This window comes from Candidatus Woesearchaeota archaeon, from assembly GCA_016188115.1.
GTDB lineage: Archaea > Nanobdellota > Nanobdellia > Woesearchaeales > GW2011-AR9 > JACPIK01.
Genome location: JACPIK010000002.1, coordinates 229,317 through 286,987, shown reverse-complemented (window position 1 = coordinate 286,987; position 57,671 = coordinate 229,317). Strand labels below are relative to the sequence as shown.

The following is a 57,671-nucleotide window of genomic DNA, read 5'->3' as shown; positions in this document are numbered from 1 at the left end:
GTTTAAGTTGCGCAAGAATGTGGTTGTCCACAATATCTATTTCTTTACGTACTGATTCTAATGTTTCCATAATACTCACCCTCTTTTTTGACTTTAAGTGAGAATTTCTTTATAAAATTGTCGAGAGTAGAGTATTTATTCATCATCCACATCACCATCTTTATCTACAGGGTTGCTAAATGCTTTGAGGTAAAGAGGTAATTTATCTTTCATTTCTTGTTTGTATTTCTCTTCGATAGGGAGTTTATCGACTTCATTATAAAAGTCTATTTCGGGAAGAGTGGTGAGATTACTAGTAAAGATTCTGTTCTCTTGTTGAATATACTTGGTAACGAGATGTGCTTTTTTCGTTGCAAATTGTTTTGTTGCAGGAAATTTGGTAACAGCATTCGCCCCTGCTTGCATGAGATACCCTACTTCTTCACAGCGGCGTAGGTTTGTGCCAGCAATGATTTCAAGTGTAGGAAAGCGAATGCGGAGCCGAGCGATCCATTCAACATATTGATCAACCGTTGGTCCTTGGGTGAATGGGGTACCTTTGACAGGTTTGAGCGCATAGATTGTGACACGATCGAGTTGATGTTTTTCCACGAAATCAAAGAGATAATGAAGATCGTTAGTGGTGTCTCCTAGCCCAACAATGACTGCGATGCTTTTTTTGAAACCTTGTAATTGTGTGAACATTTTGTCATATGGTTCAATAGGTTTGTTAGGACAAACTTCTTTGTGAAGTTGTGGATGAAGCGTTTCCATGGATGCACAGATGCCTTTTACATACGGACGGAATAGTTCAAGCTGGTTAGGAGGGATTACACCAATGTTGAGCCAGATTTTCTCCCCATAGACTGCACTGACATTTTTGATGTACTCTAACAGTTCTGATGCGGGCATCATGCCATAACCACCAGTGAGAAACTCGATACGCCAATGGAATATTTTACAAAAGAATGCTTCAAGAAGTGCTGAACCCATAGATCGTTTGGAATCGGCGGCGTGTTGCACTTTATGCCGTTGGGTAGATCTAAAGCAGAATGTACAATCACCAATGGAGCAATACCAACTTAAAAAGATACAGCGACCATACCATGTCTTGCCATTGAAATTTTCTTGATAGACTTTGGACGCTTGCTGACAAAGAAGTTGCGTTTGTGTGGAGAGGGAGATATCTTGTGCGTGGATGAAATGAGAAGGGTCGTAGGCTTGGTACGCGATCATTGTTGTGATAATTAGGGCTTTTTTTATAAGATTGTCGAGAATGGAACTGATTTTTACTTTACTTATCCAAAGATTTTTGCTAGAAGACTTGAAATCCCAAATTTAATTTTCTTGCCTAAGCCAACTGCTTGGTAAGTAATTCTGCCATCATTCATCGCCGCTGTAAGATCTGCAGGACCAGTGAGTGACTCAAGAACTGCTTGAGAAGTTTGAACTTTGAGAGTAGGAGTAAATGAGTCATTATCGTTACAGGACCCTGCTTCTGTAACAATTCCATCTTGTATTGTTATACATAGTAAGACATTATTGCCATCATTTTGCGTGATTGTAACGTGTATCTTTTCATTGCCAAAAATACTATCAATGGGCGAAGGGAGTTGCTGACCGCGAATTTCATTTACTATAATATCAAGATTTAATTTTTTTGGCGCAATGAGTTGTTCTACTTTAACTTTTACTGCTTCTTTTTGTTTTACGACATCAGGAGCGAGATTCATAATACCAGTTCGACCATACACTTCTCTTGAAGGAAGAGATTGGACAGCTGCGAGATTAAGTTCGTGAAGGGGAACGGTCCGAATGGTACGGGTAAAGACTCCTTGGAGTGTTGTTGGCGAACCTTGTTGTGCAGGTGGAGGAGGTGGAGTTTCTTTTTGAGGAGGATTTTGTGGAACTTGTTGCACTGGTTCTGGATTAGCATCAATAAATTCTGCAACTTCACGATCTCCAACATAGACTCTGGCACAGCTGTCTCGTAACTGTGGTTTTAATGCAAACGTACCATAGGTAGTATCACAGGCGTATTCACGACGAAATTGGAAATTTTGATTTATGACATCACCATAGGTAATGGTACCTACACGGTTGGCATTATAGGCACCATACACACCGTACGAACAGGACCTGTAATCTACAACACAGATTTCACCTAAGTCATGTTTAGCAATGGGTTGTTGGCAAATACTATCGCGTTGTGCTAGGAATTGGTCTTGTTCTGTTTGTGTTAAATAGACTCGGGCACAGCGTTGCCAGTCATAGGTTGCATATTGAATGGATGCAGGAAATTTGGAAGTAGCCAGTTGACCGTTATTCCACATGTTTATCCAGGATGCAGTGCACACTGCCCGACGTTGATTCGCATTTTGAGGGGTTGGCACAACTAATTTATCAACAACACCTTGGGTATAACAAGAATAGTCCCAATAAAATGCACGAGAACGTGGTGAAGGATTAGTGCTTTCGTCAGGACATTGGCTAAAATCAATAATGCAGTTATCTCCTAAATAGACACCATCAGGCATAGGAGGTTCTTCAAGAACGCTTTGTAAAATTGCGGCTGCTTCAACTTCAGTGAGTTGAACGCTATGGTGCCGTGCTTTAACTTCTTCAACCCGTTCATTAAAACGTGGTAGAACTGATTCTGGATCATGACCATATTGAACTGCAAGATTAACTAATGCAACTGCGGGAATTGATGAGGTTGCCATGGTAATTAATCCTTCAAATTCTTCTACGATTCGTGCAACAGATTCAACATCTTCTACAATACGACTTACTTCTCTGCCAATGGGAGTGCTTTCCAATTCATTTTCAACCCGATCGGTAAAGCGATCCCACTCTGCTTGAATGGGATCAATAATAGGATCGAGAAGACCGGCTTGAACTTGTGATGAAACAAGAGCAGTACTTAGAATAATAGCAAATAGACTTACAAAAAATTTCGTTGTTAAGGTCTTATTTTTTTTGCTATCAGCTTTAATCATAACTACCTCTTTTTGATTTAGGTTGGGAAAAGAAGTATAAAAAAGTATGTTTTTGATGAAATGAAGGAATGTATTACTAGATTTGTTGTTAGATTATTACCATTTTCCTAATTAATGGTCATTGTGCCAAGATACATTCCCATTGAGCAAGTATATGTGAATGTGCCTGTTTTAGTAGGTGTAAATGGATGCCCTTTTGATGAGATGTCTGCACGTAGTCCTAAATCTTTTTGTACAATAAAAGTACTACATCCTCGTAATGTTCCATCATTTGTAAGCACGACTGGTTCGTTGAGGTTTAATGTAAGATCCGTATATGCTCCACTTTTGGTCAACCCTACTTCAACTATTTTGACATTCTCAACAGTTACATCTTTTACTGTACTCCCTGTGATTGACCCACCTCCAAAATAAATTGTCATGCCGATGACACTTATAATTAATATACCAATCATGCCCCAAGTAAATTTATCCATATTGTCACCTTTTGATATTGTTGCTTTCAGCTCTTAATCTTAAATTATTACTTTATACTTCCCTATTGCTTCAATTTCTTTTTTGACTTTTGCAGTATCTAACTTGCCTTCATACTCAATGACAACTTTGCCGGTTTTGAAATCGACGGAGCTAGATTTAATGCCGGAGATTTCACTAAGGACATCTTCAATTAGCATCTTGCACGATTGACAATGGGTCCCTTGTACACTTATGGTTGTTTTCGTCATGTGGTTTCACCTTGTATGGAATAATTATTACTCAATAACATTAAATGTTCCTGGTCCGGCCATACCCATGCCGCAGGTAAATTGAATTTCTCCTGCTTTTTGAGGAGTAAACTCGACAATAGTAATATCAGTTGTTGAGAGTCGCTTGGTAATGCCTAACTTAGGAATCGCGATGACTTGAGTACATCCTTCTGCTTTTGTTCCATCAATTCTCCACTCAACTGGCACGCCTTGCTTGAGTGTAAATTCTAGGGGAAGATAATCAATGCCATCCACAGTCATCTCGACAATCTGAACGCCATTGATTATGGGAACAGGCGGAATTGTTGAAGTGGGATCTGATCCTAAATCAATGTTAGAACGTACAAGCGTGTAACCTGATGAGATACTCACTATTCCAAAGAAGATTACGACAACTGCAGCAATAGTCATAAAATGACGCTGGAAAGATGCTTTCTTGATACTTGAAAGCGCACCAATGCCAATGAATGCAGGGAGGGTTCCCAATGAGAAAACAAGCATGGTAAGAGCGCCCATTGCAGGATTCGCATTTGCAAGAACATAGAGTTGCAGAGCTTGTGTAAACCCACACGGTAAGAAAAACGTGGCTGCACCAAAGAGAAATGATGCAGTGCGATGTTTCGTGTGCTCTTGATCGTTACTTTTTTCATGGATTCTATGGGCAATCCACTTAGGCATCTTGATTTGAATGTGATCTAACCAAGGAAAGATATGCAACATTTGCAGACCAATAATGATCATTAAAATACTGACTAGGATAGTTACTGACCCAGTAAATGCAGGTGAGAGGGTAATGAGTGAACCAAGATACCCAATTCCCGCCCCAAATATAGTGTAGGAAAGGATTCGACCAACATTGAAAAAAATATGTGGTCGAAAACGTTGTATGCTTGTGAGGTTAGGATGAGCTTGGTTGAATTTCGTTGAGAGGGCAAGAAGTAATCCGCCCGATACTGCTAAACACGTTGAGGTCGCAGCGATGAGACCAAGCACAAAAATAAAGCCATAACTCATACTATCAGTAACGGCTAACGCGGGAATAAATTTGAAATACTGCAAAAGAAAATAAATCCCGATGAGAACAATACTCACAGCCCCGATTTCAAGATAGCGTTTAGATTTTGGTACTGATGTATTTGTTGTTTGGGGGTTATCACATTCTAAAGAGTGAAGAGTGTACCCCTTTTCTTTAACTGCTTCTTGAAGTTTTTCTTGTGAGACATTTTCTTCGCACTCTACAATAGCCTGCTCTTTGGCTTTATTGACGTTGACATGGTGCACGCCCGGCACTTTTTTGAGGGCACGTTCGATGACGACTTCACAACTTGCGCAGTGCATGCCTTTAATGGAATAGGTACATTTTTTCATTGATGTTCACCTTTATTGGTTTCTTTGTAGGTATTGGTTTCTTTCTATGCCCTTACTTCTTTTTAGGTTTTAGATGTTGTTCTTGGTGTTTGACAGGAATTGTATTTTCTTGTCTTTCACGCAATAGTTTTGTAAGCCAAATGAAAACGGCTATTGAAAGTCCAATTAAAATGAGAGCAGTAAGGATCATAAAAAACCAACCCCAGCCGCCACCATAGCCAAATCCACCCATCATACCACAATTACCATAAATGTTTTCATATGCCATGTTTAATCATCTCTTCATTTTTGATCGATTTTAGAGTTTTTTCCTCTTTAATAGTAATGCATTTGTGATCACACTCACGGAACTAAGTGCCATAGCCCCCCCCGCAATAATCGGACTAAGCATCCAGCCTGTAAATGGATATAGTACGCCTGCTGCGATCGGAATGCCAAGCACGTTGTAGAAAAGAGCCCAAAACATGTTCTGCTTGATCTTCTTCATGGTAAGACGACTTAGTTGAATTGCTCTTGGTACGTCGAGTAAATTATTTTTCATCAGGACAATATTGCCACTTTCCATGGCAACGTCCGTGCCTGAACCCATGGCAATGCCAATATCAGCTTGTGCAAGGGCAGGTGCATCGTTAATCCCATCGCCAACCATGGCAACTTTGCCGTTACGTTGTAGTTTCTTAACGTAACCGGCTTTGTCTTCAGGAAGAACTTGCGCAAAGAACTTTTCAATACCAACTCTTGCAGCAATGGCTTTTGCGGTGCGTTCATTATCACCCGTAATCATATAAGGGATAATGCCCATTTTCTTGAGTAACGCAACAGCTTTAGGTGAATCTTCTTTAATTTCATCCGCAACTGCAATAATACCTATTACTCGACGACTTTGTGCAACAATCATTGCGGTTTTACCTGCTTGCTCAAGAGTACGAATAGTATTTTCAAATTCCGTGAGTGAAACATTATTGCGTTTCATCAATGCAGGATTACCAATACTATAATTTTGGGTACCAATACTTGCTTCTACGCCATGTCCAGGAATTGCGTTGAATGTTCGTACAGTTTGAAGAGCAATTTTTGAAATTGTAGCCTTGTTAACAATTGCTTCTGCTAAAGGATGTTCCGATTTCTTTTCGATACTAGCAGCAATGCTCAGAAAATCTTTTTCGTTAATTCCTTTTGCAGTGATGATATCAGTTACTTCAGGTTTGCCTTTGGTGATGGTTCCAGTTTTATCAAAAACCACATATTTTATTTTATGTGCGGTCTCAAGTGCATCACCACCCTTGATTAAGATACCATGCTGCGCACCTTTACCGGTTCCAACCATAATTGCAGTAGGAGTTGCAAGACCTAATGCACAAGGGCACGCAATCACAAGAACGGCAACTGCGGCAATTACGGCAAAACTCGTTTCTGCTTTTACAATGGAGAACCACACAGTAAAAGTGAGTAGTGCAATAAAGATGACTATTGGAACGAAGTATGCAGAGATTTGATCTGCAAAGCGTTGGATCGGTGCTTTCTTGGTTTGGGCTTCTTCAATGAGTTTGACAATTCTTGCAAGAGTAGTCTCACTCCCCACTTTGGTTGCTTTGAATGTGAAATTGCCTTGCTTGTTAATTGTTGAACCAATAACAGGGTCACCTTTCTTTTTTTCTACGGGAATACTCTCTCCGGTAACCATACTTTCATCGATAGAAGAATGGCCATCAGTTATAACGCCGTCAACCGGTACTTTCTCTCCTGGTTTGACTATGACTAGATCACTAACTACCACGCTATCAATAGGAATTTTTACTTCTTTTCCGTCTCTGATTACTGTAGCAGTTTTTGCCCCTATTTTCATGAGTTTAGCAATAGCTTGACTGGTTCTGCCTTTTGCGAGAGCTTCAAGATATTTACCAAGTAAGACGAGTGTGATAAGGACTGCAGATACTTCAAAGTATTGATCTCCCATGGGGTTGAAGATAACAATGTATACTGAATAAAAGTATGCGGCACTCGTGCCTAATGCAATCAATGAATCCATATTGGCAGATTTGTTTTTAAGTGAAGCCCAGGCACCTTGATAGAAACTACGCCCAAAATAAAACTGAACTGGTGTTGAGAGAACCCAGAGAATGATTAGTCGATAAGGTACATCCATAAAAAGCATCCCAAGCAAGAGTGCGGGAACTGAAAAGATGGCACTCAGAATAACAGTTTGTTTGAGTTGTGCAAGCTTTTTTCGTTTGTTTTTTTCTTCTTGTTGAATGGAACCTGCTGCGAAAACGACTGCGTTGTATCCTTTCCCTTTGACAGCAGCGATTAAATCATCAACTTTTGTTTGTTTGTCATCGAATTCAACTGCTGCTTTTTCTGTGGAATAGTTTACAGCAGCTGATTTTACTCCCGGTGTTTTTGTGAGTGCTCTCGTGATAATGGTAGTACAACTTGCACAGTGCATACCGGAGATTTTAAGCGTTGTTTTCGACATTATGGTTTCACTCCAACTGTTTTGATAGCGAAAAGAGAATCACGTGTTTGAGTGATATTTGTAAGTCCAGCTTTTTCAAAAAGTATTTTGAATTCTTCTTTACTATTGATTTTAACATGCCCCGGTTCAAAGCGATGAAACAATCTATGAATTATTTTGAAAGAGAAGTTGATATCGCAGACAATTACTTTACCTTGGCTTTTTGTTACTCGTGCAAGCTCTTGAATTGCTTTTTGCTGATTATGATAATGATGAAATGCTTCAGTTGAGACGACGTAGTCAAAAGTGTTATCCTTGAAAGGAAGATGGTGTACGTCTGCTTTTTGTATAGTTGCAATGCCTTTGAGTTTAGCTTGAGCAATCTCCACCATCTTGGATGAATAATCAACGCCTTGTAAATTTTGATAATCTCTTTGAGATAACTCTTGAAGTAAGTTTCCCGTTCCACAACTCACATCAAGAATAGATCCTGGAGCGGTAATTTCTTTAATTGCAGGGCGGTAATATTTTTTCATCCAAAATTGAATCATTCTTCGATCATAGCGAGCCGCACCGTGGTCAAAAAAATGTTCGTTGGAGTGGAGATTCCCACCATGTGAAGAGCAATCATTATTATTTTTCATGGTGACACGCCCCAAGCACATGAACACAGTATTGCGACATGTGTTTGTCAATCATCTCCATGAGTGGTTTAATTGTTTCATGATTGAGTGAGTATATTCGTTGCTTACCATTTGGTTCTACAAAGACCATGCCACAGCGTTCCAGCCGCTTAAGGTTATGTGATACCATGGTTTGTTCAAAACCAGTGACTTGGCAGATTTGCGTGACGTTCTTAGGACCATCTCGTAAGATGTTGAGAATTTGGACACGATTGGGATTTGCCAGCGAACCGAAGAAGAGATCGTAGGTTTCTAAAGTATGTTCCATATATGAATAAAATATCATATGATATTTAAATCTTGTGAAAGTTGCCTCACATCAGCACTAAAGTCAATCACTCACGACCACTCTCGGTCAATAGACCGAGAGCATGCTCGGCTACGCCTCGGGTCGTTCGTTCGGACCCTGACCACTCCGATGAATTTTTTTCCGCTTCTCAACCACTAGTGAACACACCAGTGGAATAGTCAGATTTAACAGAAAAAAAACTAAAAAATAGACCTATGCAGGCGGAGGAGGAGAAGAATAATGGGAAAACTGAGCCGATCGTCCCTGCGTATAGGGGGGGGAAGCGACTTGGTCGATAGAAGATGTCGCAACAGGTCGAACCGGCTCAATTCCCGTAACTATTTTTGTGTCAAAGAGTCTAACACCCTCACTCCCTCTTTGGTATCGATTGTGAATAAGTACTATAGGCATTCCCTCTACAAGATAGTGTGCAGGATCAGCATCAGGCATCCAGGCAAGGGAACTTCTTTCCGCTAACCCATCTTCTGTCCAACGAAGTACAGTCCCAGTGCCTAAATTTCTTCCATTAGAGTCGTAATCTGAGATAGTTCTGCGCAGTTGTACTGCTTCAATTTTGTTATCAGTTACTACATAACCTGGAAAGATTAAACTTGCAGCTCGTTGAAATAAGGCTATTGCAGGATTATCACTTAATCTATAGGCACGAGGTAAATTGACAGCAAGGTCAGTTTTGGTTCCAACAAGATCATCTACATCTTGAGAGGTAAATGGATCTGTTCTTGCGTATTGAACAAGATCAGGAGGAATATATCCCAACTCTTTTTTTCTTGCTTGCTTTAGAGACCAGGAACTATTAGCCATTTTAGGCAGGCGCGCAGTAGTACTTTGAGAATCAACATGACCATATACCCCATCCTGTTCTGAAGTAGTACGCAGGAAGCCTGCAAAAGCATCGTAATCAGGCGTTGGTTGGAATTGAGGTCGTCTCGTTCCTAATAAAGCACCGCCCTTTGTTAAGAGATCTACAAGATTAGGTCCATCGACAACTACCAAATAACCATGAGCAAAAGGACTTTCAGTACCTTGACGTAATTCTTTTCCGTTTACCCTATACCTACCATTTTGGGTAATCCCAGGAAGGGCTGAAGTGAGATTATCTTCAATATTAAGGCGAGTGAGCCAACTGAATACATGTGAAGCAGACATCTCATTGAATGCTACTGTTGCTAATCCCTCTAACCCTTTTTCACCCATAGTCAACTAGTATACTAATACCTATATTTAACTTTATCGCTGGACTTTTTTTACTTTTCTCCAAAAATAACGAAAAATTTATTAATAAATAAAAATATTTAGACCTGAATGAGCAAAGTCGATACTTCCCTGGTCTATCTTCTTACGGAGAACGCACGAATGAGTCTTAAAGAATTAGCAGTTCATTTACGTAAGAGTCCGCAGCGATTAAAATACACCATTTCATCTCTGCAAAAGGAGGAGATTTTATACAACCCTTTCAGTGTTATTGATTATTCTTATTTTGGTCTTCTTTTGTTTCGAGTATACTTTAAAGGAGCTTATGTAAGTGAGGGTGAAAAAACCAAAATTATTGAAGAACTCAAAAATAACCCTTTTGTAGTCTCTGTTTATGAATTAACGGGTGAATATGACCTTATTGCGGAGTTTGCTTCACCTAACCCTTCTAAATTCAATAAAGAGCTTAAAAAATTGACTCGGCAGATCCCTACGCTAGATAACTACAAGATCTTACTTAATTTAGTCACACATATTTCCCCAAAACATTATCTAACTAAGAATGATAAGCTTCAAAATATCCATACAGACCGGATTGTGGGAGGAGATCGACCCCGCGAAGAGTTTAATTCCAAAGAACTTGAGATTATGAAGCAACTTGTAATCAAGCCCACTGTTCGTCTGACCGAACTTTCCAAAAAATCCGGCTTAAATGTTAAAACAGCCAAGTCAGTAGTAATATCATTGATGAAACGCAATATTCTCAAAGGATTTCGGTATTCAATCAATTTTGAGAAGTTGGGAATCGCCAAAGCACGCCTTTTTTTACGTCTCCATAATCTTAGCCCAGAACGTGAGGCTCAACTAATGGAATATTTGCTTAAAACAGAGAATGTAGTCATTGTCCATAAGACAGTAGGAGATTGGGATATGGAGATTGATGTAGAATCTTTTGATAAAAATAAAATGAGATATATTTTGACCAAATTACGCGAAGATTTCAAGGATTTGATTGAAAGATCGACAGTCATGGAATTTTATAGTTTCTACAAGCATTCATATTTGCCAATGCATGTGTTTGATGACCAGAGTTTGACATTGATTGGAAGCATAGGGTAAAAGTTATAAAGAATAGAGACCCATATAGTTGTATGAATATTCTTGGGAAAGCAATTATTGGCGTTGTTGTGACCATTATCTTTGCTGGAAGTATATTCATGTATCTTGGCTACGGTCTGCAGAACGTCACCTTTGAGGATCTCAACTTTAAAGGACTTCGCAATATCGGTCTGCGATCATTTACAATCGAAGCCGAATTAATATTGCATAACCCATCTGATCTTTCTGTTCCTGTGCGTCAAGTCACGTATGATATTATTCAGAAAAGTACGGGAATGAAAATATCTTCTGGAGTCATGCCCCTTTTTGTCTTGGAAGCTAATATGAACACAGCTATCCCATTTGAACAAGAGATATTATGGGGACCTACATCAGCACTCGCATTGGAGCTTGCAACAGAAGATAAAGTATATCTTACTGTGAAAGGCAACGCATTTTTAGATATTGCCGGTGCACGCGAGCAAGCAATTTCGTTTGAGGAAGATGTTGAAGTTAAGCAATATTTAAAGAGCAATCAAGAGGCAGAAGAAGTCGGGAAAGAGCAAGCAACATTGCCAGAAATTTTAGGATAAATAGCCCTGATTTTTAGAGAGATACTCTAGTTTACTAAGACAGGTATCATTGCAGGAATTATTTTTATTATTATAATGCCAGAAGAAGGAAAAACGAGAGAAAAAATCACCTAAAAAGAGAATGAAATGTTTATTTCATACTATCTTCGAAGTCTTGAGCGCACGTTCGTGAACAGAAGGTATAGTTCTCGCCTTCAATTTCTTTGAGAATAGCTTTCTCTTCCTGGACGGCAGCACCACATTCAGCACATTCTTTGCTTACTTCTTCATCATTATAGCCGCGCATGAATCCATCTTCTTGTGATGAGATTTCGTCTTCTTCAACACTTACTTCTTCGTCTTGAAGATCGTCGTTTTCCGAATCATATTCATTATCTTTCATAGGGTTGCCTCTTCTGGTGAGTTTTTAAGCTTTTTCCTTATGGTATATATACTTTGATGGAACAAAGCTATTTAGGCTTCTGCCAAAGAGATTTTGGGATTTATTGTTTATAGGGTCACCAGATCCAGATTACTGTTTATAGCATACATCTAACACAAGCCGTTTAATCCGATTAATAGACCGTTCCCAGGAATAAGAATAGGCGATGGTTCGACGAGCATTTTCCCCCAATAACTTTCTTTTCTGAGGATCGCGTCGTAATTTCTCAATTTTAGCAGCGAGTATAGCAGAGTTTGCTGCAGAGAAAAAGACACCATTATGATCCTTCTCAATATAATGAGCCATAAATCCTACTTTACTGGCAATCACTGGTAATCCACAAGACATGGCTTCAAGAGTTGCAAGAGAAGTGGTTTCAGTAAGAGAAGGCATTACAAACAAGTCCATTGCTTGCAAGTATGATTCCACATTAGAAACAAAACCAGTCACTTTACAATTGAGTGGAAGATCTAATTTTTCTTTGTGTTCTTTAGAACCATCGCCCACTAAAACTAAAGTTACGGCATGTTGATCCGATAATCTTTTGAATGCATCAAGCAGAATATGAATATTTTTTTCTTGAGAGATTCTTCCTACATACCCTATGACAAATTTAGATGGATCTAATCCCACCTTCACTTTCGCGGCTGCTTTGTTTTCATATGGGCGGAAACGATCTATGTCAATACCTAATTTAGCAATACTCATAGGAATACGCACGCCGGCTTTTTCTGCTTGAAATCGAAGATCGTTATAGGGAATGAGGACACGACTGCACCTATTAAAACAGAATACGGAAAAATGACGAAAAAACCAACGCACCAATGGTCGAAAGAACGAGGGAAAAAAAGGAGGAAAAGCTTCCCAAGCTATGACATGAAGATAGAACACACAGGGTTTTTTATATTTTGCAGCAAAGAGAACAGCAGCATAACTTACTAACCCTGGCCCTTGTACAAAAACACAGTCTGCATTTTGGATTGATTTGCGCAGTGATAAAAAGTTAGAACGAGAAAGTTTCATACTGGGGTATCCAGAGATTTTTAAAAGAGGTGAAGGTTCAATGAAAGTTATAGGAAAATGGGAAGGAGGTGTTTTTCCTAAATTTGGCACTAACAAAGACAATGAAAAATCAGAATGAGCACGACGTAAAAACTCTTCCATAAACCGAAGGGTTCCATCTACTTTAGGATAATATGTGTCGGCAACGAGGAGGAGTTTTGGTTTCATGGGTTTGGGAAATGTGGGAGGATATTGATAACGTGTTGAATTTGTCGTGATGTGGATTAGCGTATTCGGAAAAAATGTTCTCCAAATCGTTTGCGAATTTTGAACCCATCTTTAATGGTACGATACAGCAAGAGGATGACGGGATAGGCTACGTGGATTTTTTGGCTGCGGAAGGTTTTTAGTGCAGATAGTTTTGCTTTGAAAGTTTTGGTGATATCAACATACAAGGAAGGATAGCGAGTTTGTAGGGAGACAGGATTCCAAATAGAGTAGATATAAAGTTCCGGCTTGATTTTTTGAGAAAGATTTTCCCATAGTTCGAGAGTAATTGCATATACTGCTTTATGATCGGGGTGAGGGTCTTCTGGACTATGCGTAAAGATTTTGGTTGGTTTCTCTTTTTCGATAAGATCTACAAGTTGTACTAGTACATTTTTTTCTTTATATTCTTCCAGAAATTTGAGTTCTTTTAAATCGTAAAAAAATGTTTGACATTCTAATATTTTACAGGCTTCGAATGTTTCTTTGGAGCGCATCTTTTGAATGACGCCTTCTTTTAGCCAAGGATGAGACTTCTCGCCGTAGGAAAATACAATAGCAATAACTTTTTTACCATCTTGAGTATAATTTTTGATAGTTCCTCCTGCCCCAAGTACAAAGTCATCAGAATGCGCACTGCAGACGAGTATGGTTTCTTGTTTTTTCATTAGGCTTAGGAAGGGAAACGAGATATAAGAAGGTTTGGATTTTAGCTAAAGTATTGAAGTTTTAATCCTTCAAGATGATAAGCTGCCCTGGTTCTAGACATATACCCCATCCCAGCAGTTGCCCCAATAAGATTAGAGGGGAGTGGAATATTTTGAGAGGGAACTAAAGGACCAGATTCAATCATCTCATTAGAGAATTGCCCTACAAGCATGAAGTATAAAGTATTTCTCTCTAATTCACGTAAAATAGTTACATTTATTACGCCATCCCCTAGGTTAAGATTAGTAACATCAGAACAGCCATCGTGAACTCCGAAATCACTTGCTCTGGCATGCGAAATTGGAGGTATCCCTTTTTTTCGAGCATAAGCAATACGGGGGTGAGCTATAGTCTCACTAAGACGATGTGCACCTTTAATGTGAAACTCTGGTTCTAGAGAAGCCATAGGTTGATTATGTGTGTAACGCAACGCACCTCTCTCAATTTCCATTCGCTGAGGGTTTTGATTAGGGTCAAATTCTAAATACACTGCAAGCCCATGATTCTCATTGAAAACATTATACAACAATACGCCAGCTTTCACATGATTAACAACAAGGAGTGTGCAATCATTACTAGCACCATCAGGCCCTAACTCCCCATCATCTCTTAGCAGATCAGAAATATTTCCACTTTGGTCTTGAATGTGTATATGCGTCATATGTTTGAACTCGCTAGTTACTTTGATGTGCTATTTAAGCGTTATGAATTAAATTAAGGGGTTTGGTCAAAATACCATTTTAAAGTGTTTTTTGTGTCAGAACATTTAAGATTAGAAACCAATCACTTAAAAGTATGGTTTTAATGCGTTCATTTTTTTCTACTATTACAACCACTATAACTACTGCGTAAACAAGCAGTCGAGTTCTTTATTCTTATTGGTTCTTGACTGCTGTTGATGATAATTAAGTTTAAAAACTACTCAAGAATGGAGGACATTATGAAAATACTCACAATTCATGCGGATTATATCGAATTTGAAGCCAAGAAGAAAGCGTTTGCCAAGGCTGAAGAAGGAATTAAAGAAGGAAAACAGCGGATTGAAGAATGTCTGGTTGTTTTTAGCGCAGTTGAGAAACGGGATGAAGCCGATTTAGCTGCTGTTGAGGCTCGCTATTGCTCCGAGGTTGAGAATATTTTAGGACAAGTCAAAGCATCTAAGATTGTGTTATACCCTTATGCTCATTTAAGTAATGCTCTTGCTGCTCCCCAACATGCTGAGGAATTCTTGAAGAAAGTAGAGAAAATATTGAGTAAGAAGTATTCTGTCTTTCGTGCTCCGTTTGGCTGGTATAAGTCATTTACGGTTGCGTGTAAGGGTCATCCGCTTTCTGAGTTAAGTCGGGAGTTTGGACCGGAAGCAGAAGCAGTTACAGAAAAAGTCATTGCTGTTACGCGATTAGACCCGAAAGTAGTTCGTGCTACAGAAAAGAAAGACCCTAACGCAAATGCAACGTATGTAAAACTTCTTAATTATCTTGATGAAAATAAAGCCCACTATCAACTTATTGATCATGCACCAGAAGGACGTACTGATTTGGTGAGTCCGATGCGGGGGAACAAACCATCTCAAGCGGCAAAGTGTATGGTAGTAATGGTTAAAACTGCGAAGGATGAGAAACGATTTGTTCTTGGCGTTGTTCCTGGTGATGCGAAACTTAATTTGAATGCGGTTAAAGAATTATTCAAAGGAACATATGCCTCATTTGCGACGCCCGAAATCGCTGAAGAGTTAGCAGCAAGTGTTTCTGGAACGATTCTTCCATTCTCATTTAATGCTAAGTTAGAATTAATTGTTGATCCACGTCTTTTGGAAAATGAAGAGTTATACTTTAATGCGGCTCGTCTTGATCGTTCGATGGTCTTGAAAACAAAAGATTATGTGCGATTAACCAAACCACGACAGGAACAGATTGCGGACTATTCGGCAGTACCAGTTGTTAATCTTAAACGAGAAGCCAAAGATGAAGCGTTTGTAGCTGAAGAGAAAAAGCTGTCTGCTGAAGAGAAGGTAAAATTATCTGCTGCTATTTTGGTTGGTGCTGTACTCAAGAAGATGTACCCCACCTCTTCTCTAGGCGGCTGTGGCTTCTATCAGGATCAAGCGTTTGTAGACATGGCTGGCGCGAAGTTACGACAAGAGGATTTGGTTCGCGTTGAGAAAGAAGTTGCGAAAGCAATTGCATCTGGTGCTACTTTTGGAAAAGCTGCAGTTAAAGATGTCAAAGAAAAATTACAGCAAGAAATTGTTGCAGATTTAGGGACGAAAGCAGCGGGCTTTAAGTTGAATGAGTTTACGTTTACATCACAGTTTAAAGACCCATTTGTTGGGTCGTTGAAGGAGATTGGTGCGTTTAAGATTACACATCTGGCGAGTGCATACTGGAAAAATAATGCCAACAATGAACAGTTGACGCGATTATATGTCGTGGCATTTGGCTCCACTGCTGAGATGGAGAAATACGTGAAAGCTCGAGAAGAAGCAGAGAATCGATCGCATCTTAAGATTGGCAAAGAGATGGGTCTGTTTGTGGTTAGCGAGTTAGTTGGACCAGGATTGCCTTTGCTTGCGCCTAAAGGGATGATTATTCGTCAGGAGATTATTAATTACTTGTGGTCATTACATAAAGATAAAGGGTACCAACAAGTCTGGACACCACATATTGCTCGTGATTTATTGTATAAAACATCAGGTCATTGGGATAAATTTGGTGATGAGTTGTTCAAAGTGAAAGGGAAGGTTGATGACTTCGTTTTGAAACCCATGAACTGCCCACACCATATGCAAATTTATGATGCGTTTAGTCACAGTTACAAAGACATGCCAGTACGCTTCTTTGAACCAGCAACAGTGTATCGTGATGAAAAATCTGGACAGTTGACGGGGTTATCGCGGGTTCGTGCGATTACACAAGACGATGGACATTTATTTTGTCGAGTTGGACAGATTACACAAGAGGTAGGTACGATTGTTTCGATTATTAGTGCGTTCTATAAAACGCTACATATGGACACAGATTATTGGGTGTCGCTGTCCGTACGCGGGGAAGATAAGTCAAAGTATTTAGGATCTGATGACGTGTGGAAAACGGCTGAAGCGGCACTTGAGAAAGCAGCAAAAGAACATGCATTGCCGTATAAACGACGAGAAGGAGAAGCGGCATTTTATGGGCCTAAGTTAGATTTCATGTTTAAAGATGCATTGGGACGTGAGTGGCAGTTAGCAACGATTCAATGTGATTTTAATTTACCTGAACGATTTAATTTATCATACATGAATGAAGAAGGCAAGAAGGAGAGACCTGTTGTGATACACAGAGCTATTTCTGGATCGTTGGAGAGATTTATGTCTGTGTTGATTGAACATTTCGCTGGCAAATTTCCATTATGGTTGAATCCTGTGCAGGTGAAGGTTTTGACAGTGAATGATTCACACAAAGATTTTGCAGCACATGTTGCTTCTCTTATGCGTCGTGAAGATTTACGTGTGGAAATTGACGATCGTGTCGAGAGTATTGGCAAGAAAGTTCGTGATGCGCAGGTTGAACACGTCAATTACATTGTGACGGTTGGCGATAAAGAAATGGCTGGCAAAAAACTGGCTGTGCGTAGTCGAAGTGGTGAAGTTCGCTTTGATGTGCCAGTGGAAGGGTTTGTCAAGGAGCTGGTTAAGGAGAGGGATGAGAGACGAGTTTGAGGAAGATAATTTAGATTGAGGCAGTACTAAAACCAACTTTTTTACCTTTTCTTTGTTGGTATCTCATGTTGCGTACTGTTTCTGCTGCAGTAAGTAAATCTTCATCAGTAAGAGGTCTTGCTTCACCATTAAAACTGTCAAACATACTTGATTCTACCGCAGCTCGTACTATTTCTTCCATAAAAGCACTGGACTCCCCTTCGGCTATATCTACTACTCTGTCTACTCGTAACTCGTCCGCAAAGGTTACTGGAGCATTTCTTGTGCGATGTCTTTGAGCATAATGAATTAATAATTGTCGACGATCTTCAGCGTTTGGATTAGGAATTTCAAGATGATAGGTAAATCGACCTGGCCGTAGGAATGCATCGTCAACTAGATCTAAAGCATTGGTTGATGCTAAGAAAATGACTGGTGCTCCCCCTTTACGTATGCCATCCATTTTCTCTAAGAGTGTCCCTAAAACTTCGACAGAACCATTACTTTGGGCATTTGCTCTACCGCGTACTAATGAATCAATTTCATCTAAGAAGTAGATCGTAGTTCCGCTTGCTCGTAGATCAAAAAGCGCTTCAATGTTTTGGGCGGTCTTTCCTTGATATGTTGAAAGAATAGTGGGGATATCAACGTGACGGAATACAAATCCAGCCTCATTTGAAAGAGCACGAGCCAAACTCGTCTTACCGTTTCCAGGGGGACCATATAATATAATCCCAGAAGGAGGAGCAATTCCCCATGCTTTGTAAGAACCTTCCTTTAAAGCTCTTGCCATATTGAGTAAGTATGTTTTGACAGGTCCATGACCAATAATTTGTTCAAAGCTTGCGTTCTCGTCTCTAAACTTTGTTGCAGCATCTAAACTTGAAAGATTAACAATATCTTTTTCAGCTCGAAAACGATTTTTATCAGCACGAATAAGTCGAAGCGGAATAGTTATCTCACCCAAATTAACACCTGCTTGAGAGTAAACACCTTGGAGAACTTCTGAAACTGTTCTAAAGTACTCCAACATCATTCTTTGAGTTTGCTCAGCAGTGGTAAAATCACCATTTAAATCAACCCTAAAGCTTTGAGTTGATTTTAAATCACAATTTATCTCAATAGTAGCACCATCTATTTGTTGTTCATAAATCTGGCTTCGTCCAATATCGTTTGAATGTAAGCGATAACTAAATCTATCCCTATCTGCAAGTATTGCTTCAAGTAAGGGATTAAAGATTCTTGGACCATCACGAGAGAAATTATCTGCTTCTTGGGTTCCAAAAACATATTTTTTTACAGTACTTCCAGTATAACTTCCTGGTCGATCTTCCTGATGAGTTGCACGTATGTTTGTTGAAATAGTACCGTAAATCTTGCCTAGGTCCACACAGATTTCTAATCCACCTGGTAGTACTTGCATTGCAAGCTGCTCACTTCTATTTGAAAGACGTGCTAGCGTATACGCCTCTGCTGCACCATCAGGGATAATGAAATTTAAAGCCATTGTAAACTGTTTTAGGGTTGTTATTTAAAAATATTTTGTTTATTATTACTAGTAAGTAGTTAATTATTAGAAAATTTAACTTTTGATTATAAGTCACTTAAAGTTACAAATTCAAACCATCTCTCCTTTAAATCCGACTTTCTCGGGCATTTTGACGTCTTCTATCGGATCGTTTCCCACAACTACACAATCAAGAGGCAAGCGATGGGCTTTGATCAACGCACGCCAAAAGCGTATATCACTTTTCAGATATCCAGCTTCTTCAGCGCTAAAAACGAAGTCAACGGGAAGTTTATATCGTTTGACATAGAGAAGGATTGTACGGGTGAATGAGTTAGATACAATACCTACTTTTTTTCCAGCAATAACTGCTTTATTCATTCTACTTAAAACTTCTTTGTTAGCAAGATCAGTAGCGGTGATTTTTGGTCCAAGGATGTCGTAATACTCTTCAATAAGATCAAAATGTTTGCATAACTCGCCAGTATCGAATTTTCCTTCTGAATTCTTGCGTAAGCTTACTTTACTTGCTTCTAATTCCAGTTCCACTAACGAGATCTCTTTATTTTTTGCAATCATTAAAAGAACTTCATGATAAATCTCTTTGTAGATAGTAGGATTGATGATCGTACCATCAAGATCGAAAAGATAAATACTTGCCATAGTCAAAGAAGAGGCTTTAGGGTATAAATATCTTCATTGTCTCTGGGAGATAGAGAAATTAGAGTACAAGTATATTCTTTTACAAAGATTAAGTAAGAAGAATCTCTTAACAGGAGTATAGGCCTCCGAGAATGGTTAGTCTAGTTCTTAACTTTCTTGAGCAGCTTAAAATTAGTTTTTTGCCGTAGACACACATGCTCCTGAGACACAACTTGTGCCAGAAGGACAATATATTTCCTGGTCATTTACATAAGAATGTCCAGAAAGTCCTTGAGCACAAAATTGTTCAAGGACTCTACCAGAAGCGGTACAACTATCCACACGCGTAACCATTAATGAAATAGTAGGACTACCTGGACCAGTCGTGGTTCCTCTTACCATAACGTTTAATCCATCATCACTATCAGTACATGGAGCAACATATTCTGACCAACCTACTGGATTCGTTTCACAAACATGTCCCCCTCCATCACTAACAGCACCATCACCTTTGTTAGTACCAGCACCAGTTCCGCATCTGTCCCAATTATTATCATCGCCGCAAATCCAGCCATACGTTGAAGTATACGGTTGGTCGTAAGGGATACATTCTCCCGCTCCATCTCTCGTACGACAGGCAGTAGCCGCACAGCAACCAATTCTTCTAACACCATTAGAGTTTGCAGGCGGAGCAATGCTTTGATCTTCACCTGGACTATGACTCCAAATTATCTTACCTGATTTTGAACCCATATCACAAGATTCTCCTTCACAATTACTATCGAGCCAGTCTACAGCTCCATCTTGATCGTTATCCAGTCCATCAGAACATAATGCCCCAGTATTCTCTGCAGAAACCAGCGTCGGAGTAGTAGTGGGAGTAGGTGTAGGAGTAGGTGTAGGAGTAGGAGTAGGTGTAGGAGTAGGAGTAGGTGTAGGAGTAGGTGTAGGAGTAGGAGTAGGTGTAGGTGTAGGAGTAGGAGTAGGTGTAGGAGTGGGAGTAGGAGTAGGAGTGGGAGTAGGAGTGGGAGTAGGAGTGGGAGTAGGAGTAGGAGTGGGAGTAGGAGTAGGAGTGGCAGTAGGAGTAGGAGTAGTGCCTAAAGATAACACACAACTTCCATCATCTACTGTTGCTGCATCGTTATAGTTTGTTGCATCTAGATTGGTACATCCAGAAACCATTACTTCAGAAGACTCAGAGGAGAGTGATACTTGAGTTTCATCTAGATCACAAATATGATTACTATTAACATCAAGACAGCAGCCTTGCGCATATCTGATATAAGGCAAATCGCAAACTAAATTACCTTCAACAATATTTCCTTTTGTAACACCAGGCAACCCACTCGCAGAGGCAGACCCCGATGCAGGTGAATTAACTTTCTCTGCTTCTAGGGTATCGCACACTTTATCTTTATTTATATCAAGACAGCACACAGTACCCATTTTCAGGTTTGGTGAATCACAGATAAAATTCTTCTTTTGGTTTAGCTCGCCATCGATTTGTACCTTATTTTGGTTAGACTCACCATCACTTTCTACTGGATCTGGATTTACATCAGGACTTGAGAACATGACCGCACCGCCAACAATAATAATGATTATAAACACAATTATCACACCAATAAGAACTTCTGTTTTTAATCTAGAATACTTTTCCTGAAAATTGAGAGGACTGACTTTAGGATCACCCTTTTTCATGATACTAGGTAAATATTTTAAGTTTATATGCCTTTGCTTTGAGACAGAGAGAGGAATTAATCGAAAAACTACATCCCTAATCCAACAAGTAAATTCCTTCCAGACCTTTCTGGATGACACCTTCGCAGTTCTTAATTTTATTCAATAATCTAAAATTAGTTGTAGCTTTACGAATCTGGTTTAATCGATCTAGAATCTGAGTATAAAAGCGAATGAGGTCTCCTTCAAGCAGGTTGGTTAACTTTAAAATTTCAAAGAAGCTTTTGCCGTTATAAAGAGGATAAATCAGGGTAGTCATCTCTTTCATGGAATAAAATTTCTTTTCATGATGTAAATATTCTTCTTTCATCAGAACTTTATGCGCATGGTTATATTTCTCATCAAGGAACTGTTTGCTAAATTGGTTCATTTCACGTGGCTCATAGACTATTGATGCCAACACCAGAAGTATTTCGTATTCATCAAATTCATCAGCAACAGGCGTTGCAAAGATTTCGCCCAGGGTTATTTCGTCGGCAAAGATACGAGCAGCAAAGTGACCTTTATGTGTTAAAGCACCTTTTTCAACATAGGCTAGTTTTTCTAATTTTTTATAGATGCTGTTATATCGAGCTAAGAGAAGACTTGTTGGAACAGTATCATAGGCATTGCCAAATTTTTGATAAGAAGCAAAACTTAATCGCAGGATATGTTCAATTTCTTCAACGGGATGATGCTCAATAAGATTAAGAACCGTGTTTACACAAAGTCGAAATTGGGATTTAATAGGATCACTATCTTTTTCAGTGATGCGTTTGACTTCATGATAATCAAATGTTGGTCGAAAAATCAAACTAATAGCGTAACCAATTTTATCGATGCCACGACGACCAGCACGACCGGCAATTTGAAAATATTCTTTGGTGTTAAGATAACGAAAATTTATACCATCATATTTTCGTAAGCTGTTGAAACAAACCGTTTTTGCTGGCATGTTAATACCTACGGCAAAGGTTTCGGTAGTATAAAGAACATTAATCCAGCCACGAGAAAAAAGTTCTTCAACTGCTTCTTTAATGATTGGAAGAAGACCTGCATGATGGAACGCAATGCCTTGGGGAATTGTTTCTTTAATTAAGAGTGTTGATGCAAGTTTATTAACGTCGGGAGGAGCATTTTCAATTTTTTGACGAAAAAACTCAGTAATGCGAGGGTCTTTGTCAAAGAGATTACGCTTAGCGAGTTCTTGAGCTTTGATTTGACAATCTTTACGGGAGAAACTAAAAAAAAGACAGGGAAGTTTACTTTTTCCAAGATCACGAACAAGATCAATGTGGTTTGGTTCTGGCACCCTTTCTCGTTTTGCCCCTTTTTTATGGATCACATCGCGGTATTGGGGAACATTTCGAGCCTCTTTGATTTTTTCAAGAGTGGTAATTCCTAGTTCATAATCATAAAATTGATGTTCTAATGGAACATTACGTTTGTTAGAAATAACAGTTTTAACTGGGTGCTGTTTGATTGCTTCGATCCAGTTTGCGAATTGTTTTGCATTAGGAATGGTTGCGCTTAGACAAAGGAAGCGAACGCTTGGGACACTATAGATTATTGATTCTTCCCAAACGTACCCACGTTCAATGTCGTTAATGTAATGGACTTCATCAAAAATAACATAACTTATGTTATCAAGATCTTTATCTTTACTAATAGCCATGTTGCGATAAATTTCAGTGGTCATAATGACTACTTTAGCAGTTGGATTAATAACTACATCACCAGTCATAAGCCCTACGTGATCATCACCATATTCTTTGGCGAAGTCTTTGTATTTCTGGTTTGAAAGGGCTTTAATCGGAGCGGTGTAGATGATGCGTTTGTTGGTTTTGCTATATTTATCAATGATGTAATCTGCCGTGAGGGTTTTTCCTGAACCAGTGGGAGCTGAGACAACCACAGAATAATTTTGTTCTATAGCATGAATTGCTTCTTCTTGAAATGGATCAAGAGTAAAATTTTTGAATTGCATTGGATTGGGTTCGCTTTTTCTCCTCTTTTGGTTGGTTTTAGAGACCCACTTATTTAAATGTTCTTAGAAGGATATTTTTTAAAGAAGAGTTCGAAAAAGTGGGGTATGGACTTAGAACGGCGAGATGTTGTACGAGCAATTATTTTTCGGGAAGGAAGGGAAGGACTGGAATATTTTCTGATTGAGAAAAGAAATTCGAGGGGCGAGTGGTATCACACTAATTTACAGGGAGGATTGGAGGGGTTAGACCCGTTAGTTCAAGTGGTTGTGGAAGTTCATGAGGAGATTGGTGTTGACATGGGACACTATTTTATTCAAACTTTATTTCAAACAGAACCATATCAAACAGTACGGGGACCTGAAAAAACACCTACCATCGCTGTTGCATATGGACTTGCTGTGCTCATTGATGAAGATGCCGAGATGATATTCGAAAAAGATCATCGCCACGGGGGGTGGCATACGCGTCAAGAAGCTTTGGAAAAATTAGTGAAGTTTCCAGAGCAACGAGTACTGTTCGACGCAGTGTGCGAGAGATTAGAACGAACCATTGCAATGGAAGGATATGCCAAAGTGCTTCGTTACTCCCCTTCTGAAAATGTGGAATGTGATCGTCATGCTTAATCTACATCAAACTAAAACATTGGTCGTTGGTGTTGTTAATGTCACACCAGATTCTTTTTCCGATGGAGGAGAGTTCTTTTCTGTAGAGAACGCTGTTGAACATGCTAAAATGTTAGTTGAAGAAGGAGCAGATATTCTGGATATTGGCGGCGAGAGTTCGCGTCCAGGGTCAGATCCAGTTAGTGTGGAAGAAGAGTTACGACGTGTGATCCCCGTTATTGAAAAGTTACGTGGTGAAGTTGATGTACCGATTTCATTGGATACGTATAAATGGGAAGTTGCTGAGGCGGGATTGAAAGCAGGTGCCGATATTATTAATGATATTTCTGGGCTGCGTGATCCTAAAATGGTTGAGGTTGTGGCTCGACATCAATGTCCTGTGATTATTATGCATATGTTAGGAGAACCAAAAACGATGCAGAAAGACCCTTCGTATCACGATGTTGTTGCTGAGATTGTTGACTTCTTTAAAGAGAGAATTGTTATTGCTCGCACGGCTGGGATTAATGAAATAATACTTGATCCCGGCATCGGGTTTGGTAAAAATTTAGAACATAATCTTGAGATCTTACGACGCTTTGATGAATTTTGCACACTTGGCTATCCAGTATTGATTGGCACATCGCGCAAATCGTTTTTAGGGACGTTGATGAATGGTGCTGGTCCTCGGGAAAGGCTAGAAGGAACGATTGCGTCTACTTTAGTTGCTGTGATGAAAGGCGCAACGCTGGTGCGTGTGCATGATGTCAAAGAGATGAAGAAAGCGTTGATGGTGGTTGACGGAGTGAGGTACTGTTGATTTGTCACTACTAGCAGGTAATACTAAATAAGTAATATTTATAAAATAGAGATTAATTCTTAATAAAATGACAGTGATTAGTATTCCGCGATCGTACGATGTTATTAGGCCATTACGTGAAAGAGTGGTTTTAGCAATAAGTGAGAGATATAGAACACAAAACAGATTTTGTGATGAAATAGGAATACTGCCCAGTCAATTTTCTGGGTTCTTACATGACACTGCACCTTTAGGTGATGCCCTTAGACGAAAAATTTCTGAACAGATCAAAGAAAAATTAGAGATTGATCCTAATCAAGAAGGAGTAGAAGCAAATTTAGGTGTTGAAAAGATTATGGAAGCTCATAAGTTAGCACAACATCGCCCTGAAAATTACAGGGGAGTCAATATTGCTCACGTACCATTTGTGTATACTAAAGATGGTGATTCACCTTCTGTCCAAACTCTGCCTCCAGTTTATGCACTAATTGATCGCTTAGGAATGCATTTGACTAATCCTCCATCGTTGGAATTTTTCGAGCTTAGAAAAGATTTGAGTAATGGAGATTATTTTAAAGGTAAAGACATGGGATTAGAGGCAGCTCTGAAAAAACTTGGTCGTAAGCATGAAGTATTTCCAGGAGGGTATCATCAGAGCCAGGGAATCAGTCATTTTGGTACAGTAATTCAAGATAATTCAGAATATGGAATTGTTGTTCCTGCTGTTCAACTCACCGATAGTAATTATGATATTGGACGTACGTTGTTAGTGATGACTTATTCGCCTGTCCAGGCTCAAAGAAGGACAGGTGCAAGTCCGATATTACAAGCATTTGTCGATCAAGGGCTTCTGGCAACACCACCTAGTTCGCAGGGAGATGATACGTCTGATTTTTTAATTCATTGGCATGAACCTACGTATCATCAATTCGCCAGACGTTGTAAGGACATAGAGGAACAATTAATGGGTACGTTAAACAAGCAAGATAATAGAAGGAATTGACTGAAATTTACTTCTTTCCCAAGACTTTCTTTACCTGCGCATACACAATATCAGGTGCTTTAACAGCGTCAATCTTAAGAAGAATTTTTTTCTTTTTGTAATAGTCAACTAATGGTTGTGTCTTTTCTTGATATTCAACAAAGCGTTTGGTGACTACTTCCGGTTTGTCATCTTCACGAAAAATCACTTTAACTCCTTTGGGCGGAGGGTTAAGAGCCATGCTATAGATAGTTCCATTATCTCCCATGCGACGATCGGCAAAGCGTTTGACGACTTCCTCTCGGGGAATATCAAAATAAATGACTTGGTCAATAAGAGGAAACGCATCGGCTTGAGGAATAGTCCGAGGAAATCCATCAAAAATATAATCCTTGCCTTTGACAATTTTTGATTTAACCATGCGAATGGTAAGTTCATCAGGTACAAGAACTCCACTATCCAAGAGATGTTTAACTTCTTTGCCAATAGGAGTCTGTTTGGCAATCTCATCACGAAACATGTTTCCGGTGGAGAGATGTACATAGCCAAAATCACTTACCAGTTGAGCAGCAACAGTGCCTTTACCACTACCTGGAGGACCTAAGAGGAGAATATTCATAGAAAGGACGAGAAGAGGAGAAATTTAAAAGGCTTGCGGTCTTTAGTGTAGTTATGAATGAAGAGAAAGTGAAGAATGGTGAGAAAAAGAAGAAGATTGGTCTCTTTATTGGTCGCTTTCAACCGTTTCATAATGGTCATCTTAAAGCAATAAAACTAATTTTGTCAAAAGTAGATCTACTTTATATTGGGATTGGCAGCGCTCAAGAAAGCAAAACGCAGGTAAATCCGTATACTGTGTCTCAACGCGCCACGATAATTAGGGCGGCACTTGCTGCGGTGAATATTAAGAATTACATCCTCTTCTCGATACGTGATGTAGCGCAAGATGCTGTTTGGATACGAAAGATAGCAAAACGGGTTGGCAAAAACACACATGTATATTCTGGAAATCCTCATACATTACGTGTTTTTCACAGAGGAGGGTATAAAACGACACCCCTCTCGCTGTATAGTAATATTAGCGCAACAAAGGTGCGCAGGCTTATGAAACAAGGTCAAAATTGGAAGAATCTTGTGCCCAGAAGTACATGGTCATTTCATGAAGAGTTTCAGAGAAGAGATAACACAAATCGGCGTAGTTAGGGAAGTTAGAGGAATTAGAATATAGTTCAAAATCTTTTTAAAGGAGAAAACCATTTTCACAATTTATGAGAAAGAAAGTAGATTATCTTCCCCTTTGTGAACGGGCATTAACCCTCTTAGAGGTAATTTCCAAAGCAACAGAGTACATGAAACGCTATGAGATGCATCAGAGTTTTGATAAATCGTTAGTAGAAATTGAAGAACTGACTCAGGTTGCTCCTCTTACTTTAGAGAAAAATATCCTTTCTAACCTTCATCGAGCATTGTTTGAAAGTCTCATGGAGCAAGTTGCCCTCGTGGAAGATGAATTACATGAGGTTCTTATGTGCAGTGGCGATTTAATGAAGAAACTTGGTCGTTTAACTGCAGAAGATCGGAATGAAATTTGTGAAATTCTTAATGTTGAATATGTCCCTGTTGAGGACCGTATGTCACATGAACTTAAAGATGTTTTATTTCATCTTCTGGATGAAATACATAAATTAAATCAGTCCTCAAGCAAGTATTATTCTTTTGATGAAGAACGGTTTGTAGAATTTGAAGATGAAGTAAATCCGGAAGAATAACCCTACTTTCAAGTAACAATTCCACTTTCTTTATATATTTGAGTTACTTTTTAAGATAAATGGTTTTAGGAGTAGAGATAGTCTTGCTTACGTATCAGAATTTGCGCGAGAGCAATCAAGATTATGCTACAGGATTTTATTATAAAGATGGATGTCTATGGAAGCCACAGCTTCAGGTATATGTCCCTCATAAACTTACACCACTGCTTTGTTCTATCAAAGATACGAACGACACTGGAAGCAATTATCCTTATCTGGGCGGAGTGTTTGTAGGTGATGGTTTTGGTATCAAAGGCGAAGAAATTAGTAAAACTGCCGGCGATGTATTTATAGAATTAGCAGCACAAGAGCAGCCACCACATTTGGATATTCTTTCTCGTTTTGAAACACGCGTGAAGAGTAGAATTGGGCAACTACGTTCAACTAGCACTAACTTTGGTAGTACTACTTCTCTGGTAACAATACATAAAGAAGGATATGCAGAGCTAGGAAATAAAGGAGATAGCAGGATTTATTTATGTAGGGAAGGCGAGGCGTACATTCTCACGCGCGATGATAGTCGAATGTGTGATTATATTATAAAAGAGGAAAAATGTAATATAGCTGATGCCCTCGATTTTGATAACCATGACCGAGACGAAGTTATTATTGATGGAGAATTATGGGGAACAAGAGGTGCTGATGGTGAAGTCAAATCGTTATCTAGTGTTGTAACTGCGAGTTTGAATCACTTCCAAAGATTTAGTTTAGAACGCAGAATGTTTGAAGTGGGAGCTGAACAAGGATATAATGCTCACACTCGACGTCTCACAGTCAAACCAGGAGATATATTTGCCCTGATGGTTGATGGGGCAATTAAACCATTTCAAGGGAAATTTGGAGGGTATCGCCGACGTTCTCTTCTTGCAGAGATACTTGCAAATCATTCTTCGTTGTATAATGCTGCTGAAGAGATAGTAGATTTGGAATTTCCTTTCACACAGGATAATAAGACAGTTGCTCTTGTTAAAATAGTAGAAAAAACATAAAATTAAAATTTAGAGTTTAAGATCGTCGTTCAACTTGGAAGATTTCTGGAGGACGATTCACATCAAGAACCTCAACATGAACGGTGGCTTTTTGTCCGACGCCCTCGTTATCAAGGCAGGTTACATCAACAGTATATTTTCCTGCATCTTCGTACGTTGTTTTTCGTTCGTTGGTAAACATCCAACCAGTATAGGTGATGGTAACGGGATCGTTATTGGGATCAGTACAGGTTACGGGAATCGTGACGGTGTCACCTTCATTAACAACGATTCGAGTAGCATTGATTCGAATGTGGGGAGGGATATTAATTTTGTTTACAGCAACACAAAATGTCGCTTCGTCTATTTTAGTTGCGTCTTTAATTTGAACAGTGACATTGTAATGACCAGCATCACCACGTTTGGTGTTCCAGATTCCGTCTGGTGTGAAAGGTGCTTGAGAGGTTAGTAATGATACATTTAGCCCTTCAAAAAATTGAGGTAGACTAATACGTTCTCCTTCACGAACTGTTAATGCGCAGGTTCCTTCACATGCGTAGCAATGATAACGATAGGTTTGACCAATTTCATAAGGGGTGAAGAGAGGAAGTGTTCCTTGAACTTTATAGGCTTGTCCAATAAATGAGCACGTATCACCTGGACATTCAAATAAATCATAGCGGGCATCACGCGGACATAAAAGACCAGTGTAAATATCTGTAGCATTTGCAATAAACGTTTTTTGCATGACTTTAAACTCATCACAGGGCCAGCCTTGTGGTAGCGCAGTCACGTTGACTAAGGTAGGGGTTGCTATTGCACCATACAGAGTTAGCGTTAAAATAAGAGCATACCAAAAGATCTTCATGGTGATGTTTGAAGAAAAGGGGAATTTAAAGGTTTAGGTTGTGGAGTAGAGACATTGGAGAGAAGGAAAAAGTTAGGGAAAAAGGGAAGTGAAGAAAAAATGATATAAAGAAGAGAAGAAGAGAAAAACAATTTGAAAATATCTATTCTGGACTAAATTTTAGAGTATAGGATTACCCATTTGAGTGAGAGTAGGTGAAGTATACTGTTTAAAACGATCTTGTGTACTTGCATCTCCAGGTAATCCTAAACTCAAAAAGAATTTCCCTGTAACCTCAGCAAGATCAGACCCACTTACTTGCATTCCATTTTGAGTACAGCTAACTCCTTGCGGAAGAGGTGTTTGGGCAATACATTCACTTTGAGCTAGATCTCGTATAACGACAGTGTAATGTGTTTGACTTTCTGGTGTGAGTGGGGCAGGACCATTGAGAATTTTTGTAAGATCTGCACGATCACGGGTGATTTGCTGCTGGGCAAGAGTGTGTACTTGGGCATCCATGAGAGCAAGATATTTTGTTGCATCGCCTGCACCTTTCTGAATAGAGGTTTCATAATCTCTCCCTGCTCGAAGAAGCTGCTGAAACTTCCTTGCTTGAAAAACAATAGCATCAGGAAGCGCTTTGAGGTCTTGTGTAACAACAGTATACGTATGAATGATGTTGGCAAGCGGTTGAATTTGCGCTTGAGCACTTTCAAGTGTTTTTGCGGCAGCTGCTTGATCATCTTGCACTCTTCTGAGATCGGCTTGATAGGTATCACGTTGCGCTTGAAGTATTTTCATTTCATCTCCTAATTGGGTGGTTTGCGCTCTAAGATTGGCAATAGTTGTAACTAATGCATCAAGATCAGTTTGAGAACTAGGAGTACTGGATTTGATAGCTGTGTATTGGGCAGTAAATGCTTGTTGATCTGCTTTTGTTTTACCTGTAACATATGCGCTTGTTGCAAGAGCTGCTACGCCAACAATACCTAATCCAACACCAAGACCTAGACCTAGACCAAGACGCTGGCGGAAGGCATGATGTGCTTTTTCTGCTGCAACTTTTTCTGCTCTGGCTGTATTAAGTTGAGAGACTAGGTCTTCTTTAAGGCTTCCTTCTAATTCAGCCATAAGAAAGTGTTTGCTTACATCCTGAGAGGTTACGTGTATCCTTATTTGGGGATTTACGGTTCCACTTCCAGTTACTTCAAGAACGTATGGTGACTCACCAATAGATGCGGCGATGGCTTTAGGGTCTTGAAATACCGAATAATCAGACGTGTTTTGTAAAACACGCAGTGCATGATCTCTTTCAAAGACACGCGCGCCAGTACTAGGATCAGTAAGTACATAAAGTATTGATTGAGGTGTTGGTTTAAGGGGGGTTGCCATGATTATTCTCCAAATATGATTGTTGTGTTGACTTTTGTGGGTTTGAAAGGTTGTTTCAAACTTTAGTCTATCTCCCTCTTAGCTTTAAAATAGGGGCAGAATTTATAAATTTATCACTCTTTCGGAGTATCATGACGCAAGGGCTGTTACGCGCATATGCTTTATCTTGGGGTGGAGCACGTGATCTTGGACTGTTTGATAGTCTGAAATATTCTAGTTTAGGTGTTGTGTATGAATCTAAAGATAATACTTTTGCTCGTATCTACCAAAGACATTCGTTGGAAGTGTTTATTGCAACGCACAGCATGGATGTGACAGATGTGGAAGAAATGATTCCCCGACCACATAATCTCATAGAGACAGTAGAACCTTTTGTAAAAGATAGACAGATACGGGTTGTTGATCGAACAGGTTTTCCCGATTATAATGATAGAAAGGAATTACGAAAAAGAGATGATCTGCCTAATAGATGGGCTCTGGCAGTTTTGAGACCAAAATATGGCATTTTTGAGCTCTATGTTACACGAGACTCTGGTCTTGAGACAATTTTTAGCAACGAACAAATTCAACTTAGACTACCTTTGCGGTGAAAATATTGTGTTTATCACGCACAATCTGCACTTTAATTTTCTTATCTTTCTTGTATTCGCACAACGGAACAGCAATGTTGCGATCTTTGGCAACGGCAATGATAGAATGAGGAAAACGATCCGGACATTTAACTCGGGCATAGAGTATGTCTCCCTCATTGAATGGTTTGGGTAGTGGTTTTATTTTACGAATATGAAAGTCTTCTTTGCTTAATTTAAGTTTGATGTGATGTTTTTTTTCGAGCTTTTCGAGAAGAGCATAAAAGTCCTCCCACGGTATTTCTTGCGCAGCGTTTCGACCAGTTTTATATCGAAGAAAGTTTTGAATCCCCAAAATAGGCTGCTTAGGAAGTGATTTGATGAACTCAATAATTTTGTCCATTTCATCTTCATTAAATCCTTTAGTAAGAACGGGAGCAACGATGACGTTGAGTTTTTGGGAAGCGTATTTGATGATTTCTTTAACGTGTTCCACGTTGTAATTTTTAGTGCCAGCGATGATTTTGGCTTTTTCTGGGTCAATTGCGTCTAGTGAGAGATTGATTTGAAGTTTGGTGCATTTCGCTAATCTGTCGATACGGTCTTTGTTTAGCAAAGTTCCATTGGTGTCGATGGAGATCGTGTGGACTAATTCGAGAAGTTGGAGGCGTTCGATAAGTAGATCCATGTCAGCATAGAGAAATGGTTCGCCTTGCACACCAATGTGAATTTCTAACGGTTCGTTGACGAATTGCAAGATTTTGTCTAACTCTTCGAGAAGATAATCTAATTCTACCACAAAATCGTGTTTGGTGCTCGAGAGTCCTTCGGAGATGGAACAGTAGACGCAGTCGAGATTACAGGAGGTGACAGGTTTGATTTCAATGATGGATGAGTTACGATACACAATGCCAAATGCTACATTGCCAATTAAAGGAATGCCAGAGTTTTTGTGAATGTAGGTTGCGGGATTGCCAGTAAGTTTGGTGGTGAGATGGTCGAAATAATTCTCGAGAACGTAAGAGAATTTACGTTGGATTTTGTCTTCATCGCCTATGTTGAATGTGATGGTATTGGGATTGGGGAGGCTGAATTCGCCGATAGCAGTGATTTCACTTAAAGGGATTTTCGTGGTAAAGAGTTTGAGAAGGGTAACGACTAAGTGAGATTCTGTTTTGGTGAAGGAAAGCGTTTCGTAGGTGAATGAAGGCATGGGGTTGTTGTGAATATTTAGATTATAAAACCATCTAACATTTTTTAAGAAGAGTCCTATTTTTCAAAGTTCTTTGAATGTCTTCTATTCTAGGAATAACATCTTTTTTACGGAATGCCAAACACTCCTGACCTGCCTCTTCAAGTGCTTGCTGAGCAAGGTTATATGCCCACACAAAATAGTCATAGCTAGCACAGAGATCTTGAGTTTCTTGCGTACTAAGAGCAGAGATGCCTTGTTGATTATAATATTTTAGACGAGATCGCATGTTAGTTGGTGCTTGAGCCAGAAGAGGTATAATTTGATCTCTTTCATCAGGCGTAAGTGATCGACAGAACTTCATAGCCTCTTGCATTATTTTGTATTGTACAAATCGTAAAGGTCCATTTTTGAACGAAAGCAAATTTTTATCTCTACTTAGACAAGAGACTACACTTTCTCCATCAACATAATAATTCGAGATTTTTTCTCCTTTAAATTTTTGTGAACCCTGTTCATCAACTACTCTTTGAAAGCCTGCTCTTTTTCCAGAAAATGTTTCATATATCTTTGTACCTAATCCCTGAGACACAACTTCCCTATACAAAGAACATTTGGCAAGCTCTGTTCTTTTGGAATCACCAAATAATGTTACCGCATCATTAATACGAGTAGGAAAAATTCTATCACTAGAATCTTGGTAATAACTAAGAGGACCTCCAGCTAAACTTTTAATTTCTAAATCAGGATAAATTCTTTCAGGGTGCTTACTAAAAAATGGTGTTAGAACTCTAAAAAATTCTTCTGAGTTTCCTACTTCATCAGTTAATACAACTAACTCAACTCTTGAAGTTTCATAAAGACCTTTTTCGTACCTTCCATCGCTACCCGTAGTGACAATAGTGATCTCTGGAAATGAACCATTTAGAAGTGAGCATAGTGTCTCCCCTACCTGATGATGATATATCCTATTCGCATCTACTAACTGAAGATTATATGCCGGAGAATCTACTATAGAAGGGGAAGGATAGGAAGAATCTGAGGGAAGATCTTTCATTAACTCCCTAAACGGACCAACATATATAAAATTTACCATTTTTACTACTCTTAGGTGATTTAATTACCATTGAGAATAGACACAATGTAGCATATAAAGCAAACGACATAAAGAAGTAATTTGACAACCATCTGACACATTCTTAATTCTCTTGACATAAATAGAGGAGATCTATTATGCCCCTCTTCTACCACAATTCTTAAAAAACGGGTTGACTCCTATTCCTCCATGTCAAAAGAGGGTTTGGGCGAAAGTAGTAGTGAGGGAACGGGCGAGGGTGTTAAAGAGAGAGCCAATGGTTCTCGTAGTGTTTCTGTTCTCGATTTGCCCACATCACAGCTCACGCCAGGTATGCGGCAGTATCAAGATGCGAAGCGATCATATCCGGACTGTTTGATTATGCTGCGTATGGGGGATTTCTATGAGATGTTTTACGAAGATGCGATTACGGCGTCTCGAGAGTTAGAAATAACACTTACGGCTCGCGGGCAGAATGAAAAACGCGCACCATTGGCAGGAATTCCGTTTCATGCTCTGGAGACATATTTAGGACGGCTGGTAAAGAAAGGATACAAAGTAGCGATTATTGAACAGCTTGAGGATCCCAAGCAGGCAAAGGGTCTTGTCAAACGGGGTTTACTGCGTATTGTTACACCTGGAACGATCATTGAGCCAAACTTGCTTGATGAAAAAGAAAATAATTATGTGATGGCAGTAACGTCACATCAAGAAGAGTATATTGCAGCGTTTTGTGATATTTCAACAGGGAATTTCTTTACTTCATCATATTCAGATTTACCATTGCTCATAAGCGAGATTACACGTCTTAATCCAAAAGAGTGCATTATTCCCCAAAGTCTGGGTGTAAACAAAGAGTTATGTGATGCGTTGGCGCAAGCAGGATGTTATTGTACGACACGAGAGGATTATTATTTCAAAGTTGACAAAGCACGTGGGGTTCTTCTAGATCACTTTCAACTGCAAAATCTCGAGAATTTTGGTTTAGAAGAACAAAAAAAAACGGTGAGTGTATGCGGCGCATTGATATCTTATTTGCATGATACCCAAAAAAATAATCTTGCTCACATCAAAACAATTGTTACCAGAAATAACTTTTCTACGATGGTAGTGGATGCAAGCACGTTTCGTAATTTAGAATTAGTGCGCAACTTGCGTGATGGAAGTTCTCGAGGAACTCTTTTAGGAGTTCTTGACAAGACGGTCACAGTGATGGGAGCACGATTATTACGCACGTGGCTTAAAGCACCGTTGCTTAATATCGCTGCGATTGAACAACGGCTTGATGCAGTTGAGCAGACTGCAAAAGATGTGATTTCTCGAGAAAAAGTTCGAGAAATTCTCGAAAGAGTAGTGGATATTGAACGAATCGTAAGTCGAGTGCATTATGGCACGGCAACTCCTCGAGATTTACTTGGTCTTAAACAGGGTCTTGTGCAACTTCCCCTGCTTCAAGCACATCTCAAAAAGTACAGCGCACCGCTATTACAAGAGATTGCATCTTTTGATACACTGCCGATGATTGCTACTCTTTTAGAACGGTCTATTCGGGATGATGCGCCAATGCTGGTTCGAGAAGGTGGCGTAATCAAACCTACGTTTAACCCTGAACTTGAGGCTTTACTCTCTATTGCAAGCCACAGTAAAGAATATCTTCAGAAATTAGAGGAAGAGGAGAAGAAAAAAACAGGCATAAATTCACTTAAAATTGGATACACCAGAGTATTTGGATATTACATTGAGATTACTAAGAAGAATGTGAGTGCCGTGCCTGCGACATATATACGCAAGCAAACCACGGCAGCAGGAGAACGCTATATCACGCCCGAACTTAAAGCAGAAGAAGAGAAAATTCTTACTGCTGAGGAAAAAAGTGTTGCACTAGAATTAGAGTTATATCAAAATATTCTTCGAGAACTCGTTGCGGTGACTGTACCCCTGCAAGATATTGCGCAAAAATTGGCAGTATTGGATGTCATTATGACTCTGGCTAAAGTAAGTGTAGAACAGCATTACTGCCGACCACATTTTGTTTTGGATGAGGATATTCTTCATATTAAAGCAGGACGACACCCCGTTGTTGAAACAACACAGCGGCAGTTTATCTCCAATGATATCATTCTTAACACAGGAGAAATGATGATTATCACCGGTCCAAACATGGCAGGAAAGTCCACCGTGATGCGTCAGACGGCACTGATTGTATTGATGGCGCAGATGGGTTGCTTTGTACCTGCACAAGAAGTGTCTATGAGTATTGTCGATCGCGTATTTACTCGTGTCGGTGCGTATGATGATGTGAGTTCAGGTCAATCCACGTTCATGGTCGAGATGAATGAAACAGCAGCGATTTTGAATAATGCAACGGCACACAGTTTGGTGGTGCTTGATGAAATAGGGAGAGGAACTTCCACATTTGATGGAGTATCGTTAGCGTGGAGTGTGGCAGAACATTTGTACCATAAGATACGCGCGAAGACATTATTTGCGACACATTATCATGTTTTAAACAAAATGGCAGAGAATTTGCCTCGAATCAAGAATTTTAATATTGCTGTTAGAGAGAAGCAAGGCGATATCATTTTTCTCCACAAATTGGTTGAAGGAGGAACAGATCAGAGTTACGGAATTCATGTGGCAAAATTGGCAGGATTGCCTGCTGAAGTTTTGCAACGAGCGCGAGAGTTGCAGGAAGCACTGCTCAAAGAAGATGAGATGATCCATAAGTTAAAAGGACAGAAAATGAATGAACAAAAGGGATTGGGTGATTTTTTTTCTAAGTAGATTTTTGGAAGGTTTTGAGGAGGTGACTCTTTTTACTTTCACCCCTTTCTAGTAATTAATTCGTAACATTTTTAAAGATTTGATTCAAAAAGCGAGATATGTTCAAATCTACCGTCGAACGAATAGTAACTCTTGCTTATACTGTTGGATGTGTAACAGCAGTTGGTTTTGTTACAGCAGCAGTTACATGGCGATCGTTATCGGAAGATACACAACACTCTCTTCGTTCGCAATGGAATAATTCTTTTGCAAGTGCACCTGACTCACAGCGAAAGGAGTATAGTACTATTGTAAATCAAGCTGAGAGATGCGGTTATATTGTGAATAGCAATAGTAATAATAGTAGTAATAATCTCCCTAATTTGACTACTCCACCGGCAATTGTTGTAGTAGAGGGAGGAGTAGAAGAAAGAGATATAAATTGTGTTCTTGAGAATATAGTGGGAAGAGCTGATCATAAATTTGCGCTTAATTCAGATCCGACTAAAGGTATCAATGCGTTTACGGCCTTTGGTGATAGAACAAGCCCGCAATTATGGGCTAGTGATCTGCATTCTGCCATCAATGCTATGGGACAAGTGTATGCATTTGTTCCACAAGGTTTTGGTGAAAATCTTCGCAATGACCCTGTTATTTCTCAATATGGCGTTCTTCTTTTACAGCTAAAATAAGAGCATAATTAAGAGTAAAAGTAAAAGCATGAGTACCAATATGCTAAACTTAGCCCAAAGAGTAGAGGTCATACACTGCAAACCTAAACATTAATAAGCAAAATATACTTTCTGATATGCAGGTGTTAGATGGTTGAGACAGCTCTTTTATTACGTTTTGCTATTGCTTTAGCTTTAGGTCTTCTCGTTGGTCTTGAACGAGAATATGCCCGATATAAAGGAAGAGGACATAAGCATGCAGGGATCAGGACATATGCGCTTATTGCAATATTTGGATCGTTGTCAGCGTATATTGGACAATCAGTTAATATTTGGATTTTTGTGGTAGCAAGTATTCTTTTGGGTGCTTTTGTGATTGCGGGATATTTTGCGATTGCAGAACATGAACGAAAATACATTGGTGCTACGTCAGAAATTGCGGCATTTGTGGTATTCTTTGTAGGAGCATTGTGTGTATATGGGGAGTTGCGTCTTGCAACACTGGTAACGATAGCAATTACAACCATTTTGTATGCTCGTTCTATTTTACATAATCTTGCGAAACATATGAGTAAACAAGAAATGACAGACACACTTAAATTTGCGATAATTGCATTTGTGATTTTACCGTTTCTTCCAAACCAAGGATATGGACCGCATGAATTGTTTAATCCATATATTATTTGGTTGATGGTTATTTTAATTTCAGGAATAAGTTTTGTGGGATATATTTTGATGAAGTTATATGGTGAAAAAGGAATCCCCCTTGCAGGTTTTCTGGGTGGAATAGTAAGTAGTGTTGCTGTAACAACAAGTTTTGCAACACGAAGTAAAAAACAAGTATCACTTTATCGTCCCCTTTCTTTAGGAATTCTCTTAGCTAATGGCATTATGTTAGGAAGAGTTTTAATTGAAGTTGCTGCAGTTAACCGTGAGCTACTGATTAAGATGTTACTTCCAGTAGGGATTTTAGCGGTTATTACGTTAATATTATGTTATTTCCTTTGGCACAAAGCCAAACCTGTTAAACAAGATATTGAACTGGGAACTCCTTTCTCTTTATGGCCAGCATTACGTTTCGCTTTACTACTAAGCTTTGCTTTAACAATAATTAAATTGGCAGGAATTTATTTATCACATACTGGTGTTTACTTTGTGAGTGCTTTGTCGGGGTTTGCGGATGTAGATGCAGCGGCGTTGTCGCTATCACATTTAGCAGGCAAGACATTGGACTTTACTACAGCAAGGAATGGAATTCTTCTTGCAGTGATTACAAATATGGGTACGAAAGGGGCAATAGCATATAGTATGGGAAGCCCAAAATTTGGAAAATTAGTGATAAGTTTGTTCTCAGTTCTGATAGTAGGTGGACTTGCAATAATATTCTTACTGTAGGTTAGCCACATAGATTTTAAAGGAAAGATTTATATTTGAAAAGTCTCAATTGGGAGTAACCTGAAGCCAGGTCTTTGAAGTTTGGGAGGGAACACACATGGAACAACTACTTTGCAAATATCCTAGTGAATGGGAACTTACTGCAGCAAAACATCCTGATGATGATGACGACGATTTTGATGACGATGATGATGTCGAAGAGGATGACGAGTATTAAGTTTTCTAGTTTTACTATTTCTTATTTTTCAATTATTTTCCCAAAAAGTGATTTGTAGAAGAAAAATTAGTAGAATTCTATTTGGGCCCGAGCAGGTGGAACCAAACTACCAGATTTCTCTTTTTTAGTTAAATTGAGAAATGAAGAGAAGTCGGGTGCTGATCCATCGGAGATGCGTTGATTTGCAGCTGTTGTGGAAGCCGAGGCATAGGAAGAAGAAGAAGAAGAAGAAGAAGATTCTGAGTTGTCATCAAACATGTTCATCATAGAGGTTGTGTCTACTGGTGTAGAAGAGACAGGGGTGATAGAGGAAGAATGCGAGGATTGAGAGGATTTGTAACCAAAATCCGGTGCATCTTCAATGTGTAATTGCAAGAAGGCAATAGCTTTACGAATGTCATTGACGGAATCAGCTTTTGTGTCGATTGTAATAATCATCTAACCCTCGATGTTTGGAAAGAGAGTAGTGATATATAATGGTTACGAAAACTACAATTTGTGTAGCATCTTTCGGACATGTCGTTTGTTAATATAATATACCGGTCGACCCCGTATGGGGCCACAAGAAATGAAGCAACGACTTCATTTCTGTGCAGAAATATGATGTTCCTCGTATTTCTTGCATCCCCCCGACCTTTTTCAATGTACTCTAATCATGCCTCACCCTTGTGATGCTACACAATTTTTCAAAACTCTATCTTTTGACTACGAGTTTGGGGTGGCTAAAGTATTAAAAGATAGAATTAGGAATTAAAATAGGTGATGTGCAATCGCGAATGCAACTAATTGGGATTATGTGAAAGATGTAATTCAAAAGGGAGACGAAGGATCGAGGCTCCTTGCTCAAGAAACATTCCCCACATTACGGAATAATTCTTTTATTGATCTTGTTGCAGGATATCCGGTAGTACGTGTTCCTCGCGATCATTTGGTTGTTGTTCACGGAACATATGGGAGAGAAACTCGACACCTTGAGGACCATGCACGATCTTTGGTTGATCGATTAGCTGCACAGGCACAGCGTATTGGTGCCACACCAGTAGGATTAGCTAATATTATTGATACTTCTCGAAGCGATATGCATATGCTTGCTCAGGCTGCTGTTGGATTAAATGAAGGGTGTGAACGCCATCATGTTGCCATCCTTAATGGAGAATACGCAGTGTTAGGAGATCGCGTGCTGGGAAATGGAAATATGAGTGGCGTGATGATTAGTATAATCCCTGCTGATCGACTTGCTCAAAAAGAAGGAGTATTGCAACCATTTTTTTCATCTCAACCATCTTTGAATAGACCCAGTTTTAATGATTATTACATTGTCTTCGACCCTCAAGGACAGCCAGTATTCATCAATTGTGATGGAGTAGGAACGAAAACAGAATTATATGAACGCGTGCGAAAACATGGAAGAGCTGTTGATGATTTGCTTGCCATGAATCTTGATGATACGATTAAGAAAGGGGCACATGCTCAAGCAGTCGTGGCATTGTTAGAATTACAACGAAACTGGAAGAGCCCAATTCCTGCTAAAATACAATGGCAATTACAGCACCAGATGAAACAATTAGGGATTAATGGCATTCTTGAAACTGAAGATATTGGTTGGCGTTTGGCAGGATACAATGCTACACAAGGATTCAATCTGAATGCTGCGGTAGTCAGCACGATTGATGAAGAACGATTACGAAATCCATTACGAAGTAGTGCTGGAGATTATTTAATTGCCATTTGGGGAAACCCGACACCGCGATCAAATGGGATTAGTTTGCGTCGACGCATTATGACAAAACAAGGTGGTGACGCGTGGCATAATAATGACCGTTACAGAGATGTGCGTGATTTTCTTACTACCCCCTCTACAATTTTGTATCCGGTTTTTGAGAAATTAGTGAGAGAGGGTTTAGCTACTAATGTTTATCATTTAAGTGGAGGGGCATGGGATGGTAAATTAGCTGTTCCATTAGCTACACAGGAGTTGTATGTCTCTGTTGATAACTTGCCAGTTCTGTCTAGTGCAGAGAAAAAACTTGCAGATTGGTCCGCATTGAACATCACTGATTTGTATAAATCATTATGCATGGGTATTGAAGGGTTAGTTACTACACCCAGCGAGGATACCGCAAGGGATGTAATTCACGCCATGGGTTTAAACGCCCAAGTTATTGGGCGCTTGGAAGCTGCGACAGTTGAAAATTCTGGCGTGCGATTGCGGGCATACAATGGTGAGCAAGTTTACTTTAGCGGAAAGAAATGAGCATCTCTGAATAAGAACACTTTTTTTATCTATTTGTTTGGTTTTTTATTTGTGTGTTTTCTTATTTTTTCTTTTCTAATCGCCATAATGTTACGTCAACGTCCATAACAGGTTTAGTATGAAATTCAAATGCGGCTTTGATGGGAAAATCATAGCGAGTGGTTTGCGTAATGCTAAATGCATGATCACGCGCGATTGCTTCGACGAATGACTTGGTCGAGGTCTTATGCATACTATATACTAATGGCGCAACGCTGAATGCTTTTTCTAGGAAGACTTTGTCGATGTGTTCGTTCTTCGTGCCAAATGGGGGATTTTGTACAACAAGATCAACTTCACCATCAAAGAGACGGATATCAACAGGGAGAAAGTCAGCAGTGCCAATGTCATATTCTTGCGAGATAGTATCGTAATTTTGTTTGCAGATGGCAAGGATTTTTGGATCTTTGTCAAGAAAGTAGATATGACGCGCGCCGAGTAGAAGCAGACCCATACCTAAGATTCCAGGACCACACGCGGCGTCAAGAATCCGTTTGCCGGCAATTTCACTACGCATTGCCATATCCCACACCCACGTCGCCGCGATTTGAGATGGTGTGGCGTATTGTTCTAGTTCCATGGAGGGGTTTTCAAAACTTTTGAGTTTACTAAGATAGACAGCGAGATCCTGTTTAGAACGAATGGACATGATAGACTAGAATTTATGAAGAGTTAAAAATCTTTGGTGAGAAGTTTGAATGGTGACAAATAGAGAAGGGTAAAATGGAGAGGAAGTAAGAGAGAAGAGGGAGAGGGAGAGAGAGAGAGAGTAATAAAATGAAGGAAGGAAATAGAGAAAGCAGGAGGAAGAAGAAGAAGAAAGGAGGAAAAAGAGTAAGAGGAGAATGAGAGGGATGAAAATATCTAGCCAGTGTCTTCTAATGGTATTTGCGCAGGAGGCGCTGGAGTATGACTCGTCTTTGGTGCCACCAGATCACGTGAACGCTGATGTAACTCTCGTTGATATTCTTGTAAGATTGGCAGGATTGCTTTATACCACACGACTAAAGATTTGTAATAATCAGAACCGCTATTGGGAATAATGATTGAAGAATCTACCTTTTGTACGTTTTCAAGAAATCTGTTAAGTCGATTCATAATTGTTTCACTATTTTCAAAATTGGGATTTAGGGATATTTTATGACTTTCAATTTGTGATTTAAGCATGGTCGTAAAAGTAGTGAAGGGGATAACCACATTACGTCGCAGTTCGACTAGTTCTGTGCGTACGGTTGTTTTCCCAACACGTTGAGATAATCGGGTTAATGATGCTTGCGCATTAGTGATATGATTTCCTAGTTGTCGCAAATCGGATTCAATAAATGCTTGTTCTTCAACAATAGTATGATGAGACATTGTTGATGCGCTTGTATACCCTGTATTTCGCCGTAAGAGTTGTTGAGCATGACTTTTAGCAACAATCTGCGCAGTAGATTCGATCCTTTTTTCTTCTTTGGTGAGTTCGTCGTAAGCTAATAATAATGGACGTTTGAGCGCTTCAATGTGTTTATTATTATCAGGAGGTACAAGTGTCGCCATCTTTTTTTCTAAATGACGGGCATCATTGATAAGTGAGTTAGCAAGAGGTCTTTGTGCTATGAATTTTTTTGCATAGGCTAATTCACACAGAGGAATTGATCGTTTGAGTGGATCAAGAACATTATTATTGTAGGCTCGAATAGCTGTACGATTCCAAGCAGGAGAATGTGCTTGACAATATTCACGTTGAAATTGACTTATTTTGGTAATATCAACAATGAGAATTCGAATGATGTTATCTATCTCTTCTTTTCTTTTACGCATTTCGTATTGCTTCTTAATTTGTGGATCACGACTCCATCGATCGAACAAGCCCATATGATTAATTAATCGAGAACAAGTTATAAAGATGATTTATCACAGGGAAGTAGAGAAGTGAAAGAAAATAAATGGAAATGAGGAGTAGAAATTGAGAGCTTATTGGATTGTTGTTGTTGAAGGGCTTACAATAGTTATGTCCAAGCTTGCACCTTGGGAAGTAATTCTGTTTTGTAGTTGTTGTAAACGAATGGGTACTTGTTCTCGAAGAAGTTGGGTTACTCCCAAAGGTTCTCCAGCTCGTATTAATTCCATGCCTAAATCAAGACTTCCGATAGAATTTCCATCACGCTGTACTCGTGCCACATACCAAACCGCGACAGAATGAGGATCAACAGAAGAGGGTCTGGTCTGCTGATCAATGAAGATACCATAGTGTGAACCTGCTGTGGCTTCAAAAGTAGCAGCCTCAAAAGTATATAACCCACCCATAGGGTGTATCGATCAGAGGGGGTTTTATATATGTTTAGCCTATGAAGCATATAATTTCTTGACAAATGCGTTTACGACTCGTTGGAAAAGCACTTCTTGCGCACTTAAATCTCCGAGTTCATCTTTGAGCTCACGTGCCCGTTTTAAAACGAGGTTAAGGTCTTGAATAATAGGTTGGAGAATAGAATTATCAGTGTATTCGTCTTTTGGTCTTTCTTGAATAATTTCAATAGCCCGATCAAGGATAGAGATCATGGCAGTGATGAAATCAATGACTTCACCAATCATCACTTTTAATTTGTTTGCAGTATATTCATCATCCATCTCCAAAGCAACACCAGGAGAAGCACCCTGTTGATGAATGAGATGAAGAGCATTTTGAATAAGAGTAATGTCTTTCCTGTGACTTCCCACGTTCTCATATAATTTGGAGAGTTCTGTTCGTTCTGCTTTAATATCGTTGATAAGTTCCTCACGATGATATTTAGTGAAGATTGGGAAATTCAAATGGATGGAGAGCCGACCAATATGTCTTTCTAAATGTTGAATAAAAATCTCATCTGCGATTTTAAGTTCGCGATGCCCTTTTGTTGCCTGTTGTTCATATTTTCTAAGATAGGCAAGTATTTCAGGAGGATACTCTGAAAGAGGAATGTGTCCCATGTTTATGAAGAAAGATGTTCGCGTATATCAACTTTTGCATATGGTGTAGCGTGATAAAGATAAGGTAAAATCGAAATCTATTTAAAGATGATAACAATCATTTAAGATTGGGTGGTGGCAAGTAGAAAGAGTAATTTCTACTAAAATAGTGAGGACGTTTTGTCCAAAAAAAGAGGAAGAGCGAGCATACTCTTTCACATATCACATTCATGAGGTAGTTGTATCTATGTCATATGATTTTAGTAAAGTTCGACACGCACTGGAGGAACATCTTGCTGCGATCAATGAAAATACTTCTGAAATTCAAGCCCTCTTTGATTATTTACAAGAGTTAGAAGTCAAAACGGAGAAGCTTGCAGCACGTCTTGATTTACTACAACTTAAAGTTGATCCTGTCCCTTGTGCTGAAAAACCTCAACTAATCCCATTAACACAACTAGAGAAAAAAATATTTCTGGTTTTGTATACGGAAACCACACCATTATGCTGGACAGAGATTGCGCAACGAACAGGTGTGCCTTTACCAACGGTGCAAGAATGTTTATCATCGTTAACGGAAAAAGGGATTCCACTTCTACGAACATATGTCCAAGATCACATTTTCTTTAAGATTAATCCTGTGTTTAAAGAACAACAAGCCAAAGAGAATTTAGTGAATTTGTCGCTGCAGAGTTTCTTGGAGAATTGAGGGATGTCAATCACTCACGACCACTCTCGGTCAATAGACCGAGAGCATGCTCGGCTACGCCTCGGGTCGTTCGTTCGGACCCTGACCACCCCTATGAATTTTTTTCCGCTTCTCAACCACTGGTGAACACACCAGTGGAATAGTCAGATTTAATTTGAAAAGAGATTTCTGACCTATCTTAATTTTCGTCTTAAAATATTGATTTCTTGTGCTAAATCATCGAATTCTTTAGGGTCTATTTTTGGCGATGTAGAAAGGTGTTTCGATGTAATGCTGACTGAATCATTCCTCCGGACTACGTTTTCAATTTTTGGTGATACTAATTCAATTGAAGAACGAGAAGAGAAAGAGGGATTGAGTTTAGTAATAATGCGTGGTCTTGTAGGTGCTAACTGTGCATCTTTTGAGGGTCTAATAGATTTTGTAATAATTCGCGGTGTTTGCGATTTAACAGGAACAGATTTGCGGTGTTCTAAAGGTAGTTCTTCAATAATACGGGGAACAGGGATGTATGTTGGCTCCATGATACCAAGTTTTTGATCGATCATGTCTAATTCTGCTTTGAGTTTATCTTTTCTGAGTGAGGGATTTTTCTGAGGTGTAGGAGTAGAGCTGGAGGAAGTGGAATCAGTGAAAAAATCTACATCTTTAAACGCAATGTCTTGATTAAATGAGGGAAGCGATTTTGGTTGATTTCGTTTTCTATAAACTCGAAACCACCACAATAATGTAAAAAGGACAATAATTGCAACGATGAATGCCAGGAAGGGGAATAATTGTTCCAAAAGGGGTGAAACCATATAGAAATTACTTTTTTGAAGCATAAAAAGCTTGCGGAAAGGGGAGATGTGAAAGATAGACCAGATCACTCGTTTTATTTATTACTATTTAGTGATAAATATAACTAAAGTTTTTTAAAGCACTGCTTCTTTGCAGGACCATATGGATAATGACAAGAACTATCTGTCAGGTACTATCGAACCAAATTATGAGGGATTTCAACAGTACGCTTTGCAATTACTTCAATTTGAGAAACAAGAAACAGGTATGCTTTCTGGTTTAGATAGATTACGAGATGAAATTTCACTGTTAGATAGATATATTGCTATTGATGATGCGGATGTCACCAGCTGCCCAGATGATGAGGCAGATGTTTTTGTTGCAGAAGCCCAACGTGCTGTTTACCAAGACATTGCTACTACATACGAAGCGCATGTGAAAAGAGCATATGAGTTATTACGAGATAACCATGATGAAGGCTCAACATTACGCGCAAGGATAGGAGCATTAGAACAGGAGCATACTGTTCTTCTCATCGGACGGGATTTATTTTATGAAGTGTTTGAGGTTTCTTTAAAAATGGCTGCGTATAGTACCGTGAGAGAGTGTTATTCTAAAGAATTTGCTGATGTGGAAAGTATTTTGATGGGAAATGACTCCCCCGATACCAAAATGTCAAAGATTCTTGAAAGACAAACTACCTTTCGTAATGAATTTTGTAGCGAGGATGATTCAAATATTGAAACCGGAAATATTGAAGCGAGAATACGACTCCTTGCTATAACTGAGGCATTGCCTCTGGACCAAAAACCGACTCCAGACCAAACTTCCGAGAGAATACAATTAAATTATGCAGATGTTGCATGGAATGATTAATTTTTTTCTTTTAGAACTATCATTTCTAATTTACTTTCTAAAATTTGCAGACGAAGAGGGTTACAGCGGCGAAAAGTGTAGTAATCATCTTTTGTTCGCCAATAGTAAATGACACTCACTCTAACAGTTTGTTCATCTTGTTGTGTTTCAAAAACAGACTTTCCTTGATAGTGAGGCGATTCTTTAAAGAAAAAAGGAAATGTAAGAGAAACAAGACGATGAAATAATTCATATTTTTCTTTAGGTACTTGATATTCTTGAACAATCTGGTCAAACAATGATACACCTCTTTGATGTGTCAATTCTCGCCAACTTAATGAATTTTATCCAAAATAATGCGCTTTTTCTTCTTTGATTTGTTTGGCGCGCGCGGTGCTGAAGTAATTATCAAGTTGCTTATAGGTATCTTCGGTTTCTTTGTCCACGGATGCATGAACGATTTCAAGTGCTTTGGTAAAGTGATCTGCCGTAACTTCTTTGGCTTTGATGTCTTCACGTAATGCTACCATGGCAGCCTCCCGACAAACACCTTCAATATCTGCTCCAACATAGCCTTCGGTTTTCTTGGCGAGATCTTTTTTGTCAACACCATTCGCAATAGGCATTTTGGAAAGATAAATTTCAAAGATTTTTTGACGAGCTTCTTGTGTTGGCACTGGTGTGAGAATAATACGGTCAAACCGACCTTGACGCAAGAGCGCAGGATCAATAATATCTGGTCGATTCGTTGCAGCAATAATGACAACATCATTAAGGCTTTCAAGACCATCCATTTCACTAAGCATTTGATTGACAACACGTTCGCTTACTTTGGAATCGCTTCCGCTGCTTCGTTTAGGAACTAATGCATCAATTTCATCAAAGAACAGAATAGTAGGGGCAGTTTGACGCGCCTTGCGGAAAATTTCTCGTACGGCTTTTTCCGATTCGCCAACCCATTTGCTTAACATACTTGGACCATTGACTAAAATAAAATTGGCTTCGCTTTCTTTGGCAACTGCTTTCGCAAGTAAGGTTTTTCCTGTCCCAGGTGGACCATAGAGAAGAATACCACGAGGAGGACGAATACCCATACGTTTGAATACTTCTGGTTTTTTAAGCGGCCATTCAACTGCTTCTTGCAATTTTTCTTTGACGCTTTCAAGACCACCAACATCAGTCCAGCTCACATCAGGTGTTTCAACAAGCACTTCACGCATGGCGGAAGGTCGAACTGTTTTAAGAGCTTGATAAAGGTGAGGCAACCTAATTTCTATTTTTTCTAGTACTTCTTTAGGGAACGGCTCATCTTCCCGTAGTCCTCTTTTTTTAATTTCAGGCAGAACATCTTCACGCAGTACAATCATTGCAGCTTCTTTGGCAAGTGAGTTTAAGTCGGCACCAACAAAACCATGAGTTATCTTCGAGATCTCCATTAAATCTCTTTCTTTTTCTTTTTGTTTGGTCTTTGTATCAATGGTTTCAACTAATCCTAAATTATCAAATTTCTTATAATCTTCAGAATATTTATTTTCAATCAGCTTTCTTCGTGGATCATCAAGTGTATACTTTGCTTTGGATTCTTCTATCTTTCTAAGATCGTCAACTAGTTTTACCATACGTGGACGATCACTTTTTAATTCTTTGATTAATGATTCTATCTCGGTAACTTCTTCATTTATTTTCTTGATATCAGATTCTAAGCCACGAATAGATTCTAGAACTTTAAATAAAACACTTTGGTCTGTCTTCTTCTTTCTTTCTAATAATTTTTCAAGCTCGTCTTTTTTCTCTATGATATTTTGTGAGAGATTTTTAATTTTGTCATTTAACTCTTCTAAAACAACTGATGCTCTAATATCAGGGTATCGATTTGAAGAGAAAGGCATGTTTCTCGTATGAATTTTAAGAATCTCTAACCGCCCTTCCTTATTTGGTACGCCAATTTCAATTTCACGATCAAAGCGACCTGGGCGACGTAGTGCCATGTCAAGAAGATTCGGCATGTTAGTTGCGGCAATAACAATGACTTTGCCACGGCTCTTTAGGCCATCCATAAGACCAAGCAATTGGGCAACAACACGTTTCTCAACATCGCCGCGTGTTTCTTCACGCTTGGTGGCGATGGCATCAATTTCATCAAAGAAGATGATTGATGGGGCGTTTTCTTCTGCTTCTTCAAATTTCTTACGTAAGTTGGCTTCCGATTCTCCATAAAACTTGGAGATGACTTCTGGACCATTGATGAGAATAAAATGAGAATTGGTTTCTGATGCAACTGCTTTCGCAAGCAAAGTTTTTCCCGTCCCAGGTGGACCGTGAAGCAAGACCCCTTTAGGTGCTTCAATTCCGAGTTTCTCAAAAATCTCAGGATGTTTGAGAGGTAGTTCAACCATTTCACGAACTTTTTTGATTTCTTCACTTAAGCCACCAATATCTTCATAATTGACACCAAGACCGAGCCCTTCTTCCTCTTTTAACTCAACAGCTTGAGGATTAAAAATAATTTCAGTTTCTGCTGTTACTTGAACGATCTCATTACGTGGTTGTGTATCGACGACGATGAACTTAAGATCACCAAAACCAAAGCCAGCAAAGTGACCAAGTTCGTTTTCCATCATGGAAAATAGTTCACTTAATTCATTGCCTGGCGCGGCATCACGACGACGAGTTCGACCTAATGAAACGATATCACCTTTTACGAGTGCTTTATCGAGAAGCCCCTGTTTGAAAATCTGAGGGGACGCTTTGATGAGGACACCTTTCTGCGCGGGAGCAATGGATACTTTTTTGGCAACTTTGACAGATGCTTTAGCAACTTCGACCATTTCTCCAATAGAAGTACGAGCATTACGACGAATATTTCCGTCCATACGAATGATATTTAGACCAATGTCGCCAGGATATGCACGATCTACTTTAGCAGCAGTTTTGCGTTCACCTTTGATTTCAACGAAGTCGCCTGGCGCAACACCTATTTGACGCATGAAGCTTGAATCAATCTTGACAATGCCTTTGTTGACATCATCTTGAACTGCTTCCATAACTTTCAATTTTATTGGAGGTGTCTCTGCTGTGTTCATAATTTGGTAGGCGTTTTAGCGTTTTATAAAGATTATGGTATAATAATGGTGAGGTCATATGAAGAAGATGACAAGTTCTGGTTAAAAGAGCAAATAGAACAAATATTACCCGAAAAGAGAGAAAATAGAGCCCTATTTCCAAATTGCAGGAAGAGTGCCGTATACTTTATGATACCAACGATGAAATCGTACATCTGCTTCTGGATCCCCTTTATTAGATGAGGTATAGGGTTGATGATGGATATACTTTCCATAAAATTGATCACAAAATTTCATGTATTCTCTGGTAAAGAGAATGAATTCATGCCAAACATTGTCAACTTTGGTGCTCACCATGCCCAAAGATTGTTGAGAGATAGTAAGCAGAGCAACGTATTTCTTGAATTCTATGAATAAGAGATTACATTCTTCTTCATTTTTGACTTCTCCTTTCTTGATGAGACGCTCGCAGAGCCATGGTGCTTGATAGTTGGCAAGATCCTCGAAAAACTGTTGCTCTCGTTTTCCTAAAAGAGAAAAAGAAAAAGGAAAGACTGGTTGTGTTTTTTCTGCCAATGTTGCGGTAACAATGAGGAGATTAGTATTCATTTTAATCGCCACCTCCCCCACATCCACCGCCACCACAACCGCCATCTCCTCCGCCGCTGCAACCGCCTCCGCTACCACCAGCATCGCCGCCATGTCCACCTCCATCGTGACCTCCCCCATGATGACCACCGCCATCTCCTCCACTTGAGAAGATGGACCAATCAAACCAGCCGCTTCCCGTATCAGTACTCGTCGTGTTTGATGTAGAATCTCTTGATGAACTCCTACTTGCTGAAGGACTTGAATATCCTCTACTTGAATACCCTGTTCCTGACGATCCTGAAGACCCTGAATTACGTCTTTCATATCTTCTATCATTAGACCCTGCTCGAAGCGCTGCATAAATCCCAACCCCCACAAGTGTTGCAACAGCGGCGAGACCACCAATGGCAAGATAATCTGAATCTTTTTCAGTACAGCCTGCAACACTCATGACCAAAGGTGAATACATTGCTGCTTTGGTCCATCCACCAGCTCCCCGTACTAAATCACTTAATTCTTGTTTTGTCATTTTTTCCTCCAAACTGACTTTCTTCACCAGTTCTAGGATTCATTTAGTTTCCAAGAATTATGTAGCTAACCGACATATACTATGTAGTTAGAGTAAAATTTATATAGTTCTGGATATGAGGATGAGTGTGGAACATCGAAAAATTCAATTGGTTGCAGGAACCACGTACCAGCTTTCGCTGCCTAAACAATGGGTAGTGAAGAATAATCTCAAAGAAGGCAAAGAACTTTTAGTAGTTGAACGAAGTGATCGTTCGCTTTTAATTACGACAATTGATGAGAAAAGTCTTGAACGAAAGCAAATTTCATTGCCTCTTGATGAATTAGAAACAAGCGTAGATAGGGTGTTGTTTACGTTGTACTATTTAGGATTTGAGGATGTAGAACTTTTCTCTAAAAAAGAGATTGCAAAATCAGTACGCATGAGAGTACGCCAAACCCTTGCCAATATGAGTGGTACAGAGGTGACATATGAAGATCCATATAAGATCACAATTAAGATTCTACTTGATCGAGAGCGCATTGATGCAATTCAAGTATTATATAGAATCAGCTTGATTATCGGACAATCTATTCTGAGTATTGAGAATACGCCCCACCTAGAAGATCTTGATCTTAATGAACGGGAAATTGATCGATTGTACCATCTCATCTGCAAGATTCTTTCTCTTTCGATGATTAATACTACATTACTTCACACATCAAAAATTCAGAACACAGGCATTATCACTAATTATATGATCATGGCTAAGAAGCTGGAGAATATTGGCGATCGGGTTTATTTCTTAGGAAAATACCACATTGAAAAAAAGGAAGGAGTGAAGAATAAAATCGAAAAGGAATGTTTAGACTTGATCATGAACGAACTTTCACGATCGATGAAATGCATTCTTGCTGATTATCCTACACTTTTTCATCGATTTGATGAAAGTGTTATTCGACAGAAATTGTATTCAATCAAAGAAGAGACGATACGTGAAAATCTTTATATTTCGCTACGTTATCTTATTGATATCCAAGAGGAAGTTGTGAGTATTTCGTTTGTGAAGAAATTAATACGTGAAGGAAAACTTTGAGCATGGTCTTTGTCCAAAAGGATATAAAGTGCGAGAATATACTTTAATTATGTCAACGCAGCCTTTGCTTGGTACGTCTCTGGAAGTGATTTCTTCGGTTATACGCGGGCTTGGCGGCAAAACAGATCATCAGGATATTAGCTTGATTACTAACCAAGTTGGCTCTGCCCAGCATACAATCTTTTTTCTAGTTGATGGGTTAGGATATGATTCAATATCAAAACTGCCTGCACGATCTTTTCTGGTTCAAGCATGCCAAGGGAAGACTCGAAGTATTTTTCCTTCTGCAACGGCTGCAGCTATCACGACACTCATGACTGGATTAAGTCCATTAGAACATGGCATCCCTGGTTGGTATACACATTTTCCACACATAAATGAGATGGGTGCAATATTACCCTCCAAAACACGAGCAGGAAAACCATTAAAGTTATCCCGTAACGCATTTCCTCAATCATTATTGAATGCAGTTCCTGTACGAAAAAATCTTGTTATCAAGAAAAACTTAGCCAAGAGCAAATTTAATTCGTTGTTTGTAAAATGGGACAAAACGATTACTTTTCAAAACATGGGGGGAATGTTTCGCGCGTTACGTAGTGCGATAGCTCAATCGCAAACATCCCCTACAAGAACATTCACGTACGTTTATTGGGGAGGATATGATGATCTCTCGCATTTGTATGGAAAACAGAGTGAGAAAGCAAGAGTGATGCTCCAGGAGTTAGATAAACGATTAGAGGAATTTGTTAAAGCGACGAAACACAGTGATACGTTGCTGATTTTAACAGCAGATCATGGACAGATAACAACAACTCGTAAGAATACAATTTTACTTAATCGTGATGCACATTTTGTGGATTGTTTACGGTTGCCTTGCGCAGGTGAACCACGTGCACTGTTTTGCTATGTACGTGCGGAGCGTAAGCAGTTCTTTGAAAAGTACGTTCAACAAAAATATCGCACGGTGTTAAAAATATATAAGACATCAGAGCTGCTAGAACATTTCGGACCAGGAAAAATGCACCCAGAATTTTTGCAGCGAACAGGAGATTATGTACTTATTCCCAAAGAAAATTGTGTCCTACGTTTCTTTTTGAAAGGCGAAGAAGAAGTTTTCTTTCCAGGACATCACGGCGGATTGAGTGATGAAGAAATGATAGTGCCATTGATTGTGAAAAAGTTGTGAGAATGATAAGTCAAAGAAATTCGACCACCGCCGGTCAATATGCACAGAAATCTACGATTTCTGGCACGCCAGAAACGCCATGCGTTTCTCAGCGGACCGGACGGCACAAGAAATCAAGAAACTACTTGATTTCGGTGCAGAAATGAGAGAACGATCTCATTTCTGATCAGAAACAAAGTAGTTTCTTTGTTTCTTGCTTCGCTCGGGTCGAATTTCCGACCCTGCTAATTCCAAGCAATGTTAGAATTGCAGTAAACCACTTGTGAATACACAAGTGGAATTAGCAGATTAAAGAAAATGAATTCAAAAAAGGAAATGAATTAAAAAAAAGGTTTAGAAAAAAAAAATGCCAAAAAATTTACGGTTTAGCTTTTACTTTAGGTAAAGGTAAGGGACTTGGTAAATTAATGTCTTCACTTATTTTGATAGCTTGAATGTTGCCTTTATGAAGTGCAGCATTCACAATCATTTCCATGATTGGACCTGGAACTTTTTTGTCTTTGTCCCACATTTTTCGAATTTCTGCGACTTTTGCATCAGATTCTACATAGAGAACTTGTCCTTCTACTTCAATGCGTCCAAGATCAGGTTCGTAGCTGCAATTGAAGTTGAATGTAAATTTGAGACCTTTTTTGCCTTCAACAGCAAAGCTGAGATCTTCTACATCTTTAATAGAAACATTGTTATGAATTTTTACTTGTCCACCGCGGGATGCAAGATTGCGATCTGCATGAACTTTATGAATGTTTATTTTTACAATAGTCATGATATAACCACCTGTTTGTGTTTTTTCTGTTAGAAGAGAGGGGGTTTATAAAGTTTGCTTCTTAAGGTTGTTTTGCTGTAGTTTTGTTAGCGCGCTTTTGAGACTATACGTTGAGATTCATACCCCCGTAGAAGTGTCTCAACGTGATCCATAGCTTCATAATGAGTTTGATATAATTTGAGAAGCCCTTGCAGTGCTTCCATTGATCCTTGCCGGTCAGTAAGACGAATGTGGTTTTTGAGCTTATCAAGTTGGGCAGTGATTGCAAGATGATTTGTACGAAGTAGATTTCCGGACTGTTTTACGGTTTGAAGAATTTTTGAGGGAAGACCTGTGCTTAAATCAAGATTAGATATTAAATTTTGAATTTCTCCGTACGCAAGGGGAAGACTCTCTTCATTTTCACTGAGAATTTTTATGCTTTTATGTGTTGAACGCCAGTCAGCCATTTCAATGGTTTGAGAGAGTTCTTCAAGGTGTTGTTTTTGTTCTTTGAGTTTGCCGGAGATATCTTTGAGCACGTCGTCAACATCATCTAATAATCCCACATCTGGTTGAACTCCTACTACAACAGCACCCACCTGTGTTTTTGCAGCAGCGAGAACATCACCCCAAGAATCTAAACCTGAAGTTTGATGAAGTTGTGTAATTGCACTATGGGTTGTAAGAGAATACGTGTCGTTATGAGGATGATATTCTACCACCATTTTTCCTTGTGGTTGATTATTACAAACTAAGTGAAGATCAAGTGTGACTTGACTTTTTCCGGTGAACTTAGCAAAAAATGAAGGTTTTTGTGTTTCCCCTTGAATTGACCAGCCTTGATGACTTTGTGCGATATGGCGTCGAAGTTGATTTTGTGTGTCATCTTTTCTACTTTCAAAGAATTTGACGGCTTCATTGTTAAGGACGCGCTGATCAGGACTTTCATGACCTAATGATCGTTCTACAACTGCCGTGAAGATTTCCGTAGACATATCATAAGGAGAGCACTAGGGATATTTATGTGTTTTGATGGTGGGGCATGGAGAAAATGTAAGTTAAGAGAACGTAGTGAGAGAAGATTAAGTGATATTGTTATAAAAAAAATATGATTACTGAGAGAATTTTGAGTGTAACCTATCTTTCATTCCATTGAGATCTAATCCGCGATGATACCCACCGGCAAGAACGGTAAACGCGTTGTCATGGGGGTTATAAGTGACAGAGGCAAATGCAGAAGATTTTGTTTCTGGATGTTCTCCTACAACAGTCCATTCTAGTCCATCGCCCGCAACTCTTCCCGGCTTTGGTCCGAGGCGTAGGTTACAATATACACCTCGTTGATTAAGGGGACCGATAGTTTTTTCAATTTCTGCAGTAATACGTGAAGCATGATACATAAGAAAGCAGACCAAACGGTTTATTTATAAATATTTTGTTTTGTTACCCCTGAATAGAGATTACATTTTAGGAACTTGTCGAATGTCCACAACTTTTCCGTTATTTAGATTAATCATCTCAACAGGTGCGATTCTTACCAAGGCTTGAGGTGAACCACCACCACCATACACTGCATCTTTTTCCATGACTTGTTGGTCAATGTAGAACGTCGCAACGTAACCGATGGGTGGCGTTCCCCCGACGGGATAGCCTGTTTTTTCAAGAACAACTTCTGGTTTGGCGATGGAAACATCACATCCCGCAAGTACTTTGACTTTCTTGAGGTCTAGCTTATCTTCCCCTTTGAGAATACAGACAATGAAGTCACCCGTTTTGCTGGTGCAACAAATACTTTTGATAAAGTCAGAAGGAGATGCACCAACAGTTTCTGCTGCTTCTGCAACACTATGGCAAGATTGAGTGAACGAGAAATGCTGAGCTTTAAGATGGTGTTTTTGGAGGTAGACTTTAAGTTGCTCTTCGTAAGGATTCATAGAAGATAGAGAAAATAAGCAATACATAAAGATTGTGAAAAAAATGAAGAACAACTTTACTTTTTCTTTGCTACTGTCTTCTTCACGGCGGTCTTTTTCACAACAGTTTTTTTTCCTGCTCCCTCTTTTCCAACTGCTTCCAATTCTTTTGCTACTTCTTTAGACACTTTCTTATTCGCTGTTTTCTTAGGCGCATCACCAGTCTTGACCACAACTTTGTCAACATTTACTTTACCATCTTTAATGTTCATCAAGGTTTTACATTTAGGATATTTATTGCAACCTAAGAACTCGCCAAAGAAGCTCTTGCGTAAAATCATTTCGCCATCGCCGCAGGTTGGACATTTCATGCCTTCTTCAGGATACTTTTTGCCACTCTTCGCATCAACAGCAACAGCTGCACCACGACTGACACAATCAGGATTGATGCATGTTACACGCCGAGTACGTCCTTTGCCTACTTCAATAATTGGGTTTTGACATTTTTCACATTCTTTGCCAGTGGCTTTGACAGGACCCATTTTAGGAATAGCAAAGGTAGTAGAACAATCAGGATATTTATCACAGGCAACGAAACGACCGAATTTACCACGGCGAACCATCAATTTGCCTTCTTTACATTTAGTACACGTTCCCATGAAGTTTTGGGTATCTTGGGTTTCACGAATGGATACAAGAATTTCTTGACCAATGACTTTCTCTTTCTTTTTAAAATCAGCAAGCAGTTTGGTAAGGAATGTTTTTGCCCGCTCCAAAATCTGATCCGGGGTTTTCTTCTCTTCACGAATTTTATCCATATCTTCTTCAAATTCGGCAGTGAGTTGTTCATCAACAATGGCAGATGCATGTTTTTCAAGTAACCTCGTCGTTTCCATGCCTAATTGTGTAACGGTGATTTGGACGCCTTCAATATACCCACGTTGGAAAAGACGTTCCAGAATATCTGCGCGGGTCGCTTTGGTTCCTAAGTTGCGTTTCTCAAGTTCTTTGATAATCGATGACTGATTAAAGCGTGAAGGTGGTTGTGTTTCTTTACTAATTTGGTTGATTTCTTTGACAGTAACGTGATCGCCTTCTTTCAGGTCTGGTAAGATAGTATCTTCAGCTCGCACATAAGGTTGATAGAATGCATACCATTCTTCTTTGAGAGTCCGTGTGCCTTTGGTAACAAATATTTCTTTGTTAACATCCAATAATACCTCCATGGTTTCACGTAGTGCTGGTTTGGCAAATGTCGCCATGAAGCGTTTGACAATGAGGTCGTAGACTTTTTGTTGACGAGGATTAAGTGCTTTTGGTGCAAGACCAGTTGGATAAATAGCAGGATGCGCGGGATCGGTTTTTGGTCCATTGTTTGGTACAAGTGATTTTTCTTTAAGTAATTGTGAACAGAGATCTTTGTAAGCCCCTTGCTTTGAGAGTTCTTGAAGAATTTTGGTAAACCCTAATTTAGGATCTAATTGCTGTGAAGATGTACGCGGATACGAGGTTACTCCAGCAAGATAGAGATTTTGCGCGATATCAAGAGTCTCTTTAGGAGTGATTTTGAATTGACCATAGGATTCTGTTTGCAGCGTGGTTAAGTCAAATGGATGAGGAGGAGCCTGTTGACGTTGTGTACGTTTGACGGAATTTACAAGCGCGGTTTTAGCATTTTTTGTAATGGCGATAATTCTCTCCATTTCTTTCTTGTCAAAGATTTTATCTGCTTGATGAAATGCTTCAATGTCAGCTTTCTTGAAATCGCCTAATAACTGAATCAACCAGAACGGAACAGGTACGAATGCTTGAATTTCTCGTTCTCTGTCTACTAATAATTTGAGTGCTGGACCTTGAACACGTCCCACGGACATGACTTTAAATGAGCCGGCGGCTTTGACGCTTGCAGTTAATGCACGAGAGAGATTAATACCATAGAACCAGTCTAATTTATGACGAGTTTCTCCTGCGTAGGCTTGTCCCCAATCCAGATGTTTCATCTTTTGCTCATATGCTTCAACGAGATCTGGTTTGGTGAGTGTGGAAAATTTCATACGATTGGCATCTTTTTTCTTACAAGCAAAACGTACAACATTGTATCCAATTACTTCTCCTTCGACATCGTAATCGCACGCAATTGTAAAATCCGTTGCTTTCTTTGCCAACGCTTCAATGTTATCAATATAATCTTTCACATACGCAAGTTCTTTGCCACTTTTGTAGGATGCTTCCCACTTGACATCAAAGACAGGATACGCCCAACTCTTTTTGTCTTCTTCCACTAATCCATACAGATGACCCACAGCAGATGTGACAATAATATCTTTACCGTTGTGAGTGAGTTCAAAATAGGATGCTTGTTTA

General features: G+C 39.3%; 57 protein-coding genes (2 of these 57 cut by a window edge). 18 read left to right on the top strand and 39 right to left on the bottom strand.

Annotated features, from left to right (window positions below):
• The 11 genes from HYV86_01565 to HYV86_01515 all read right to left on the bottom strand — a co-directional run.
• Nucleotides 1–70, bottom strand: the 5' end (the start) of a protein-coding gene (locus tag HYV86_01565) for a chorismate mutase (protein MBI2572521.1). It extends 185 nt beyond the left edge of the window; 70 of the gene's 255 nt are visible here — the first part of the coding sequence; the start codon lies at nucleotides 68–70; the stop codon falls past the left edge of the window.
• 65 nt (nucleotides 71–135) lie between these two features.
• On the bottom strand, nucleotides 136–1,215 hold the full coding sequence (locus HYV86_01560; GenBank protein MBI2572520.1) for a hypothetical protein: 1,080 nt from the start codon (nucleotides 1,213–1,215) through the stop codon (nucleotides 136–138).
• 62 nt (nucleotides 1,216–1,277) lie between these two features.
• The gene (locus HYV86_01555) at nucleotides 1,278–2,978 is read right to left on the bottom strand and encodes a hypothetical protein (GenBank protein ID MBI2572519.1); all 1,701 of its coding nucleotides are present in this window, start codon (nucleotides 2,976–2,978) and stop codon (nucleotides 1,278–1,280) included.
• Between the two features lie 107 nt (nucleotides 2,979–3,085).
• Complete coding sequence (locus HYV86_01550) at nucleotides 3,086–3,454, bottom strand: hypothetical protein (protein MBI2572518.1); 369 nt, start codon at nucleotides 3,452–3,454, stop codon at nucleotides 3,086–3,088.
• Between the two features lie 39 nt (nucleotides 3,455–3,493).
• Nucleotides 3,494–3,703: a heavy-metal-associated domain-containing protein gene (locus HYV86_01545; GenBank protein ID MBI2572517.1), complete on the bottom strand. Its 210-nt coding sequence runs from the start codon at nucleotides 3,701–3,703 to the stop codon at nucleotides 3,494–3,496.
• A 27-nt stretch (nucleotides 3,704–3,730) separates the two neighbouring features.
• Nucleotides 3,731–5,092 (bottom strand): sulfite exporter TauE/SafE family protein, encoded by a 1,362-nt coding sequence (locus HYV86_01540; protein ID MBI2572516.1) that lies wholly within the window; start codon nucleotides 5,090–5,092, stop codon nucleotides 3,731–3,733.
• 52 nt (nucleotides 5,093–5,144) lie between these two features.
• On the bottom strand, nucleotides 5,145–5,360 hold the full coding sequence (locus HYV86_01535; protein MBI2572515.1) for a hypothetical protein: 216 nt from the start codon (nucleotides 5,358–5,360) through the stop codon (nucleotides 5,145–5,147).
• 30 nt (nucleotides 5,361–5,390) lie between these two features.
• Nucleotides 5,391–7,568, bottom strand: a complete 2,178-nt coding sequence (locus HYV86_01530) for a copper-translocating P-type ATPase (GenBank protein MBI2572514.1) — start codon at nucleotides 7,566–7,568, stop codon at nucleotides 5,391–5,393.
• Complete coding sequence (locus tag HYV86_01525; protein MBI2572513.1) at nucleotides 7,568–8,191, bottom strand: class I SAM-dependent methyltransferase; 624 nt, start codon at nucleotides 8,189–8,191, stop codon at nucleotides 7,568–7,570. Before HYV86_01525 ends, HYV86_01530 begins: the two co-directional genes overlap by 1 nt.
• On the bottom strand, nucleotides 8,181–8,498 hold the full coding sequence (locus tag HYV86_01520; GenBank protein MBI2572512.1) for a winged helix-turn-helix transcriptional regulator: 318 nt from the start codon (nucleotides 8,496–8,498) through the stop codon (nucleotides 8,181–8,183). Before HYV86_01520 ends, HYV86_01525 begins: the two co-directional genes overlap by 11 nt.
• A gap of 234 nt (nucleotides 8,499–8,732) precedes the next feature.
• A complete protein-coding gene (locus tag HYV86_01515; GenBank protein MBI2572511.1) occupies nucleotides 8,733–9,734 on the bottom strand; it encodes a hypothetical protein in 1,002 nt (333 codons plus the stop codon).
• A gap of 108 nt (nucleotides 9,735–9,842) precedes the next feature.
• Between HYV86_01515 and HYV86_01510 the strand changes: the two genes are divergently transcribed.
• Nucleotides 9,843–10,850: an AsnC family transcriptional regulator gene (locus HYV86_01510; GenBank protein MBI2572510.1), complete on the top strand. Its 1,008-nt coding sequence runs from the start codon at nucleotides 9,843–9,845 to the stop codon at nucleotides 10,848–10,850.
• Nucleotides 10,851–10,882: 32 nt separating this feature from the next.
• Nucleotides 10,883–11,422, top strand: coding sequence for a hypothetical protein (locus HYV86_01505; GenBank protein ID MBI2572509.1), 540 nt, complete (start codon nucleotides 10,883–10,885; stop codon nucleotides 11,420–11,422).
• Between the two features lie 130 nt (nucleotides 11,423–11,552).
• Here HYV86_01505 and HYV86_01500 read toward each other — a convergent pair whose 3' ends face one another.
• The 4 genes from HYV86_01500 to HYV86_01485 form a co-directional block, all read right to left on the bottom strand.
• Nucleotides 11,553–11,804, bottom strand: a complete 252-nt coding sequence (locus HYV86_01500; protein ID MBI2572508.1) for a hypothetical protein — start codon at nucleotides 11,802–11,804, stop codon at nucleotides 11,553–11,555.
• A 129-nt stretch (nucleotides 11,805–11,933) separates the two neighbouring features.
• A complete protein-coding gene (locus HYV86_01495; protein ID MBI2572507.1) occupies nucleotides 11,934–13,073 on the bottom strand; it encodes a glycosyltransferase in 1,140 nt (379 codons plus the stop codon).
• A gap of 56 nt (nucleotides 13,074–13,129) precedes the next feature.
• Nucleotides 13,130–13,780, bottom strand: a complete 651-nt coding sequence (locus HYV86_01490) for a PIG-L family deacetylase (protein MBI2572506.1) — start codon at nucleotides 13,778–13,780, stop codon at nucleotides 13,130–13,132.
• Nucleotides 13,781–13,821: 41 nt separating this feature from the next.
• A complete protein-coding gene (locus HYV86_01485) occupies nucleotides 13,822–14,481 on the bottom strand; it encodes a hypothetical protein (GenBank protein MBI2572505.1) in 660 nt (219 codons plus the stop codon).
• A 279-nt stretch (nucleotides 14,482–14,760) separates the two neighbouring features.
• Between HYV86_01485 and thrS the strand changes: the two genes are divergently transcribed.
• Complete coding sequence (thrS, locus tag HYV86_01480; protein ID MBI2572504.1) at nucleotides 14,761–17,517, top strand: threonine--tRNA ligase; 2,757 nt, start codon at nucleotides 14,761–14,763, stop codon at nucleotides 17,515–17,517.
• Nucleotides 17,518–17,527: 10 nt separating this feature from the next.
• Here the strand turns inward: thrS and HYV86_01475 are convergent, their stop codons facing one another.
• The 4 genes from HYV86_01475 to HYV86_01460 all read right to left on the bottom strand — a co-directional run bounded on the left by HYV86_01475 (nucleotide 17,528) and on the right by HYV86_01460 (nucleotide 23,351).
• Nucleotides 17,528–19,003 carry an ATP-binding protein gene (locus HYV86_01475; GenBank protein MBI2572503.1) on the bottom strand — a complete coding sequence of 492 codons (1,476 nt, stop codon included), beginning with the start codon at nucleotides 19,001–19,003 and terminating at the stop codon, nucleotides 17,528–17,530.
• A gap of 111 nt (nucleotides 19,004–19,114) precedes the next feature.
• A complete protein-coding gene (locus HYV86_01470) occupies nucleotides 19,115–19,666 on the bottom strand; it encodes an HAD family hydrolase (GenBank protein MBI2572502.1) in 552 nt (183 codons plus the stop codon).
• 171 nt (nucleotides 19,667–19,837) lie between these two features.
• Nucleotides 19,838–21,346, bottom strand: a complete 1,509-nt coding sequence (locus HYV86_01465) for a hypothetical protein (protein ID MBI2572501.1) — start codon at nucleotides 21,344–21,346, stop codon at nucleotides 19,838–19,840.
• A gap of 76 nt (nucleotides 21,347–21,422) precedes the next feature.
• A complete protein-coding gene (locus tag HYV86_01460) occupies nucleotides 21,423–23,351 on the bottom strand; it encodes a DEAD/DEAH box helicase (GenBank protein MBI2572500.1) in 1,929 nt (642 codons plus the stop codon).
• A gap of 105 nt (nucleotides 23,352–23,456) precedes the next feature.
• Here HYV86_01460 and HYV86_01455 point away from each other — a divergent pair, with 105 nt between their 5' ends.
• The 3 genes from HYV86_01455 (at nucleotide 23,457) to HYV86_01445 (ending at nucleotide 25,756) form a co-directional block, all read left to right on the top strand.
• Nucleotides 23,457–23,975 carry a hypothetical protein gene (locus HYV86_01455; GenBank protein ID MBI2572499.1) on the top strand — a complete coding sequence of 173 codons (519 nt, stop codon included), beginning with the start codon at nucleotides 23,457–23,459 and terminating at the stop codon, nucleotides 23,973–23,975.
• Nucleotides 23,950–24,774, top strand: a complete 825-nt coding sequence (folP, locus tag HYV86_01450; GenBank protein ID MBI2572498.1) for a dihydropteroate synthase — start codon at nucleotides 23,950–23,952, stop codon at nucleotides 24,772–24,774. Before HYV86_01455 ends, folP begins: the two co-directional genes overlap by 26 nt.
• A 67-nt stretch (nucleotides 24,775–24,841) precedes the next feature.
• Nucleotides 24,842–25,756 (top strand): hypothetical protein, encoded by a 915-nt coding sequence (locus tag HYV86_01445; GenBank protein MBI2572497.1) that lies wholly within the window; start codon nucleotides 24,842–24,844, stop codon nucleotides 25,754–25,756.
• A 7-nt stretch (nucleotides 25,757–25,763) separates the two neighbouring features.
• On the opposite strand, the gene HYV86_01440 is transcribed toward HYV86_01445, so the two are convergent.
• Nucleotides 25,764–26,354: a nucleoside monophosphate kinase gene (locus tag HYV86_01440; protein ID MBI2572496.1), complete on the bottom strand. Its 591-nt coding sequence runs from the start codon at nucleotides 26,352–26,354 to the stop codon at nucleotides 25,764–25,766.
• A gap of 53 nt (nucleotides 26,355–26,407) precedes the next feature.
• Between HYV86_01440 and HYV86_01435 the strand changes: the two genes are divergently transcribed.
• The 3 genes from HYV86_01435 to HYV86_01425 all read left to right on the top strand — a co-directional run bounded on the left by HYV86_01435 (nucleotide 26,408) and on the right by HYV86_01425 (nucleotide 28,532).
• Nucleotides 26,408–26,938, top strand: coding sequence for a nicotinamide-nucleotide adenylyltransferase (locus HYV86_01435; protein MBI2572495.1), 531 nt, complete (start codon nucleotides 26,408–26,410; stop codon nucleotides 26,936–26,938).
• A gap of 65 nt (nucleotides 26,939–27,003) precedes the next feature.
• Nucleotides 27,004–27,504 (top strand): hypothetical protein, encoded by a 501-nt coding sequence (locus HYV86_01430; protein MBI2572494.1) that lies wholly within the window; start codon nucleotides 27,004–27,006, stop codon nucleotides 27,502–27,504.
• 59 nt (nucleotides 27,505–27,563) lie between these two features.
• On the top strand, nucleotides 27,564–28,532 hold the full coding sequence (locus HYV86_01425) for a hypothetical protein (GenBank protein MBI2572493.1): 969 nt from the start codon (nucleotides 27,564–27,566) through the stop codon (nucleotides 28,530–28,532).
• A gap of 16 nt (nucleotides 28,533–28,548) precedes the next feature.
• On the opposite strand, the gene HYV86_01420 is transcribed toward HYV86_01425, so the two are convergent.
• Nucleotides 28,549–29,379, bottom strand: a complete 831-nt coding sequence (locus HYV86_01420; protein ID MBI2572492.1) for a hypothetical protein — start codon at nucleotides 29,377–29,379, stop codon at nucleotides 28,549–28,551.
• Nucleotides 29,380–29,538: 159 nt separating this feature from the next.
• Nucleotides 29,539–30,753 (bottom strand): hypothetical protein, encoded by a 1,215-nt coding sequence (locus tag HYV86_01415; protein MBI2572491.1) that lies wholly within the window; start codon nucleotides 30,751–30,753, stop codon nucleotides 29,539–29,541.
• Nucleotides 30,754–30,884: 131 nt separating this feature from the next.
• Here HYV86_01415 and HYV86_01410 point away from each other — a divergent pair, with 131 nt between their 5' ends.
• Nucleotides 30,885–31,343: a hypothetical protein gene (locus HYV86_01410; protein ID MBI2572490.1), complete on the top strand. Its 459-nt coding sequence runs from the start codon at nucleotides 30,885–30,887 to the stop codon at nucleotides 31,341–31,343.
• Here HYV86_01410 and HYV86_01405 read toward each other — a convergent pair.
• Together HYV86_01405 and HYV86_01400 are read right to left on the bottom strand one after the other, a co-directional pair.
• On the bottom strand, nucleotides 31,324–32,535 hold the full coding sequence (locus tag HYV86_01405) for a radical SAM protein (protein MBI2572489.1): 1,212 nt from the start codon (nucleotides 32,533–32,535) through the stop codon (nucleotides 31,324–31,326). The two genes, HYV86_01410 and HYV86_01405, sit on opposite strands and share 20 nt — an antisense overlap.
• Before the next feature lie 34 nt (nucleotides 32,536–32,569).
• On the bottom strand, nucleotides 32,570–33,571 hold the full coding sequence (locus HYV86_01400) for a hypothetical protein (GenBank protein MBI2572488.1): 1,002 nt from the start codon (nucleotides 33,569–33,571) through the stop codon (nucleotides 32,570–32,572).
• A 228-nt stretch (nucleotides 33,572–33,799) separates the two neighbouring features.
• On the opposite strand from HYV86_01400, the gene mutS reads away from it, so the two are divergent.
• From mutS to HYV86_01385, 3 genes are all read left to right on the top strand, one after another.
• The gene (gene mutS, locus HYV86_01395) at nucleotides 33,800–36,373 is read left to right on the top strand and encodes a DNA mismatch repair protein MutS (protein ID MBI2572487.1); all 2,574 of its coding nucleotides are present in this window, start codon (nucleotides 33,800–33,802) and stop codon (nucleotides 36,371–36,373) included.
• A 98-nt stretch (nucleotides 36,374–36,471) separates the two neighbouring features.
• Entirely contained in the window at nucleotides 36,472–37,044 is a 573-nt protein-coding gene (locus HYV86_01390) for a hypothetical protein (protein ID MBI2572486.1), read from the top strand.
• A gap of 129 nt (nucleotides 37,045–37,173) precedes the next feature.
• On the top strand, nucleotides 37,174–38,418 hold the full coding sequence (locus HYV86_01385; protein ID MBI2572485.1) for an MgtC/SapB family protein: 1,245 nt from the start codon (nucleotides 37,174–37,176) through the stop codon (nucleotides 38,416–38,418).
• A gap of 283 nt (nucleotides 38,419–38,701) precedes the next feature.
• Here HYV86_01385 and HYV86_01380 read toward each other — a convergent pair whose 3' ends face one another.
• On the bottom strand, nucleotides 38,702–39,073 hold the full coding sequence (locus HYV86_01380; protein MBI2572484.1) for a hypothetical protein: 372 nt from the start codon (nucleotides 39,071–39,073) through the stop codon (nucleotides 38,702–38,704).
• Nucleotides 39,074–39,431: 358 nt separating this feature from the next.
• On the opposite strand from HYV86_01380, the gene HYV86_01375 reads away from it, so the two are divergent.
• A complete protein-coding gene (locus HYV86_01375) occupies nucleotides 39,432–40,889 on the top strand; it encodes a hypothetical protein (protein MBI2572483.1) in 1,458 nt (485 codons plus the stop codon).
• A gap of 61 nt (nucleotides 40,890–40,950) precedes the next feature.
• On the opposite strand, the gene HYV86_01370 is transcribed toward HYV86_01375, so the two are convergent.
• From HYV86_01370 to HYV86_01355, 4 genes are all read right to left on the bottom strand, one after another.
• A complete protein-coding gene (locus HYV86_01370; protein MBI2572482.1) occupies nucleotides 40,951–41,577 on the bottom strand; it encodes a methyltransferase in 627 nt (208 codons plus the stop codon).
• Nucleotides 41,578–41,792: 215 nt separating this feature from the next.
• Nucleotides 41,793–42,785 (bottom strand): hypothetical protein, encoded by a 993-nt coding sequence (locus HYV86_01365; protein ID MBI2572481.1) that lies wholly within the window; start codon nucleotides 42,783–42,785, stop codon nucleotides 41,793–41,795.
• 99 nt (nucleotides 42,786–42,884) lie between these two features.
• Entirely contained in the window at nucleotides 42,885–43,217 is a 333-nt protein-coding gene (locus HYV86_01360; GenBank protein ID MBI2572480.1) for a hypothetical protein, read from the bottom strand.
• A 39-nt stretch (nucleotides 43,218–43,256) separates the two neighbouring features.
• Nucleotides 43,257–43,880, bottom strand: coding sequence for a hypothetical protein (locus HYV86_01355; protein MBI2572479.1), 624 nt, complete (start codon nucleotides 43,878–43,880; stop codon nucleotides 43,257–43,259).
• A 226-nt stretch (nucleotides 43,881–44,106) separates the two neighbouring features.
• Between HYV86_01355 and HYV86_01350 the strand changes: the two genes are divergently transcribed.
• Nucleotides 44,107–44,568 (top strand): helix-turn-helix domain-containing protein, encoded by a 462-nt coding sequence (locus HYV86_01350; protein ID MBI2572478.1) that lies wholly within the window; start codon nucleotides 44,107–44,109, stop codon nucleotides 44,566–44,568.
• Nucleotides 44,569–44,741: 173 nt separating this feature from the next.
• Here the strand turns inward: HYV86_01350 and HYV86_01345 are convergent, their stop codons facing one another.
• Complete coding sequence (locus HYV86_01345; protein MBI2572477.1) at nucleotides 44,742–45,368, bottom strand: hypothetical protein; 627 nt, start codon at nucleotides 45,366–45,368, stop codon at nucleotides 44,742–44,744.
• Nucleotides 45,369–45,510: 142 nt separating this feature from the next.
• On the opposite strand from HYV86_01345, the gene HYV86_01340 reads away from it, so the two are divergent.
• Nucleotides 45,511–46,224, top strand: a complete 714-nt coding sequence (locus HYV86_01340; protein ID MBI2572476.1) for a hypothetical protein — start codon at nucleotides 45,511–45,513, stop codon at nucleotides 46,222–46,224.
• On the opposite strand, the gene HYV86_01335 is transcribed toward HYV86_01340, so the two are convergent.
• From HYV86_01335 to HYV86_01320, 4 genes are all read right to left on the bottom strand, one after another.
• Nucleotides 46,221–46,526 carry a hypothetical protein gene (locus HYV86_01335; protein ID MBI2572475.1) on the bottom strand — a complete coding sequence of 102 codons (306 nt, stop codon included), beginning with the start codon at nucleotides 46,524–46,526 and terminating at the stop codon, nucleotides 46,221–46,223. The genes HYV86_01340 and HYV86_01335 overlap by 4 nt on opposite strands.
• Nucleotides 46,527–46,547: 21 nt before the next feature.
• Nucleotides 46,548–49,286: a CDC48 family AAA ATPase gene (locus HYV86_01330; GenBank protein MBI2572474.1), complete on the bottom strand. Its 2,739-nt coding sequence runs from the start codon at nucleotides 49,284–49,286 to the stop codon at nucleotides 46,548–46,550.
• Nucleotides 49,287–49,418: 132 nt separating this feature from the next.
• A complete protein-coding gene (locus tag HYV86_01325; protein MBI2572473.1) occupies nucleotides 49,419–49,979 on the bottom strand; it encodes a hypothetical protein in 561 nt (186 codons plus the stop codon).
• Nucleotides 49,876–50,385: a hypothetical protein gene (locus tag HYV86_01320; GenBank protein MBI2572472.1), complete on the bottom strand. Its 510-nt coding sequence runs from the start codon at nucleotides 50,383–50,385 to the stop codon at nucleotides 49,876–49,878. The genes HYV86_01325 and HYV86_01320 overlap by 104 nt, the downstream gene beginning before the upstream one ends.
• Nucleotides 50,386–50,512: 127 nt before the next feature.
• Between HYV86_01320 and HYV86_01315 the strand changes: the two genes are divergently transcribed.
• Nucleotides 50,513–51,460: a hypothetical protein gene (locus HYV86_01315; protein MBI2572471.1), complete on the top strand. Its 948-nt coding sequence runs from the start codon at nucleotides 50,513–50,515 to the stop codon at nucleotides 51,458–51,460.
• 49 nt (nucleotides 51,461–51,509) lie between these two features.
• A complete protein-coding gene (locus HYV86_01310; GenBank protein MBI2572470.1) occupies nucleotides 51,510–52,646 on the top strand; it encodes an alkaline phosphatase family protein in 1,137 nt (378 codons plus the stop codon).
• A 358-nt stretch (nucleotides 52,647–53,004) separates the two neighbouring features.
• Here the strand turns inward: HYV86_01310 and HYV86_01305 are convergent, their stop codons facing one another.
• The 5 genes from HYV86_01305 to topA all read right to left on the bottom strand — a co-directional run.
• Nucleotides 53,005–53,412, bottom strand: a complete 408-nt coding sequence (locus tag HYV86_01305) for a hypothetical protein (GenBank protein MBI2572469.1) — start codon at nucleotides 53,410–53,412, stop codon at nucleotides 53,005–53,007.
• Between the two features lie 86 nt (nucleotides 53,413–53,498).
• Nucleotides 53,499–54,389 carry a hypothetical protein gene (locus tag HYV86_01300; protein ID MBI2572468.1) on the bottom strand — a complete coding sequence of 297 codons (891 nt, stop codon included), beginning with the start codon at nucleotides 54,387–54,389 and terminating at the stop codon, nucleotides 53,499–53,501.
• Between the two features lie 117 nt (nucleotides 54,390–54,506).
• Entirely contained in the window at nucleotides 54,507–54,794 is a 288-nt protein-coding gene (locus HYV86_01295; protein MBI2572467.1) for a hypothetical protein, read from the bottom strand.
• Between the two features lie 60 nt (nucleotides 54,795–54,854).
• Nucleotides 54,855–55,328, bottom strand: coding sequence for a hypothetical protein (locus tag HYV86_01290; GenBank protein ID MBI2572466.1), 474 nt, complete (start codon nucleotides 55,326–55,328; stop codon nucleotides 54,855–54,857).
• Between the two features lie 56 nt (nucleotides 55,329–55,384).
• Nucleotides 55,385–57,671, bottom strand: partial view of a DNA topoisomerase I gene (gene topA, locus HYV86_01285; protein ID MBI2572465.1) — the 3' portion only. Its footprint extends 89 nt past the window's final position; the window shows 2,287 of its 2,376 coding nt (coding positions 90–2,376); the start codon falls outside the window, past its right edge; its stop codon occupies nucleotides 55,385–55,387.

Coding starts and splice junctions, on each gene's coding strand:
- HYV86_01505 (MBI2572509.1), top strand. CDS start 10,883: ATGAATATTCTTGGGAAAGCAATTATTGGCGTTGTTGTGACCATTATC.
- HYV86_01490 (MBI2572506.1), bottom strand. CDS start 13,780: ATGAAAAAACAAGAAACCATACTCGTCTGCAGTGCGCATTCTGATGAC.
- HYV86_01510 (MBI2572510.1), top strand. CDS start 9,843: ATGAGCAAAGTCGATACTTCCCTGGTCTATCTTCTTACGGAGAACGCA.
- HYV86_01535 (MBI2572515.1), bottom strand. CDS start 5,360: ATGGCATATGAAAACATTTATGGTAATTGTGGTATGATGGGTGGATTT.
- HYV86_01485 (MBI2572505.1), bottom strand. CDS start 14,481: ATGACGCATATACACATTCAAGACCAAAGTGGAAATATTTCTGATCTG.
- HYV86_01560 (MBI2572520.1), bottom strand. CDS start 1,215: ATGATCGCGTACCAAGCCTACGACCCTTCTCATTTCATCCACGCACAA.
- HYV86_01350 (MBI2572478.1), top strand. CDS start 44,107: ATGTCATATGATTTTAGTAAAGTTCGACACGCACTGGAGGAACATCTT.
- HYV86_01550 (MBI2572518.1), bottom strand. CDS start 3,454: ATGGATAAATTTACTTGGGGCATGATTGGTATATTAATTATAAGTGTC.
- HYV86_01370 (MBI2572482.1), bottom strand. CDS start 41,577: ATGTCCATTCGTTCTAAACAGGATCTCGCTGTCTATCTTAGTAAACTC.
- HYV86_01415 (MBI2572491.1), bottom strand. CDS start 30,753: ATGGCAACCCCCCTTAAACCAACACCTCAATCAATACTTTATGTACTT.
- HYV86_01460 (MBI2572500.1), bottom strand. CDS start 23,351: ATGCAATTCAAAAATTTTACTCTTGATCCATTTCAAGAAGAAGCAATT.
- mutS (MBI2572487.1), top strand. CDS start 33,800: ATGTCAAAAGAGGGTTTGGGCGAAAGTAGTAGTGAGGGAACGGGCGAG.
- HYV86_01305 (MBI2572469.1), bottom strand. CDS start 53,412: ATGACTATTGTAAAAATAAACATTCATAAAGTTCATGCAGATCGCAAT.
- HYV86_01390 (MBI2572486.1), top strand. CDS start 36,472: ATGTTCAAATCTACCGTCGAACGAATAGTAACTCTTGCTTATACTGTT.
- HYV86_01385 (MBI2572485.1), top strand. CDS start 37,174: ATGGTTGAGACAGCTCTTTTATTACGTTTTGCTATTGCTTTAGCTTTA.
- HYV86_01520 (MBI2572512.1), bottom strand. CDS start 8,498: ATGGAACATACTTTAGAAACCTACGATCTCTTCTTCGGTTCGCTGGCA.
- HYV86_01435 (MBI2572495.1), top strand. CDS start 26,408: ATGAATGAAGAGAAAGTGAAGAATGGTGAGAAAAAGAAGAAGATTGGT.
- HYV86_01420 (MBI2572492.1), bottom strand. CDS start 29,379: ATGAAGATCTTTTGGTATGCTCTTATTTTAACGCTAACTCTGTATGGT.
- HYV86_01515 (MBI2572511.1), bottom strand. CDS start 9,734: ATGGGTGAAAAAGGGTTAGAGGGATTAGCAACAGTAGCATTCAATGAG.
- HYV86_01495 (MBI2572507.1), bottom strand. CDS start 13,073: ATGAAACCAAAACTCCTCCTCGTTGCCGACACATATTATCCTAAAGTA.
- HYV86_01380 (MBI2572484.1), bottom strand. CDS start 39,073: ATGATTATTACAATCGACACAAAAGCTGATTCCGTCAATGACATTCGT.
- HYV86_01555 (MBI2572519.1), bottom strand. CDS start 2,978: ATGATTAAAGCTGATAGCAAAAAAAATAAGACCTTAACAACGAAATTT.
- HYV86_01545 (MBI2572517.1), bottom strand. CDS start 3,703: ATGACGAAAACAACCATAAGTGTACAAGGGACCCATTGTCAATCGTGC.
- thrS (MBI2572504.1), top strand. CDS start 14,761: ATGAAAATACTCACAATTCATGCGGATTATATCGAATTTGAAGCCAAG.
- HYV86_01300 (MBI2572468.1), bottom strand. CDS start 54,389: ATGTCTACGGAAATCTTCACGGCAGTTGTAGAACGATCATTAGGTCAT.
- HYV86_01445 (MBI2572497.1), top strand. CDS start 24,842: ATGACAGTGATTAGTATTCCGCGATCGTACGATGTTATTAGGCCATTA.
- HYV86_01425 (MBI2572493.1), top strand. CDS start 27,564: ATGGTTTTAGGAGTAGAGATAGTCTTGCTTACGTATCAGAATTTGCGC.
- HYV86_01440 (MBI2572496.1), bottom strand. CDS start 26,354: ATGAATATTCTCCTCTTAGGTCCTCCAGGTAGTGGTAAAGGCACTGTT.
- HYV86_01345 (MBI2572477.1), bottom strand. CDS start 45,368: ATGGTTTCACCCCTTTTGGAACAATTATTCCCCTTCCTGGCATTCATC.
- HYV86_01530 (MBI2572514.1), bottom strand. CDS start 7,568: ATGTCGAAAACAACGCTTAAAATCTCCGGTATGCACTGTGCAAGTTGT.
- HYV86_01290 (MBI2572466.1), bottom strand. CDS start 55,328: ATGAATCCTTACGAAGAGCAACTTAAAGTCTACCTCCAAAAACACCAT.
- HYV86_01470 (MBI2572502.1), bottom strand. CDS start 19,666: ATGGCAAGTATTTATCTTTTCGATCTTGATGGTACGATCATCAATCCT.
- HYV86_01475 (MBI2572503.1), bottom strand. CDS start 19,003: ATGGCTTTAAATTTCATTATCCCTGATGGTGCAGCAGAGGCGTATACG.
- HYV86_01430 (MBI2572494.1), top strand. CDS start 27,004: ATGAGAAAGAAAGTAGATTATCTTCCCCTTTGTGAACGGGCATTAACC.
- HYV86_01340 (MBI2572476.1), top strand. CDS start 45,511: ATGGATAATGACAAGAACTATCTGTCAGGTACTATCGAACCAAATTAT.
- HYV86_01310 (MBI2572470.1), top strand. CDS start 51,510: ATGTCAACGCAGCCTTTGCTTGGTACGTCTCTGGAAGTGATTTCTTCG.
- HYV86_01360 (MBI2572480.1), bottom strand. CDS start 43,217: ATGGGTGGGTTATATACTTTTGAGGCTGCTACTTTTGAAGCCACAGCA.
- HYV86_01325 (MBI2572473.1), bottom strand. CDS start 49,979: ATGGAGGTGGACATGGCGGCGATGCTGGTGGTAGCGGAGGCGGTTGCA.
- HYV86_01400 (MBI2572488.1), bottom strand. CDS start 33,571: ATGAAAGATCTTCCCTCAGATTCTTCCTATCCTTCCCCTTCTATAGTA.
- HYV86_01295 (MBI2572467.1), bottom strand. CDS start 54,794: ATGTATCATGCTTCACGTATTACTGCAGAAATTGAAAAAACTATCGGT.
- HYV86_01365 (MBI2572481.1), bottom strand. CDS start 42,785: ATGGGCTTGTTCGATCGATGGAGTCGTGATCCACAAATTAAGAAGCAA.
- folP (MBI2572498.1), top strand. CDS start 23,950: ATGTGGAATGTGATCGTCATGCTTAATCTACATCAAACTAAAACATTG.
- HYV86_01525 (MBI2572513.1), bottom strand. CDS start 8,191: ATGAAAAATAATAATGATTGCTCTTCACATGGTGGGAATCTCCACTCC.
- HYV86_01500 (MBI2572508.1), bottom strand. CDS start 11,804: ATGAAAGATAATGAATATGATTCGGAAAACGACGATCTTCAAGACGAA.
- HYV86_01405 (MBI2572489.1), bottom strand. CDS start 32,535: ATGCCTTCATTCACCTACGAAACGCTTTCCTTCACCAAAACAGAATCT.
- HYV86_01320 (MBI2572472.1), bottom strand. CDS start 50,385: ATGACAAAACAAGAATTAAGTGATTTAGTACGGGGAGCTGGTGGATGG.
- HYV86_01540 (MBI2572516.1), bottom strand. CDS start 5,092: ATGAAAAAATGTACCTATTCCATTAAAGGCATGCACTGCGCAAGTTGT.
- HYV86_01465 (MBI2572501.1), bottom strand. CDS start 21,346: ATGAAAAAGGGTGATCCTAAAGTCAGTCCTCTCAATTTTCAGGAAAAG.
- HYV86_01455 (MBI2572499.1), top strand. CDS start 23,457: ATGGACTTAGAACGGCGAGATGTTGTACGAGCAATTATTTTTCGGGAA.
- HYV86_01410 (MBI2572490.1), top strand. CDS start 30,885: ATGACGCAAGGGCTGTTACGCGCATATGCTTTATCTTGGGGTGGAGCA.
- HYV86_01330 (MBI2572474.1), bottom strand. CDS start 49,286: ATGAACACAGCAGAGACACCTCCAATAAAATTGAAAGTTATGGAAGCA.
- HYV86_01355 (MBI2572479.1), bottom strand. CDS start 43,880: ATGGGACACATTCCTCTTTCAGAGTATCCTCCTGAAATACTTGCCTAT.